This window comes from Winogradskyella sp. (assembly GCF_028289625.1).
GTDB lineage: Bacteria > Bacteroidota > Bacteroidia > Flavobacteriales > Flavobacteriaceae > Winogradskyella.
The window spans coordinates 1-41,213 of the sequence record NZ_JANQOM010000081.1; the positions used below are offsets into that span (position 1 = coordinate 1).

At 34.7% G+C, this 41,213-nt stretch carries 35 protein-coding genes; 19 read left to right on the forward strand and 16 right to left on the reverse strand.

The features are described 5' to 3' along the window. The 3 genes from Q0992_RS15115 to Q0992_RS15125 all read right to left on the reverse strand — a co-directional run. Nucleotides 1-275: DUF4136 domain-containing protein (locus tag Q0992_RS15115; RefSeq protein WP_299526316.1), on the reverse strand; the 275-nt coding region annotated here is incomplete at its 3' end. Nucleotides 276-285: 10 nt separating this feature from the next. Beyond that, nucleotides 286-2,295 carry a urocanate hydratase gene (locus Q0992_RS15120; RefSeq protein ID WP_299526318.1) on the reverse strand — a complete coding sequence of 670 codons (2,010 nt, stop codon included), beginning with the start codon at nt 2,293-2,295 and terminating at the stop codon, nt 286-288. Beyond that, nucleotides 2,295-2,456, reverse strand: a complete 162-nt coding sequence (locus Q0992_RS15125) for a DUF5522 domain-containing protein (RefSeq protein WP_299526320.1) — start codon at nt 2,454-2,456, stop codon at nt 2,295-2,297. Before Q0992_RS15125 ends, Q0992_RS15120 begins: the two co-directional genes overlap by 1 nt. 59 nt (nt 2,457-2,515) lie before the next feature. Here Q0992_RS15125 and Q0992_RS15130 point away from each other — a divergent pair, with 59 nt between their 5' ends. The 4 genes from Q0992_RS15130 to hemL are packed head-to-tail and all read left to right on the forward strand — an operon-like array spanning nt 2,516 to nt 5,900. Then, nucleotides 2,516-2,896: a hypothetical protein gene (locus Q0992_RS15130; RefSeq protein WP_299526322.1), complete on the forward strand. Its 381-nt coding sequence runs from the start codon at nt 2,516-2,518 to the stop codon at nt 2,894-2,896. Nucleotides 2,897-2,901: 5 nt separating this feature from the next. Beyond that, nucleotides 2,902-3,810 carry a 1-aminocyclopropane-1-carboxylate deaminase/D-cysteine desulfhydrase gene (locus Q0992_RS15135; RefSeq protein WP_299526325.1) on the forward strand — a complete coding sequence of 303 codons (909 nt, stop codon included), beginning with the start codon at nt 2,902-2,904 and terminating at the stop codon, nt 3,808-3,810. After that, nucleotides 3,807-4,610, forward strand: coding sequence for a glucosaminidase domain-containing protein (locus Q0992_RS15140; RefSeq protein WP_299526328.1), 804 nt, complete (start codon nt 3,807-3,809; stop codon nt 4,608-4,610). Before Q0992_RS15135 ends, Q0992_RS15140 begins: the two co-directional genes overlap by 4 nt. Nucleotides 4,611-4,613: 3 nt before the next feature. Further along, the gene (gene hemL, locus Q0992_RS15145) at nt 4,614-5,900 is read left to right on the forward strand and encodes a glutamate-1-semialdehyde 2,1-aminomutase (RefSeq protein ID WP_299526331.1); all 1,287 of its coding nucleotides are present in this window, start codon (nt 4,614-4,616) and stop codon (nt 5,898-5,900) included. A 51-nt stretch (nt 5,901-5,951) separates the two neighbouring features. Here the strand turns inward: hemL and Q0992_RS15150 are convergent, their stop codons facing one another. Both Q0992_RS15150 and Q0992_RS15155 read right to left on the reverse strand, forming a co-directional pair. Continuing rightward, nucleotides 5,952-6,284 (reverse strand): hypothetical protein, encoded by a 333-nt coding sequence (locus Q0992_RS15150; protein WP_299526334.1) that lies wholly within the window; start codon nt 6,282-6,284, stop codon nt 5,952-5,954. A gap of 73 nt (nt 6,285-6,357) precedes the next feature. Continuing rightward, nucleotides 6,358-7,854, reverse strand: coding sequence for a hypothetical protein (locus Q0992_RS15155; RefSeq protein ID WP_299526337.1), 1,497 nt, complete (start codon nt 7,852-7,854; stop codon nt 6,358-6,360). A gap of 151 nt (nt 7,855-8,005) precedes the next feature. Here Q0992_RS15155 and yiaA point away from each other — a divergent pair, with 151 nt between their 5' ends. The 7 genes from yiaA (at nt 8,006) to Q0992_RS15190 (ending at nt 14,255) form a co-directional block, all read left to right on the forward strand. Next, on the forward strand, nt 8,006-8,491 hold the full coding sequence (gene yiaA / locus Q0992_RS15160) for an inner membrane protein YiaA (protein ID WP_299526339.1): 486 nt from the start codon (nt 8,006-8,008) through the stop codon (nt 8,489-8,491). A gap of 83 nt (nt 8,492-8,574) precedes the next feature. Continuing rightward, complete coding sequence (locus Q0992_RS15165; protein WP_299526342.1) at nt 8,575-9,270, forward strand: CPBP family intramembrane glutamic endopeptidase; 696 nt, start codon at nt 8,575-8,577, stop codon at nt 9,268-9,270. 7 nt (nt 9,271-9,277) lie between these two features. After that, nucleotides 9,278-10,570, forward strand: a complete 1,293-nt coding sequence (locus Q0992_RS15170) for a DUF2157 domain-containing protein (RefSeq protein WP_299526344.1) — start codon at nt 9,278-9,280, stop codon at nt 10,568-10,570. A 9-nt stretch (nt 10,571-10,579) separates the two neighbouring features. Beyond that, nucleotides 10,580-11,152, forward strand: coding sequence for a GDYXXLXY domain-containing protein (locus tag Q0992_RS15175; RefSeq protein WP_299526347.1), 573 nt, complete (start codon nt 10,580-10,582; stop codon nt 11,150-11,152). Nucleotides 11,153-11,181: 29 nt separating this feature from the next. Next, nucleotides 11,182-12,060 carry an alpha/beta fold hydrolase gene (locus tag Q0992_RS15180; RefSeq protein WP_299526349.1) on the forward strand — a complete coding sequence of 293 codons (879 nt, stop codon included), beginning with the start codon at nt 11,182-11,184 and terminating at the stop codon, nt 12,058-12,060. Nucleotides 12,061-12,094: 34 nt separating this feature from the next. Then, complete coding sequence (locus Q0992_RS15185) at nt 12,095-12,841, forward strand: alpha/beta hydrolase (RefSeq protein WP_299526352.1); 747 nt, start codon at nt 12,095-12,097, stop codon at nt 12,839-12,841. A gap of 97 nt (nt 12,842-12,938) precedes the next feature. After that, entirely contained in the window at nt 12,939-14,255 is a 1,317-nt protein-coding gene (locus tag Q0992_RS15190) for a hypothetical protein (protein ID WP_299526355.1), read from the forward strand. A 69-nt stretch (nt 14,256-14,324) separates the two neighbouring features. On the opposite strand, the gene Q0992_RS15195 is transcribed toward Q0992_RS15190, so the two are convergent. The 8 genes from Q0992_RS15195 to Q0992_RS15230 all read right to left on the reverse strand — a co-directional run bounded on the left by Q0992_RS15195 (nt 14,325) and on the right by Q0992_RS15230 (nt 24,992). Beyond that, nucleotides 14,325-16,709 carry a zinc-dependent metalloprotease gene (locus tag Q0992_RS15195; protein WP_299526407.1) on the reverse strand — a complete coding sequence of 795 codons (2,385 nt, stop codon included), beginning with the start codon at nt 16,707-16,709 and terminating at the stop codon, nt 14,325-14,327. 204 nt (nt 16,710-16,913) lie between these two features. Beyond that, a complete protein-coding gene (locus tag Q0992_RS15200) occupies nt 16,914-17,894 on the reverse strand; it encodes a hypothetical protein (protein WP_299526358.1) in 981 nt (326 codons plus the stop codon). Between the two features lie 125 nt (nt 17,895-18,019). Further along, complete coding sequence (locus Q0992_RS15205; protein ID WP_299526361.1) at nt 18,020-19,084, reverse strand: TlpA disulfide reductase family protein; 1,065 nt, start codon at nt 19,082-19,084, stop codon at nt 18,020-18,022. Between the two features lie 132 nt (nt 19,085-19,216). Further along, nucleotides 19,217-20,806, reverse strand: coding sequence for a T9SS type A sorting domain-containing protein (locus Q0992_RS15210; protein ID WP_299526364.1), 1,590 nt, complete (start codon nt 20,804-20,806; stop codon nt 19,217-19,219). A 128-nt stretch (nt 20,807-20,934) separates the two neighbouring features. Next, nucleotides 20,935-22,626 (reverse strand): lysine--tRNA ligase, encoded by a 1,692-nt coding sequence (gene lysS, locus Q0992_RS15215; protein ID WP_299526366.1) that lies wholly within the window; start codon nt 22,624-22,626, stop codon nt 20,935-20,937. A 97-nt stretch (nt 22,627-22,723) separates the two neighbouring features. Continuing rightward, nucleotides 22,724-23,293 carry a thioredoxin family protein gene (locus Q0992_RS15220; RefSeq protein WP_299526369.1) on the reverse strand — a complete coding sequence of 190 codons (570 nt, stop codon included), beginning with the start codon at nt 23,291-23,293 and terminating at the stop codon, nt 22,724-22,726. A gap of 124 nt (nt 23,294-23,417) precedes the next feature. Then, the gene (locus tag Q0992_RS15225; protein ID WP_299526372.1) at nt 23,418-23,825 is read right to left on the reverse strand and encodes a DUF1573 domain-containing protein; all 408 of its coding nucleotides are present in this window, start codon (nt 23,823-23,825) and stop codon (nt 23,418-23,420) included. 108 nt (nt 23,826-23,933) lie between these two features. Further along, entirely contained in the window at nt 23,934-24,992 is a 1,059-nt protein-coding gene (locus Q0992_RS15230) for a LuxR C-terminal-related transcriptional regulator (RefSeq protein ID WP_299526375.1), read from the reverse strand. 130 nt (nt 24,993-25,122) lie between these two features. On the opposite strand from Q0992_RS15230, the gene Q0992_RS15235 reads away from it, so the two are divergent. The 3 genes from Q0992_RS15235 (at nt 25,123) to lipB (ending at nt 26,566) form a co-directional block, all read left to right on the forward strand. Next, complete coding sequence (locus Q0992_RS15235; RefSeq protein WP_299526410.1) at nt 25,123-25,281, forward strand: YqaE/Pmp3 family membrane protein; 159 nt, start codon at nt 25,123-25,125, stop codon at nt 25,279-25,281. Nucleotides 25,282-25,384: 103 nt separating this feature from the next. Beyond that, on the forward strand, nt 25,385-25,747 hold the full coding sequence (locus Q0992_RS15240) for a nuclear transport factor 2 family protein (RefSeq protein WP_299526378.1): 363 nt from the start codon (nt 25,385-25,387) through the stop codon (nt 25,745-25,747). Between the two features lie 117 nt (nt 25,748-25,864). Beyond that, a complete protein-coding gene (lipB, locus tag Q0992_RS15245) occupies nt 25,865-26,566 on the forward strand; it encodes a lipoyl(octanoyl) transferase LipB (RefSeq protein ID WP_299526381.1) in 702 nt (233 codons plus the stop codon). A 98-nt stretch (nt 26,567-26,664) separates the two neighbouring features. Here lipB and Q0992_RS15250 read toward each other — a convergent pair whose 3' ends face one another. The 3 genes from Q0992_RS15250 to Q0992_RS15260 all read right to left on the reverse strand — a co-directional run bounded on the left by Q0992_RS15250 (nt 26,665) and on the right by Q0992_RS15260 (nt 31,287). After that, nucleotides 26,665-28,209 carry an OmpA family protein gene (locus tag Q0992_RS15250; protein WP_299526384.1) on the reverse strand — a complete coding sequence of 515 codons (1,545 nt, stop codon included), beginning with the start codon at nt 28,207-28,209 and terminating at the stop codon, nt 26,665-26,667. Between the two features lie 81 nt (nt 28,210-28,290). Beyond that, a complete protein-coding gene (locus tag Q0992_RS15255) occupies nt 28,291-30,654 on the reverse strand; it encodes a ribonuclease HII (protein WP_299526387.1) in 2,364 nt (787 codons plus the stop codon). Between the two features lie 30 nt (nt 30,655-30,684). Continuing rightward, nucleotides 30,685-31,287, reverse strand: coding sequence for a ribonuclease HII (locus tag Q0992_RS15260; protein WP_299526390.1), 603 nt, complete (start codon nt 31,285-31,287; stop codon nt 30,685-30,687). 217 nt (nt 31,288-31,504) lie between these two features. On the opposite strand from Q0992_RS15260, the gene Q0992_RS15265 reads away from it, so the two are divergent. From Q0992_RS15265 to Q0992_RS15285, 5 genes are all read left to right on the forward strand, one after another. Continuing rightward, nucleotides 31,505-34,543: a SusC/RagA family TonB-linked outer membrane protein gene (locus tag Q0992_RS15265; protein WP_299526392.1), complete on the forward strand. Its 3,039-nt coding sequence runs from the start codon at nt 31,505-31,507 to the stop codon at nt 34,541-34,543. A 14-nt stretch (nt 34,544-34,557) separates the two neighbouring features. Next, a complete protein-coding gene (locus tag Q0992_RS15270; protein WP_299526396.1) occupies nt 34,558-36,069 on the forward strand; it encodes a RagB/SusD family nutrient uptake outer membrane protein in 1,512 nt (503 codons plus the stop codon). Between the two features lie 15 nt (nt 36,070-36,084). Further along, entirely contained in the window at nt 36,085-36,882 is a 798-nt protein-coding gene (locus Q0992_RS15275) for a hypothetical protein (RefSeq protein WP_299526399.1), read from the forward strand. 191 nt (nt 36,883-37,073) lie between these two features. After that, nucleotides 37,074-39,014: a S8 family serine peptidase gene (locus Q0992_RS15280; protein WP_299526402.1), complete on the forward strand. Its 1,941-nt coding sequence runs from the start codon at nt 37,074-37,076 to the stop codon at nt 39,012-39,014. Between the two features lie 100 nt (nt 39,015-39,114). Continuing rightward, nucleotides 39,115-41,103 carry a putative porin gene (locus Q0992_RS15285; protein WP_299526404.1) on the forward strand — a complete coding sequence of 663 codons (1,989 nt, stop codon included), beginning with the start codon at nt 39,115-39,117 and terminating at the stop codon, nt 41,101-41,103. Nucleotides 41,104-41,213: the final 110 nt, after the last annotated feature.

The following is a 41,213-nucleotide window of genomic DNA, read 5'->3' on the forward strand; positions in this document are numbered from 1 at the left end:
TGGTTAGACTCGGTAAAAATACTCACTAGCATATCTGGGTTTTCGGATTTGGTCATGCCCTTAGCCAGAAGTTCTGCTTCAATGGCTCTAAGGATTCTACGTTTATCTATATCGCTAATCTCAGCTTTATCAATTCCCGGCTTAAAGAAAGCAAAGGTTTTGTATTGGTCAAAATTTGCATCCTTATCATAATCGGCTGCAACACGTACAGAACTACAAGACGATAGAAGGATGGCAAACACTAAAATCGGTGTAAATTTGAGTAATTTCTTCATATCATTTTTTTTAAATTGTTTCTAATAAACTATCATCGACTTGATTGGGCAACGTAACTTTTAGGTTGGGTTCTGCTTGCATAGCACGTTTTATTGCAAAAATCGCACCTTCATTTCTAGCCCAACTTCGTCTTGAGATACCATTATTAACATCCCAAAATAACATCTGTTTTAATCGATTGGATGCTTCTTTAGTACCATCAAGAACCATGCCGAATCCACCATTTATAACCTCTCCCCATCCAACACCTCCTCCGTTATGAATACTCACCCAAGTAGCACCTCTAAAACTATCGCCAATAACATTGTGAATGGCCATATCTGCTGTATAACGAGAGCCATCATAAATATTGCTGGTTTCTCGATAAGGAGAATCAGTCCCAGAAACGTCGTGATGATCTCTTCCCAGTATTACCTCATTAATGTCACCTTTAGAAATTGCTTGATTGAATGCTTCGGCAATTTTCACTCGGCCTTCAGCATCAGCATATAAAATTCTTGCTTGTGACCCCACAACTAACTTATTGTCTTGGGCACCTTTTATCCATTGGATATTATCAGCCATTTGCTGCTGAATTTCTTTAGGCGAATTCTTCATAATCTCTTCCAAAACCTCACAAGCGATTTCATCTGTTCTGGCTAAGTCTTCAGGTTTTCCTGAAGCACAAACCCATCGGAAAGGGCCAAAACCATAGTCGAAACACATGGGTCCCATGATATCCTGTACATAGCTAGGGTATCTGAATTCTCTTCCCAATTCCTGTTTATCTGACATGACATCTGCACCTGCACGTGAGGCTTCAAGCAGAAAAGCATTACCATAATCAAAGAAATAGGTGCCTCTTGCTGTATGTTGGTTTATAGCTTTGGCATGACGTCTTAAACTCTCTTGCACTTTTTCTTTGAATTTTTCTGGGTCATTGGCCATTATTTCATTAGAGGCTTCAAAAGATAAGCCTACAGGATAATAACCGCCAGCCCAAGGGTTATGAAGCGAAGTTTGATCACTTCCTAAATCTATTTGAATATTAGCTTCATCGAATTTTTCCCATACATCAACAACATTGCCTAAATAAGCAATAGAGACGGTTTCCTTTCTTGATTTTGCTTCTTTGACTCTTGCAACAAGTTCATCTAAATCCGTGATTTTTTCGTCAATCCAGCCTTGGTCTAGTCGAACCTGAGTGATTTTAGGATTTACTTCAGCACAAACCGTAATACAGCCAGCAATATTACCAGCTTTTGGTTGAGCGCCAGACATACCTCCCAAGCCAGATGTAACGAAGAGATGTCCTTTTGGTGATTTGCCAATCTTTCTGAAGCCGTTTAAAACCGTTATCGTGGTGCCATGCACGATGCCTTGAGGGCCTATGTACATATAGCTTCCAGCTGTCATTTGACCGTATTGTGTGACTCCTAATGCATTAAACTTTTCCCAGTCATCGGGTTTAGAATAATTTGGAATCATCATGCCATTCGTGACTACAACCCTTGGCGCTTCTTTATGCGAAGGAAATAAGCCCATGGGATGTCCTGAATACATAACAAGCGTTTGCTCATTAGTCATCTCGGCGAGATATTTCATGGTTAATCTGTACTGTGCCCAATTGGAAAATACAGCTCCATTTCCGCCATAAGTAATCAACTCTTGAGGATGTTGTGCTACGGCATAATCCAAATTATTTTGAATCATCAGCATAATCGCTGCGGCTTGTTTGGATTTTGCTGGATAATCATCAATCGATCTAGCGTACATTTTATAGTCTGGTCTAAATCGATACATGTAGATACGACCATAAGTATCTAGCTCTTTTTTAAACTCTTGCAATAAGACTTCATGATGTTTTTGATCAAAGTAGCGCAAGGCATTTTTAAGTGCTAGTTTTTCCTCTTCAGGCGATAGTATGGTCTTTCGTTTTGGGGCATGATTTATACTTGGGTCATAAGGCTTTGGTTGGGGTAAAGCCTCAGGGATACCTTTCAAAATTTGATCTTTAAATGATAATTCCGTCAGTTGCATTACGACTTTTTTAATTTATCCTTGCTAAAACCATATGGGCAATGCCTGCATCCGCTTTCGCAGCAATAGCCTCTTTTTAAATGATATTGTTCTGTAAAACAGCGATAACCTTCAGGTGTTAAATAGTAATCACCTTCCTCTATTGGGACATACTTCTTCATGTTATACAAAGATAACGTAAATTCGAGAAAAGATTTCTTGGAGTGAGTCAAGGTTACTTATGGACTGTTATATTCGTGAAAATGAGAATAGATTGATTTTTGAATTGAGGTTTATTATGATATTGATTTCAAAATATATTGTGCCTAAAGGCTACTTAGGAGTGACCATTTTCCCTTTTATGTTTTTGAAGCATGAAAGTTTAAAATGGAATACGGTTTTAGTTAATCACGAAAAGATTCATTTAAAGCAACAGCTAGAATTATTCATTATTCCTTTTTTTGTTATTTATGGATTGGAGTTTTTATTCCGATTATTGCAATGCAGAAAATGGAGGTCAGCCTATAGAAATATTTCTTTTGAACGCGAAGCTTATGGAAATGAGAAAGACCTTGCTTATTTGAAATCGAGGCCTTTTTGGAATTTCAGACATTATTTTTAAAATAAATGGAGGATTTAAAATTATCTAAAGTTCAAAATATACCTATTGAAAATGATAAGGGCGTCAGCCTTTATGTAAAGCGTGAGGATTTAATTCATCCGTTTATCTCTGGAAATAAATACAGAAAACTTAAGTATAATCTTGAAGAAGCTAAGTATAAAGGGCAAAACACCCTTTTGACTTTTGGAGGAGCTTATTCTAACCATATAGCTGCTACAGCTTATGCAGGGAAAATTTCTGGTTTCAAGACCATAGGTCTCATAAGAGGTAACGAATTGGAATCCGAAGTTGAAGTTAATCCAACTTTGAAGTTTGCACATTCTAATGGTATGCAATTCAAGTTTATTTCTAGAGAAAGCTATAGACAAAAAGCTGAAGAGGAATTCTTGGATAAACTTAAATCAGAATTCGGAAGTTTTTATTTAATCCCAGAAGGAGGCACAAATGCATTGGCTGTAAAAGGTTGTGAGGAAATACTTCAAAAGAATGATTATAGGTTTGATTTTATTTGTTGCTGTGTAGGTACTGGTGGTACGATTTCTGGATTAATAAACACATCCGGAGGGAATCAAAAAATACTCGGTTTTCCAGCATTAAAAGATGACTTTTTAAGACAAGATATTCGTAGATTTGCAACAAAGGAAAATTGGGATTTGATTAACGACTATCATTTTGGAGGTTATGGTAAAATAAAGCCAGAACTGGTAGCGTTTATCAATAGGTTTAAGAAAAATTACGACGTGCCTTTAGATCCTGTTTATACAGGCAAAATGATGTATGGCATTTTTGATTTGATGGCAAAAGACTTTTTTCCGAAGCAATCAAAAATATTAGCGATCCATACAGGTGGATTACAGGGTATTGAAGGTATGAATTTAAAACTAAAGCAAAAGGGTTGGCTCCAAATAGAATGAATTTAAGAATTAAGCATATTGCGTTGATTTTACTGGTATTTGTTTTGGGTTGTGGTCCCAAAAAAGGCATCATAACAAAAGAAAAGGACCAAAAAAAAGAAACAGAAACGGAAAAGGTGATTAAAACAGAACCTTCTGATGATAAAGTCGAAAAAGAAGTGACAGTAAAAGCACCTTCATCAACAGATAACTATATTGTCTTATATGCCGAAATTGCAAAACAACAAATGCGAAGTTCTAAGATACCTGCTAGTATTACCTTGGCACAAGGCATTTTAGAGTCGGGATCGGGAAAAGGTAGATTGGCCGTTGAGGCTAATAACCATTTTGGTATTAAATGCCATGGATGGAAGGGTGCCAAAATATATCATGATGATGATCGCTCTCAAGAATGTTTCAGAAAGTATAAGAAAGCAGAGTTATCTTATAAGGATCACTCTGAATTTTTGACAGGCAGAAGACGCTATGCGGATTTATTCAAATTAAAACCCAATGACTATAAAGGTTGGGCGAGAGGTTTGAAAAAAGCAGGTTACGCAACTGATAGAAAGTATCCGCAAAAACTTATAAGTCTCATTGAGCGGTACGAGCTTTATAAATACGATGAGGAAGTCCTAGGGAATAATGAAGTTGCAATAGTACGTGTTAATAGTGGCGTAATTAGGTATATCATTGAGAAAGGCGACACGCTATACTCATTAGCCAAGCGTTACAATACAACAGTTGAAGCGATTAAAGAATTAAATAACCTCAATTCTAATGACCTAGCCTTAGGTCAGGAAATAATGATTCCAAACTAATTTATGTTATATCAAAGAAGTAGTGCTTTGTTTAAGGAAGCGCAGAAGGTGATACCAGGCGGTGTCAATTCACCAGTAAGAGCATTTAAAGCAGTAGGAGGGACTCCTCTTTTTGCTAAATCAGCTAAAGGTGCTTATGTCTATGATGAAGATGACAATCGATTCATTGATTATATCAACTCTTGGGGCCCAATGTTATTGGGTCATGCATTTCCACCTGTAGTTGAAGCGGTTGTTGAAAAAACAAGGAAAGGCACTTCGTTTGGAATGCCAACTGCTTTAGAGACAGAGATTGCGGAATTGGCTGTATCCATGGTGCCCAATATTGATAAGATTCGTTTCGTCAATTCTGGTACGGAGGCTTGTATGAGTGCCATTCGCTTAGCAAGGGGTTTTACTAAGAAGGATAAAATCATAAAATTTGCAGGCTGCTATCATGGCCATAGCGATTCTTTTTTAATCGCAGCAGGAAGTGGTGCCGTAACCTTTGGAACACCAAATAGTCCTGGTGTAACGCAAGGTACAGCTAAAGATACATTATTGGCTACATACAATGATATTGACAATGTAAAAGAACTTGTTTCAGCCAATCCTAGTGAAATAGCGGCAATCATTATTGAGCCTGTTGCAGGAAATATGGGTTGTATCCCACCAGTTGAAGGATTTTTAGACGGTTTAAGAACACTTTGTGATACAAACAATATCCTTCTCATCTTCGATGAGGTAATGACAGGATTTAGATTAGCAAAAGGTGGAGTTCAGGAATTAAAAAACGTTAATGCAGATATTGTATGTTTCGGAAAAGTTGTTGGCGGTGGGTTACCTGTTGGTGCATTTGCGTCAAGAAATGAAATTATGAATCATCTGGCACCCTTAGGTCCTATTTATCAGGCTGGAACTTTGAGTGGAAATCCACTGGCTATGGCAGCTGGTCTGGCTATGTTGAAAGCTATAGATAACGATAAGGGACTAATGAACAGATTAGAAGAAAAGACGAAATATCTTCATAACGGTATTGCTGATGCTTTAAGTAAAAATAACATAACACATACTATCAATAGAATAGGCTCTATGATATCAGTTCATTTTGCAAAAGATGCCGTAGTGGATTTTGAAAGTGCTGCAAAAGGAAATAATGAAACGTTTAAAAAGTTTTTTCATGGCATGCTTACTAAAGGTGTCTATATTGCACCCAGTGCTTTTGAATCATGGTTTGTTACAGACGCTTTAACGTATCAAGATTTAAATGAAACCATTGCTGCTGTTGAAGAAGTGGCAAAAGCGTTGTAACAAAAAAAGCTCCGTTAATTACGAAGCTTTTCTGTTTTAAGGTTGTATATGCTATTGTTGTTCTTTGATATAGGCTTTATAATTCTCAAATTGCTCCTCATTTAAAACAGATTCCATTTTATCCATAAAGTTTTTTTTGAGCTTTTCAACAGCTTTGTCAGTCACAGTTTCAGAATTAACTAAACTCGCATGAGCTTTACCATATGCTTTATAAACTTCATAAACTAAATCCATTTGGTTATCCTTAAGTTTTATAACCTTTCTAAGGGCTTCGGTTTGTCTAGCAGCTTCTTTATTAATTTCAAGTTCACTTTGTGCACTCATAAATCCAGTTCCTAAGAATAAGGCAAAAACAAATAAGCAAAGTGTAATTATTTTTTTCATGGTGGATTGTTTAGTAATTTCAGCTACTAAAATAGTAATTTTATTTAAAAAGTGAATTTTAAATTGTAAATCACTATGATTTTATAAGTTTTAAGGTTGTCTGGTAAAGTGTTTTGCTTTCAACTTTATTTTTTAGCCAAGCATAAAAACTGATCACAAAGATGTCTTCTGATTTAGCGGACGTTTTTTCGAAAGTTGATTTTAGTTTTTTCGCAAAATCTTCATTTTTTACTAAATCGGGATGATTGTACAGTTGTTCAGAAAAGCTGAGAAATTTTAGGATTCTATCTTGATTAGTATCTTTCAAATAGGGCGTATAGCTACGTTTAAAACTTTTTAATCTCGACTGTAGTAAGTCCTCATCTTTAATTTCTGCGTAAAGCAAAATCTCGGCAAGGTTTTTCTTAATCACCCAATCAATACCGGCTTTTTCAATATAATATTTATCGGTATGATAAAATTTTGAAAGAACCGATTTTGCACTTGGAAAATCTTCTTGCTGAAAGTAAAACATTAGCAGCGATAAATGTAAGTCCAAAAGCGACTCAATATCATGATGTTTTTTCTTAATAATACCCTCAACTAGCATAATGGCTTTATCTTGCGACTCTGTATAATTATAGTTAAGAGCCTCGACTAAAGTTTTCTTTAAAATAAATTCTTTGTGATAAATCCCTTTTTTTAAGGACATGAGTTCTTCCATTTCCCTGATATATCGAAGTGATGCTTCAAATTTTTTATTTCTAAAAAGTGTGTTTGCAATAATGTAAACGATATGTATTTTATAGTATAACTGTTTGTTGGTGTCCTCTTTTTCTTTAAGTATGTTATAACTTTTAAGAACAAAACTTTCGATTTCAAAGTAATTCAGTTTAACCAAGGCGGAGATATTAACAATGGCCAAAATTTGATAAAGCGATTTAAAAGAAAGCGACTCATTGAGTTGAATATTGTAATCCGACAGAATTGACTCGAGTTCTTTTTCAAAATCTAATGCTTCACCTTTATAAACAAAAGTATTGAGTACTGCTTTTAGTTTTGCGTAGACGATATTCAATTGATCTTCTAATTGATGTTTTACACGATTTTCTTTTTGCTTTAATATGATGTCCTCTAGGTTAATTTTGGGATAGTTTGGCGCATATTGAATTTTAGTATGGTAAATTTCATTGAGAATAGGAAACAATAAATGCTCATCCGCGAGTTGTTCGGCCTTGTCCAGTATTTTATAGGCAATTTCATAGTTTTTTTGAAGCAAATAGGTCCTCGAAGCCAAGATGTATTTTATGATCTTCATATCAATCGAATTTTCGTCCTCTAAGTTTTTATTTGCAGTAAAGTCAATTAACGATTGAAAAAGACGTTTTCTTAAGGCATGGTATGCATTACAGTGATCAACCTTGTAGAGTTGCCTACAAATAGATTTAGAATCTAAAGCAGGTATGGTCATAAGCTTGAACAGTTCTATATTCTTAGTGTCTTTGCGCTTGTTTTTTTGTTGTAGAAACGCAATAAACTTTTGTTGATCTTCTGAGTTAAAGGTATCGATTATTGATTTTAATGCTATCATTTAATCGTCAGTTTTAAATTAAAAATATTAATAAATATAATATATAAATTAAAAAATAACATAAAAATATCGTCATTTAATTGAGATAATTGGTTTTTTTCAAAACGTATTTTGTTTCAATTTTGTCTCATAATCATTAAAGCAAAACATTATGAATTATCAAACAACAGTATCCATAAAGGATGAGGAAAAAGTAAAAACGAAAAAAAAGGAAAAGAAAGTTTACAACCAAAAACCAACACCTGCTTTTATTGGTGCTTCATGGACAGCTTTATTCATTGGAATGGTATCCTATTGTGTGGGACTATGGAATGCTTCTATGGAACTTAATGAGAAAGGCTATTACTTCACTATTCTACTATTTGGATTATTCTCTGTTATATCGGTTCAGAAGGCAGTACGGGATAAGTTGGAAGACATACAGGTAACAGAAATGTATTATGGTATCAGTTGGTTTACCACTGTCGCTGCAATTGTATTGTTGGTTATTGGTCTGTGGAATGCTGATTTAGAATTAAGCGAAAAGGGATTCTACGGTATGTCTTTTACCTTGAGTCTTTTCGCCGCTATTGCCGTGCAGAAAAATACTAGGGATGTCGCCTATATTGACAAGGAAGTTGAAGCTAAACAAGACTAAAGTTAGTTTTGATGATTGGTTAGTTAGTAACCCAAAACCTCGCAGATTGGTTTAGAGCTGCGAGGTTTTAAACTTCACTTGTCATGAAAAACAGATTAACAAAGTACCTTACGGATTTTTCAGCCCTAAAATTAACTAGACCGATTTCGGATAGAGTTAAACTGCTCGAAATCTTGGGAGTTATTCTAACAGGAATCGGGAAGTTCGTTTTTATGGACTATCTTAATTGGAGATTGCCATTTGTAGTCGTTGCGATTTTAGCTTGGTCTTTTTATGTTTTTTATCGCTATAAAAAGGATAGTAATGTACTTAATGATTGGGGTTTTCGATGGGATAATTTTAAGGTCGTTATAAGGTTGATGCTACCTTTTGCAATGGTTTCAGTTTTGCTGTTCCTTATAGTGGGTTATGTGCAGGGCACCATTAATTTGACATGGCATATCATTCCAGTGTTAATCACCTATCCTATTTGGGGCAGTATTCAGCAATTTTTAATTATAGGATTATTAGCAGGAAATCTTAAAGACCTTAAAAAAGTTAAGCTCAAAAAGAATTTTATAATTCTTCTGACAGCAGTATTCTTTTCTATTGTTCATTTTCCTTCACTTTGGTTAATGTTGGGGACCTTTATATTGGCATTATTTTATGGTTATATTTATTTAAAAGCAAAGAACATTTATGCTTTGGGCTTATTGCATGGTTGGTTGGGCGCCCTATTTTATTATACGGTTGTTGACCAAGATCCATTTGCGGATATTTTTTTGAAAATTTTAAACTAAGTTGATTATGAAATCAAAAATTTTAAATGATTTATCAGAACTTTTAGAGAAGAATATCATCTCTCAAGAGGTGGCATCAAACATTACTGAGTACTACCGATTTAAAGCGGATAGTCAGCCTAACCGATTATTCACGGTTTTCGGAGTTTTAGGAGCAACATTAATTGGTTTAGGGATTATTTTAATATTGGCGCATAATTGGGATAACTTTTCGAGACTAATAAAAACGCTTTTCGCATTTTTACCATTGCTTATAGGGCAAATAGCTTCTGGATATACCATTCTAAAGAAGAAAAGTCAATCATGGAGAGAGTCTTCAGGTACATTTCTTTTTTTTGCTATTGGAGCCTCAATAGCACTTATCAGCCAGATTTATAACATTCCAGGAGATTTAGGACAATTTTTGTTCACATGGACTGTATTGGCACTACCTTTAATTTACCTTCTTAACTCCAATGCGGTGTCCGTGTTAGTTATTGTTTTTGCAAGTTACTACGCTTGTGAACTAGGCTATAATTTTAACTTTAAAGACACTACGCCTTGGTTGTATTTAGTTTTGCTCATGGCCACAGCACCATTTTATGTAAGGTTGCTCAAGAAATCTCCAGAAGCAAATACAACGTCTATCTTTAACTGGTTATATGTGCTAAGTCTTACCATTGTTCTGGGTACTTTTATTGAGGATAATTGGCCGATAGGGTTTTTGATGTATGTAACTTTGTTTGGTGTGTTTTATAACTTAGGTAAGCTACCAATTTATAGTAAACGCCAATTAAGACGAAATAGTTTTGTAGTAATAGGCTCATTAGGAACAGTCATTTTATTGTTGATACTTTCATTTAATGTTGTTTGGGAAGAAATTCTTAAAGGAGCAACATTGGCGTTGAATACGCAAGAGATGTTAATCACAAGTGTATTTTTGGTGCTGGCATTTATAGTACTGATGTACTCAATGAAGTATGAAGAAAACAAAAAAATCAACCTTTTTCAATATGCTTTTTTAATAGTTACTATAATATTCTTTATAGGGACAACTAACGCGATAATCAGTACAATTTTAGTTAATGTCCTACTATTGGTTTTAGGGCTTTTTGCTATAAAGATAGGCGCAAATACCTTCCGATTTAGTATTCTCAATTATGGGTTGTTGATTATTGCCGCGGTTATTATCTGCCGTTTTTTTGATACCGATATGAGCTTTGTACTTAGAGGTATTTTATTTGTAGCTGTTGGTTTTGGATTCTTCTTAGCCAATTATGTGATGTTAAAAAAGAAAAAGGAACTCAATCAGAAAATTTAAATCATTAGTATGAAAACGATACACATATTCTTAATATTCGTCATTGTAGTTTTAGTACAATTATTTGTGCCAGCTAAGATGATTTTTGATAGAGAGGACATATTAAAAACAGGAACTGTTTATAAATTTAAGACACGACCTGTAGATCCAAGTGACCCGTTTAGAGGTAAGTACATCACCTTAAATTACGAAATGGATTCTGCTGAAAGTAAGGATATAACATGGCAAAGAGGGGAAAAGATTTTGGTTTATATAGAAAGTGATAGTTTAGGTTATGCTAAAGTCTATGATGTGAGCAAAGATCAACTTGGTACAGATAAAGATTATATAGAAGCAAAAGTGATATGGAATAATGGTAAGTCAAATACTGTAAACTTTGAGTTGCCTTTTGATCGTTTCTATATGGAAGAATCCAAAGCTAAACCAGCAGAGGACATTTACAGAGAATACAATACACAACGTAATGCAAACAATGACACCTATGCCTTAGTGGCTATAAAAAATGGCGAGGCCGTGTTAAAAAATGTCTATATTAACGATAACCCAATAAGATATTATATCGAAAACCATAATAATCAATAATTTGTATCTTGTGTAAATATCAATAGTCTATGTCTTATTGGGTCTCAACCGTTTTACTAATTTTAGGGATATATATCACTATTAGTATTGCCTTGTACTATTTGCAAGATTATATGCTGTTCAAACCCGAGAAGCTACCTAAGGATTTTCAGTTCGATTACGAAAATCAAGTCACCAAAGAGTATAATCTAGAAACTAGAGATGGTGCTGTTATTAACGGTTTGCGATTTTATCCTAAAGGTGAAAGTAAAGGTGTTGTTTTATACTTAAAAGGAAATTCAAAAAGCATTAAAGGTTGGGGGAAATTTGCGGTAGATTTTACGAGACATGGCTACAACGTTTTGATGGTAGATTATCGTGGCTTTGGTAAAAGTACTGGAAAGCGTTCGCAAAAGGCCATAAAGCGTGACTTACAAAAAGTCTACGATAAACTCAAGGAAAGAACTTCCGAAGACAGAATTGTACTCTATGGACGCTCATTAGGATCTGGTTTTGCTACAAAATTGGCGTCGTTGAATAATCCAAAGATGCTCATTTTAGATGCCCCTTACTACAGCCTTACCAAGGTCACAGCGCGTTATGCTCCTTTTATGCCATTATCTTTGCTCTTAAAGTATCCCTTACCGACTTATAAATGGCTAAAATATGTGCAGTGCCCAATCCATATTATTCATGGTACGCACGATAAATTAATTCCCTATAAGTCTAGCGTAAAATTGGCTCAAATCAACCCTAAATTGACTAAGCTTCATACCGTTATTGGAGGTGGACACAAAAATTTGAATAATTTTGAATCTTATCATAAGATGTTGGATGATATTTTAAACACCAAACCCAAAGCCATCGATTTAGAAACTACCAGTATTAATGTCATTCACTCTTCAAAAAAAACAAAGAAAAAGGCTTAAAAGGCTTATTGTTTTTCTCTTAGTCTTATATGTTATGATAGGATCTGCACTTTACTTTTTTCAGGAAAAATTAATGTTTCTGCCAACCACTCTAAAGCAAGAGTATCAATATCAATTCGATGATCCATTCGAAGAACTGTTTTTTGAAACTGACAAGGATGCCATAATAAATGCGCTTCATTTTAAAGCCGAACATTCAAAAGGTGTCATACTTTATTTTCATGGCAACGCAGGTGATTTAAGTCGTTGGGGAAAAATCACAGCGTATTTTGTAGCCCGAAATTATGATGTTTTGGTCATGGATTATAGAACTTATGGAAAAAGTACTGGGAAGCTAACAGAAGCAGCATTTTATAAAGATGCGCAGTATTGTTATGATTATCTTTTGCAACAGTATTCAGAAAGTGAAATCACCTTATATGGAAGATCTTTGGGAACAGGATTGGCATCATATCTGGCTTCAAACAATAATCCAAAACAACTCATTTTAGAAACTCCATATTATAGTATTTTGGATGTGGCTAAACATCGATTTCCAATGTTTCCTGTTAAACCTCTTTTAAAGTATAGATTTCCAACGTACGAATATCTGCCAGAAGCGAGATGTCCAATAACCATCATTCATGGAACAGATGACAACGTTGTTCCTTACACTTCAGGAAAGAAACTTTCTGAGTTGGGAATACATAACATGGATTTTGTTACGGTTCAAGGCGGTAATCATAATAATCTGGTCGAATTTGAGGCTTATCATGATGTCATAAGTATCAAACTCCCCTAAACTATTTTTTCACTCATTCAAATACGCAATACACTCATTCTAAATTCTGTGTTCTAATCTGGCATACTACTTTTAGTTGAATCAAAAACGAAAGATTATGACATCAAGAACAAAAGTAGTATTAGGAATTACAGGAGTTATAACACTATGTGTATTTATAGCTTTATCGTTGAATACTTCACAAGAACGGCCATCAATAGCTGGAGTGGAAGTCGAAAATGAAAAGGGTTGTGTATTTATGATCACTTTTGGTGAACAATCATCAGAGGGTTATGCCAAATTCAAATTAAAGAATAATATTCAACCTATAGTGGATAATGGTTTAAATTGGTTAGCTAAAGCGCAATTAGAAAACGGTGGTTATGGTGCTGGCAGTCATAACAATCAAAGGGAAATGAATCCACATGCTGTTAATGCAGACCCAGCAACAACATCTATGGTGGCAATGGCTTTACTGAGAAGTGGAAGCACCTTAAAAAAAGGAAAACATAAGGAGCAACTAAAAAAAGCTTTAAACTTTTTACTTGAACAAGTTGAAAGTATTTCTAAAGATGATAATTATATTACTAAAGAAAAAGGGACTCAGATTCAAACCAAATTAGGTGAGAATATCGATGCAGTGCTTACTGCACAATTTTTTTCAAACATTCTGAAAGAGAAACTAGATATATCTACAAAAAAGCGAGTGGAGCAATGTTTGGATGTTTGTGTAGATAAAATTCAAAGAGCAACCGGTAAGGATGGAAGAGTCACAGGTGCAGGTTGGGCAGGTGTATTACAATCTGGCTTGGCAACCAGTGCTTTGGAATCGGCAGAATCCGTTGGGGCAACTTTAGATGAAGTCGTGGTTACTAGTCAAAAAGATTACTTGAAAAGCAATTATGATGAAGCATCCAAATCAGTTAAGACTACTGATGGTGCAGGGATTATATTGTATTCTGTGAGTAATTCTGCAAGAGGCTCGGCTAAAGATGCAAGAAAAGCCAGAGAACTTATTGCCAAGGCTAAAAAAGAAGGCAGGCTTAAAGAAGACGATAAAGTAACCGTTGAAAATTTAAAAGATATAGGCGTATCTGAAAGCGAAGCTATTGGTTATATGTCTTCATATAATATTTACAATGCTTCAAAACAAAAGGCACAAGAAAATGAGGTTATGACAGGTTTTGGCAATAATGGTGGTGAAGAGTTTTTGAGCTTCTTGCAAACAGGTGAATCCATGGTAGTTAATGATGATGATGACTGGAAAAAATGGTACGACGACGTCTCTGGACGCTTAATGAAAATACAGAATAGGGATGGTAGTTGGAATGGCCATCACTGTATCACAAGCCCTGTGTTTTGTACTGCGACAAGTTTATTAATCCTTTCTATTGAAAATGATATTGATAATTTGAGACAAACAGGAGAAGATTAAAATCAGACTATAAGAACTAAAAAGGCTTCAAGTTAACTTGAAGCCTTTTTAAATTGTACGATCTCTAATTTATTTAGGATCTAAAATAGTATTGATACGTTCTAATGCATCTGCAATATGGATTCTACTCATTGCGTCTCCACCTCGAGCATTTCTTAACTGTGAACGTAACGTTTTTAGTTCGGCTCTTACAACAGCTCTAATATCAGACTGACTCACATTGACTTGAGTGCCACCAAATAAACGTCTAAATTGTGGTGGTAGATTAGATGTCTGCTCGTTAGTCATAATAAAAGCCATACGATCTATATAGGCACGTTGAAGATTACGTCTGTAAATATCAATTTTCTTACCAGTTCTTAGCTCACTGAATACACCACGACGCAGATCCTTCATCATGTCATACATACCATAAGCACTATCGCCATTGATTGATTCGTTCTCTGCAAGGCGTTGTAATCTTCCAAAATCCATCATATTGTTAAGCGTACGTGTCTGAGTACGTCTAATACGCTCTATATGACCTGCACTTTCAATTTTATTAAAAATCTCTGTGTCTAACATCCACTCTGGAGTAGTGAATAACTGATCTTGTAAAAATTGCATAGCTTCTTTCTGATGGTCTGATGGTACGTGTGTATAAACTGCACCTTCTTCGTCATAAGTTTTATAGTTTTCATATACACCACCAATATTTGACGCTACATGTCCCATGTATCTGTTAAATTGTCCTAAAACTTGACCGTACATGGTCTCTAGATCATCATAGTTTTTGCCGTCTTCTGCAGTCCATTCGATAAGATTAGGTATAATTCGTTTAAGGTTTTTTATACCATATTCACTTGCTAAAACGGCATCATCACCTATGTCTTCAGTTTGCGCACTTGGATCAATAACACCAAATTGTTGTCTACCAAAGTGGTACATCGGATCATCAGCTTTATCCAAAATCCATTTATCTAAAATTGGTTTTTCTTCTTCAGCCGATTTATCTAAGATTGGTCTATAACCCCAATTAATAGAGTGTTTGTCATATGGACCAATGTTAGGCATAAGTGCGACACCATTATCGCCTGGTTGCGCCACATAATTAAAACGCGCATAATCCATTATTGATGGTGCGGTTCCATATTTTTGGGTAAATGCTGCGTCTCTTAATTTTTCTACAGGATATGCGTAACTGCTTCCCATATTATGAGGTAATCCTAAAGTATGGCCTACTTCATGAGCAGATACAAAACGGATTAAACGGCCCATGACCTCCTCTTTAAAGGCTACTCCTCTGGCATCAGGGTTTATAGCTGCCGTTTGTACAAAAAACCAATTTCTTAATAATGTCATTACATTATGATACCAATTTATATCGCTTTCTAGGATTTCACCAGATCGTGGGTCACTTACGTGAGGCCCGTTAGCATTTGGTATTGGTGAAGCCAAATAACGAACAACCGAGTAACGTACATCTTCTGGTGACCATTCAGAGTCTTCCTCTGGTGTAGGCGGATCTTTAGCAATTATAGCATTTTTAAAACCTGCTACTTCGAAGGCCACTTGCCAATCTTCGATGCCTTGCTTAAGATATTTACGCCATTTTTTTGGTGTTGCTCTATCAATATAATAAACAATAGGTTTTTTTGGTTCCACAAGTTCGCCACGCTTAAACTTCTCAATATCTTCATCTTTTACTTCTAATCTCCAGCGATCTAAGTAGCGTACTGTTTTACTTTCTTGCGCATCGAGTCCGTAATCTGTTTGACCTCTTGCAAACCAGCCAACACGTTGATCAAAGTAACGACGTTTCATAGGCTCTTTTGGCAATAAAATCATTGAGTTATTAATCTCTAAAGAAATAGATCCAGTACTTGAGTTTGATGGTGGTCGTCCAGCAGCATAAGTTTTTACATGTCTAGCTTCAATATTTCTTGGATAACTCTTAACGGATTCTATAAATGATTTATCCGATTCTAATCGTGTAATTCTGTACGATTGTCTTCTAGCTTGCGGAAAACCAAGAGCTTTAACATCTTTAGAAAACAAAGGGGTTACATCTATTACTATACTTGTCGAATCTTTGCTGTAAGCTTTAATAGGAAATGTCGCTAAAACAGGTTCAAAATTTGAGTTTACAACAGCTTCATGGACAGGTAAAGAATCTGCTGCAAATACTTGGTGGGAAACGACTCTTAAAACTACCTTTTTCCCTTTTCTCTGCCAACGTAAAACCTTAGTATTTTGCTTACCTCCACCAAAACCAATTCCGCTAGCGGTTTTGGCAATTCTTGTGACCATCAGCATTTCTCTATCGAAGAGAGAATCTGGGATTTCATAATAAAATTTGTCATCTAGTGTATGCACTGTAAATAACCCTTGGTCGGATTTGGCATCTTTGGTAATGACTTTATTGTAAGGTTTTGGGTCATTTTTACCAGGCTTTTTTGCTGGTGGTTTTGCCATGGCTGTGGCATCAGTTTTTTTAGATTTACTCGCTTTTTTAGTTGTAGAACACGAAAACACCAAAAAAGCTGAAACTACGAAAAGTAATTTGATGGATAGTTGTCTCACTTTATGTCAGTTTTTAAAAAATTTGCATGAAAGTACGGATTCTACTAAGAATCTTTCAAAAACGAAACCGACTTTAGTATATATTTAACGTGATTCTTAAAGCGAATCTAAATAGGCTTGAATAAGATCAACACCTTCATTATGGATTATTGTAGTTCCGATGAAAGGCATACTAAAGCCTTCATTATAAACTGATATTCTATTAGAAATACTGTTTCTCCTTTCAAAAATCCGGGAATCTTCCAAAGAGGTCTCAAAAGCTAAATCTAATGTAGATTGATCATCGCAGAAACCACCAGGTATATGGCAATGCGCACAGTTTATATCAAAATAAGATCTTGCTCTGTCCTCCAGGGAAGCTGAAGTATCTAACCAATTAACAACACTACTGGCTTCTGAGCTACTAGAAATTCCTGTTATATTGCCGTCATTAATAAAAGCATCTAACTGATTTAAGCCGTTGATCTCAAAATTTAAATTACGGATTTTTGGACCAATGGGCGTCATATTATCGAAAGTGTTGTGACAGGTAAAACAGTCTGTATTGGAAGGAATTTTGTAGTTTATTGAGTTGGTTACTCCTTCACTATCAATCCAGCTTATGGGTACTGTACTGCCATTTAAATCTAAAACCGCATCGGTTTGTTCGTCATTCCATTTATAATCACCTGTTTCCCAATCTCCATTGATTTTAATCAATATACGCGTTTCAATGATGATTCTCCCTAATGATAAGTCGCGTTCATCTGCATTATAATAGAAAGTTTTTGCAATAACAGTATTATCTGGGAAAATAGGTAAGCCATCATCATTGTACTGCATAGATGTACTTTCTGGTAATGCTATTAAACGCTGCTTGTGCGCATAATCCGTAAATAAAGATGTATTTAATTCATATTCAAAAGCTCTTGAGCTAATATTTAAGTCACTTAAATCTCCAGAGAATAAATTCAATTCAGAGAGATTAGTTCTAAACTCTGCAACGACTAAAGGATCTTCGGCAGGAGTTGTTGAATCGTCATCGCTGTTACAAGAACATAATATCATTAGCAGTGCAATGGCAAGATACTTTTTCATTGGGATATTGATTTTCTTTAATAGCGTTGTGAAAATACTAAAATTGTGTTAAATAGCAAGTGATTAACTATGTCTTACGGAATTTTTAGTCCAAACTATAATCAGGATACCTAGTTTTTTAAAGACTAATATCTTTTCTCTATACGACTTTTAATATCTTCGACGGTTGGATTAGGCATTAAAATGTTGCCATTTTTGTCAACTAGGTAACTGTAGGGTATGGCATAAAGAAAGTAATCTTTAGCTGTTTTTCCTTCAAAACCATCAATATCTATAACACTAGCCCAAGTGATTTCATCTTTTTCCATGGCTTTTAGCCAATCATTAGAATCTTCATCTAGAGACACACTAAGAATTTCAAAATCACTGTCTGAGTAGTCGTTATATAATTTCAAATATTCTGGATGCTTCACACGACAAGGGCCACACCATGATGCCCAAAAATCTATTAGTAATAGTTTACCTCTAAAATCTGCACTATTAATGGTGTTACTGTTTTTATCATTCAGTACCAAATCTAAGATTTGTTTGCCACCTCTGAATCGCTCTAAGCGCTTAAGTCCACTTCTTATGAGTTCTCTCTCAAATGGAGCAACATAATTAGTGTCGATTTGCTGTAAGATATGTTTAGCATCCTCTAAGTTTAGTCTATCAGAAAAAACGACATTATCTGCAAGCAATTTTCCGGCATAGGCGTCCATGTTTTCTATCTGGGCGATATGTTCTACTTTATCTTTTACAAGGGAGTCAAAACTATCTTTATCTTTATTTGTTTTAAAAAACGTTTGGTAATCTTTTTGGATACTGTCACTTTTGGAACCATTAACTTGTTCTAGATTTATCATACGGTAAATATCTTCACCAGAACCTTGAAATGAATAGATGGCCTTAATATCTATCTTACTATTCTCTACTTGTAGCCAAGCAATGTTGGAGCTTGGTCTTAAGTTTAACCAACCTTCAACGGGTGAATGTGTCGCACCTGTAAACTTAAATTTTCCATCAATGACCTTAACACTATCTATGACTTTATAGCTGCTATCTAAAAATTGTGGGTAATTGAGGTAAATATAATCGTCATAGCCTCCCGAAAGTTCGCCAGAAATCACAAACTGTTTTTTGTTTTTTTGTTCAGTTCGGCAAGCAGTGAGCAAAAAAATGGAAACAATTAGAATGGCAGCGTTTTTCATGACATTTGGATTTTCCTAAAATTAGCATTTTTTGAAAGCTAGAAAGGGCTTTTTGTGTTAAATCTTAAAACAAAAAAGGAACCATTAATCATGGTTCCTTTTTTTAATTATTATATCCGAAAGTTATGCCCCTTAGTATAGAATAATTTTTTGCGTGTATAATTTCTCATTGGTTTTGTTTTTTATAGAAAAGATATATATCCCAGAATTTAAGCTGGCTACATCAAACTCATTTGTGTTATTTTGATGTTGCAACAACAAACTTCCTAAAGAATTATATAACTTAATTTCATTTGTGCCTTCAAAACCAATTAGATTTTCTAACAAGATTTTTTCTGTAGCTTTATTAAAATAGACGAATCCTTTTTCTGATTGAGCATCATTGATACTCAGAGCGACATACTCATATGCGCCCATATCTATCGTTGTGTCAATGATTCTAGTATTTCCATCAAAGTCTAAATTAAATGGAGCGAGTACTCTGGAGTTATCACCAGTATTAACTGAAGGGGAAGATTGGTCGATAATATAACTATAACCATCATTTAAAGAGAATGGCACAAACAATGTCGAACCTGGATTATCAAACATAGGATCTTGATTAAGGTTATTTGAACCTGTGGCATAGCCACCTTCAATATTACAATAATCTACCGTAGGGTCAGCTACACCTGCTCCAACTCTATATATTTCTGCAACAGAGTCATTATCCCAAAAAATAGAATTATAGATATTAGTGTCTGTATTTACCCTTATCGTTGTTGAAGCACTTGAGGAATTTTCAACTTTATTTCCAGAAAACGTACAATTAACTATATTGTGCGACCCAGTATTAAATGTAGTACTCATATAAATAGTATTTGAGTCAGAAATATTACCTAAAATAACTGAATTGTAAATATTGAAATCTGTATCATCACCTATAGTTGAGGCACCACCAAAATCCTGTGCTGTGTTACCAGATATCTCACATCTATCCATGGTTAAAGCACTAACACCATTGCCAGAAGAAATTCCTCCCCCAGACCCGAGTGTGCATATGTTATTGTAAATTTTGGTTCTAAGTATTATAGCAGTTCCAGACTGGCTTAAATAAATACCTCCACCTAAATCTACAGATGTATTATTGTTTACCGAGCAATCTTCGATTCTTATATTGCCACTTTCAGATACTATTGCACCACCAAAATCCTGAGAAAAATTTGAAATAAATGTGCAATTAGAAATTGTAGGACTACCATTTAAATTGTAAAGACCACCTCCTTTAGACCCGTTAGAAACATTATTAGCATAACCGTTTATAATTCTAAAACCATCTAACCTTGTATTTGTGTTTACATTAGTCAATATAACGACATGATTTGCATTATCCGTATCTACGCCTACTGTGCCGATATCACCGTTCAAGGTTGTAGTATTTGCTGTAAAGTCCCTATCATCAATAGTTGACTCAGTCCCGTCAAAACTACCATATACTTTTATTCCTGAAGGAATATCGAAACCATTAGTACTAGAAGGTTTATAAGCTCCTGCTTTAACCCAAATTTCATCTCCAATGAACGAATTGGTTAAAGCTGTGTCTAAATCTGTGTATGCATTTGCCCAACTAGTGCCATTATTTAATCCTGTTGTGGCCGATGCATCAACATAAATTCTAGCACCAAAAACTGATGTAATAAAAAATGAAGCGATTGCAGTTGAAAAGAGTAATTTTTTATTCATATTTTTTACGTTTTATTTAGACATCAATAATAGTGAAAAAAAAAGAAAAAAATCTTGCAGTGAAAAAAAATCATAGTGTTTTAATAGTTAAATTTTGTTAGTAGTAATACTCTTCGAGACAATGATTTTTATAACCTCTCTATAAAAAGCCCTTCCTCCGTTTTTTCAACTTTAGTTAATCCATGTTTGCCAAGACCTTTAATGCCTTTATCCCAACCTTTGTTGCTTAATCCAGATTGTGATTTGAGCTCATTTAAATCCATACGTTTCTGTGATTTTAAAATCTCAAAAATAGCTTTCTCATTATCGCTTAAAGCGATTTGTTTCTTTTCTGGGCGCATTTGCGGAAAGAATAACACTTCTTGTATGCTTTGGTTATTGGTTAAGAACATCACTAAGCGATCCATCCCAATACCCATACCAGAGGTTGGTGGCATGCCATATTCTAAAGCGCGTAAGAAATCATAATCGATAGTTCCTGTAGCTTCATCATCTCCTTTTTTTGCTAATTCGAGCTGGTGCTCAAAACGCTCGCGTTGGTCAATAGGATCATTAAGTTCAGAATAAGCATTGGCGATTTCCTTTCCACAAACCATCAACTCAAAACGCTCAGTTAGTTCAGGATTTTCGCGATGCTCCTTACAAAGCGGACTCATCTCTTTGGGATAGTCCGTGATGAATGTGGGCTGAATGTAGTGGCCTTCGCACTTCTCCCCAAAAATCTCATCGATAAGCTTTCCTTTACCCATGGTGTCATCCACTTCGACATTCATACTTTTGGCTGCAGCTCTTATCTCATCTTCAGATTTGTTAGAGATATCAAAACCAGTATGCTCTAAAATCGAATCGCGCATAGTGATACGCTTATAAGGTGCTTTAAAATCAATGTCATAGTCACCAAAAGTAGCTTTGGTTGTTCCGTTTACAGCAATGGCACAATGTTCCAAGAGTTTTTCGCAAAAATCCATCATCCAATTGTAATCCTTGTAAGCCACATAGATTTCCATGGCTGTAAACTCTGGATTATGGGTTCTATCCATACCTTCGTTGCGGAAGTTTTTAGAGAATTCATAAACACCTTCAAAACCACCAACAATAAGTCGTTTTAGATACAATTCATTGGCAATTCGCATGTATAATGGAATATCCAAACTATTGTGGTGTGTTACAAATGGACGTGCGGCCGCTCCACCAGCTATAGGTTGCAATATTGGCGTTTCTACTTCAAAATAGCCAGCATCATTAAAAAAATTACGCATGGCGTTAAAGAGTTTGGTGCGCTTAACAAAAACCTCTTTAACCTGTGGATTAACGGCTAAGTCTGCATAGCGCTGTCTGTAACGTAATTCTGGGTCGTTAAATTCATCATATACATTTCCTTCGGCATCTTGTTTTGGCAGAGGTAATGGTTTTAAGGCTTTACTTAAAAGCTTGAAGTCTTTTACCATGACCGTTTTTTCTCCAACCTGCGTGGTGAACAATTCGCCTTCAATTCCTATAAAATCACCAATATCCAATAGTTTTTTATAGACGTCATTGTACATGGTTTTATCCTTATCAGGACAGATTTCGTCTCTATTAAAATACACTTGGATACGACCTTCACTATCTTGTAATTCGGCAAAAGACGCCTTTCCTTGAATACGTCTAGACATAAGACGACCTGCGATAATCACTTTCTTACCATCTTCAAAATTGGCTTTTATCTGTTTTGAGGTATGATTAACTGGGAATAAATCGGCTGGATAAGGATTAATCCCTAAAGCCCTTAATTTTTTTAACTTTTCGCGTCGTACTAATTCTTGTTCTGAAAGCTGCATTATGAATGGGTTTACAGTTTTACCTCATTGTTAAACAGCTGCAAAATTACACTATTTACAAAAATTAGCCCATTGCTTTTAACATAGATTTTATGGTCTATCCCTTATCGGTCTTTTCAGTATCTTTTTTTACGCCGTAATAATTGGGCTTATAACTATCTGTGGTAAGGATGGCCTGCAAATCCTTTTCTAGCGTTTCAACTGGAGTTTCAATAATTCGATTAACTTCTTTTCCGTCTTCAAACAGGATAAATGTTGGTACACGCACAATGTTTAAGTCTGCTTCGTCATGTTCTGGGCTTTCCTTATTTCTGTCTAAAGCGATTATGGTGAGTTGTTCCAAAGGGTAATTGGCGAGGTCAATTATTTTATGGAAATAGGGCACTTCGTATTGGCTGTCGTCACACCATGTACCCATAAACACTTTTATATCATATGCCTTCAGTTTTGTTTTAATGGTGTTTAGCGTTTCTACATCGACATTATAGTCATTGTAGTTGGTGACAAACCATTCAGCATATGGTTTTGCTTCAAATCCAGACTTATCAACTTTCCCTACAAGATAGGTTTCTTGGTCTTCATTTGTGAGTTCTTTATTTAGTGTTTGGGAGTTCAATTGAAGGGCAAGGCAAAAAATAGTAATGAGAGCGAGGGTCAACGTTTTCATAATGTAGAAGTTTTAAATGCAAAAACCCAGTATAAGGTATTACACCAGGTTTTTGCTAAATGAAATTTAAAATATCCAGATGTATGCGTATACATAAAATTATGTATTCAATATACAACTTTGGTTATTTTGAAGCAATAATATTACCCTTAATTTTTAGGATTTTGTTACCGCCTTCCGCATTAGACATTACAATAATAGTTTTGGTAAAAGCACCTAATTTTTTGGTGTTGTACTTAATCTCTAATTCACCAGATTGGCCTGGCAAAATAGGGTCTTTAGAATAACTAGGAACAGTGCATCCACAGCTCGTTTTTACTTTAGTAATAAGCAAAGGCGCATCACCAGTATTAGCAAAGGCAAAGATTTTAGTACCATTAGAATTTTGTTCTATGGTTCCGTAATCAATAACTTCTGTTTCAAAAGCGATAACAGCGACTTTAGCATCGAACATGTCGATTTCTGCGGGTGCAGCATTAAAAAAGCCAAATGCTAATGCTAATACAACTAAGATGTTTAATGTTTGTTTCATGATTTAAAAATTTATGATTTATACTGAAGCAAACATCAAAATTATCTTCAAGAAATCTTATGATTAGCGGTTGGAAATCGGTACTAGTACCAGGTTTGAATTTTTCAACTACCTGATAAACAATGACTTTGCGTCATCTCGAGATTGCACGTTCAATTTTTTATAGATGTTGTTGGTGTGTGATTTTACAGTGCTTACACTCAAAAATAATGCTTCGGCAATGTCCTTATTAGTCTTATCTTGTAACAAATGTTCTAAAACAACCTGTTCTTGCTTTGATAATTTGGATTTTAAATCTTCAGTTTTGGATTTCTTTTTTTTCCAATTGCGATATAGCAAAAAGGCGTTCAACAAAAATGAAAGCGCAAGTAGGGCATAGAGATAAATATTGCTATTAGAGCTTGATGTATCTCCGATATTAGAAGCCATCATGTAACGATCTGCAGCTAGTTCATTTTTGTACTGAAGCGTGTAAGGAGCATTTGGGTACGTATTTTCAAGCCGCATTTTAAGATTATCATAATACGGATTGTCTTGTAGATCATTTACATAGTGATTGTGTAAGTCACTACTTCGATCCGATAAATAAGCATAGATGGCCAACTCCGCTATGGGATCGTTTAAAGCTTCTCCATAATCTTGAAGGGTCTTAAACCATTTATTATTGTTCAATTTTCTATTCGCTTCACTTCTTACTTCACCATAGGCAAAGCGCATCTCATTTTTTAGCGAATCTATTTTTAGGAAGGCATTTGCTTTAGGATTGCTAGATTCAATTTTACAGAATATCTGATTTCCAAATGAAAAGGGAAGGTTTAGCGTATCCGTATTTTTTGCTATAAATAATAGTTCTTCACTATCGTTACAGTGACCGTTAAAGTGGTTGATATCTTGTTGATTTTCAGAACATTTATCAATATGAATGCGGTAAATTCTATTCTCAGTGTCTAAGATATTTCCTTTAAACTCAAAAAAACCAGTTTCATCAGCATTAGTTTTGGCGATAATTTGCTCTGAATAAACACCAGACATTTTACGATAATCCTCAACAATTGATAGATAGACCGTGTTATGCCATTCATCGGGATTGATGTAACCCGAAAACGAATATTGCGCTTCACAAAAAAGAGAAGTCAATAAAAATGCTATAAATAGTCTTAATTGCATAAAACGAATCTACATAATTTTAGAGTATTATGAATTGTTAGCTATAAAAACTGTAACAATTTTAACAAAATAACGTCCTATCGGTACATCAAATCAGTTCTATTGAATTGGTTTCAGTATGAAAAGAAATATGAGTATTTGGCGCGTTATTTTAGCTATTATTTTTCCTCCTTTAGCTGTCTTCGATAAAGGTTGTGGATCTGTTTTGATCACTTTTTTATTATGGATATGTGGATGGGTTCCGGGAGTTATTGCAGCATTGGTTATATTGAATAATCCAGAGCGATAGTGAAATTCTTCTACAAATAAACCGTAGCCTTAACATTAGTTTCACAGGTCCAAGCTTTTTAAATGCGTAATTTTATAATCATAAACTAAAATCAATATCAAGAATGACAACAAAAGAAATCGCAGAAAAGCTGGTCAATTATTGTCGAAACCATCAAGATGAAGAGGCATACCAAGAATTATATAGTCCAGAGATTACAAGTATAGAAATGCAAGAACCAATGAAAGAAGTTCACGGTTTTGAGGGCATCCAAAAAAAGGGGCAATGGTGGAATGAAAATTTTGAGGTCCATGGTGTTGAGGTGTCCGATCCTTTAGTAGGCGACAATCACTTTTCGGTAAGATTTTGGATGGATACTACGCACAAACCTAGTGGTCAACGCTCACAAATGAGTGAAATAGCTGTTTACGAAGTTAAAGATGGCAAAATCTTGAAAGAACAGTTTTTCTATGATATTCAGCAATAGGATAGCAGTTACATAAAGTTTATAAAACAAAGCTCATTATTTTTAAAATATTGAGCTTTTTGTTTTGAGCCACTGAATTTAGAATTTTTCATCTTCAATTTATCGTAACTTTGCAGTATGAACAAGACCATAAAAATTGAGGACCTCGGAACCAAGGATTTTAAGGCCACATGGGATTATCAAGAGAAACTTTTCAAGGCAATTTTAGATACTAAAATCAAAAATAGGCGGGAAGCGGCTAATTTAAAAACGAATAACCATTTTCTCTTTGTTGAGCATCCTCATGTATATACCTTGGGCAAAAGTGGCGACTTGTCTAATCTTTTACTTTCTGAGGAACAATTAACTGAGAAAGGCGCCACATTTTACAAGATTAATAGAGGAGGTGATATCACTTATCATGGGCCTGGACAAATCGTAGGTTATCCCATTTTAGACTTGGATAACTTCTTTACTGATATACATAAGTACCTAAGATTTTTAGAAGAAATCATAATTCTTACATTGGCAGAATACGGATTAAAAACTGAAAGAAGTCCTGGCGAGACAGGTGTATGGTTAGATGTAGGTACACCATTTGCACGTAAGATTTGTGCTATGGGAGTTAGAGCCAGTCGTTGGGTAACTATGCATGGTTTTGCTTTGAATGTGAATGCAGATTTGGGCTATTTTGATAATATCATTCCTTGTGGTATTAGAGGCAAAGCAGTCACCTCTTTAAATAATGAATTAGGTGTTGAGAAGGTTGATGAAACTGAAGTTAAAGAAAAGCTCTTAAAACATTTTAAAACGCTTTTTGAAGCGGAATTAGCTCAATAATTATGCACTTAATTAGGATGTTTATATACACTGATAATTAGAAAACGCCAAAATTAATTGGCGTTTTCAGATTTAGGGACTTCGAGATTTGGTTACCGTTATATTTTTATAAATTCGACACGTCTGTTTTGAGCTTTTCCATCAGTAGTGTTATTATCTCCTATAGGTTGTGTTTCTCCTTTGCCATCTGTTGTTAAACGATCTTCAGAGATGCTATAAATATTTACTAGGGCCTCTTTCACAGCGTTGGCTCTATCCTTAGATAGTGCTAAATTAGCGTCGTCAGGGCCATCAGAGTCTGTGTGGCCAATGATATTTAATTTTAAGCTTTTGTCTTGCAATAAGACTTGTGAAATTTGTCTTATAATTCCAAGGGATCTCGGTTGAATATTCGCAGAACCAGAATCGAATAAAATACCATTTGTTGAAATCCGACCCTCAGCCATAAGCTTACGTCTCAAATCTACACCTCCTTCGGCAACCTTTAGGTTAGAAATAAACAGACGATCTGCACCATCTTTCATTCCCAAAAGATTGAACTTAATATTGGTTAAAGCCTTATCAGGTGCAATAAATTGTGGGATATCGATATATTTTTTTTGATTTATCCATAGCCTAAACCGTCTCTTGTTTACGGCAATTGAGATATGGGGTTTGTTTAAAATGGCCTGTCTTATATCTGTATTAAGTGTAGAATTAATTAGAGTTTCCCTATTTATCTTGTTATTGACCCTAATATTAAAAGCACCATATTGACCTAATGGGAGTTCTGCACTAGCCCTGTTAATACCTTCTTTGAATTTATCATTATCGTCGAGAGTAATTCTTAATCTTGCTGTTGAAGACGTTTTTTTATCCACAACGGCTAATAGATCAAACTCAATGGTGTATTCCTCAGGTAAAGCTTGTGGTAACAGCGGTAGGAATTGAATGCCAAAACCACCCTTTAATTCAAACCATTTGCCTTCCACATTTCCTACAGTTACAACTTCGCCAGTGCCATTAGTATTCCATTTGCTAGGAAAATCGCCCACAAAATCCTGTGAAAAATCATCAAAATAAATAAGCTTATCACCAGGAACAAAATCGAACTTGCTATAAACTTCTAAATTATCTGAAATATTTGAAGGGATTTCTTCAGTGTTACTTTCCCTGCCGTCCTCATCATCGGTTTTATTTGATGGCTTCGCTGTCTCTTCGGTATTAGTGTCAGAGTTATTTTCTTCATCTTCTTTTGATTCTCTTTCGCGTTGCCCTAACAATAATTCTTTGGCGGTCTTTATACTATACTTCAAAGCTTTTTTCGCTTTGTTCATTTGTAAAGTAGCCTTCCCTTGTTTTAGTACTCCAACGCCATCAAGGTCGTTTAAAATATCTGGGGCACTTTCACTTAAAGCAGTCATTTCATCCAAGGCTTCTTCAAGCACATCGATGTCATTATCATCTAAAGAGGTTCCTGCCGCAGCGTAGCCATCATATTTGTAAACTTTATCATAGAGATCAAAAGATTCTTGTACAAATCTATCAACACTAGCAACTCCAACACGATTTTTGGGACGCTTTATGCGCTTAGTCTGTGCTTCAACTGTCGGGGAAATAAAAAGTACAATAAGAAATGTTAGGAGAATTTTTGAGATATTCATTTTAAGTAATTGATTAATAGCTGACTAAAATTAATAATAACTATTGAATCTAAAAAATGAAATGTATAATTAACTTAGAATTTAGTATAACTTGTAAACGATTATGGTTTTTTCGTCGGCTTGTGTTATAAGCTCTAAACCTTTTTCCTTATCTAGCTTTTGTAACTCAGCAGCAGACATTCCGAAGACTGGAAAGTTAGAAATTGATTTTGCCTGACTGTCAAATAAGTAGATTTTTTTAGATTGTAAATCCGTGGTGGTTACATAGATTTTATCATTAAGATAAAAAATTCTAGGTTTGGTATAATCACCATAATCCAAGTCGATGCTTCTCGATTTTATGTTCAACTTATTCTCAGACATAGAGACTAAGGTCTTACTTGTTGATACAACATTGTGCTCCTCAGTGAGGTTAAGGTTTTTGGTACTTAAATTGCCTTTTGTATCTACTTGTATTAATTGCCCTAAAGTATTTGTTGAGGTAAATTTATTTTTATAGAGGTATAACTCGTTTTCAGAAAAACGAATCTTATCCTTAACATCGATTCGAGTACGACCTTGGCGATCGAGAATCATTAGATGGTCTCCGGTGGCAAAAGCAATATAATCTTTATTGCCTATTCTAAAATGTTTTGGTTGAGTTGAAATGTCGGAGCCATTACTTTTGTAGTTGAATCCATTCACAGATTTCCCCTTGCCGTCATACATCAATAGATTTTTACCCTGTGTTACTAATAACCTAAAGTTTTTGCGCTTATCATAGTCAAAAACTGAAAGCGGTTGTGTAATTACGTCATTAAACTTATGAGGAAATGGAGAAACATCATTTCCATTTCTATCCAATACATAAAGACGCTTAGAAGTAACAAAAGCTAGTTGTAACCTCCCGTTTTTATACATATCGATTTGCTCTATTTTCCCGAGGACTTTTCCTTGTAATTGCTTTTTCCATAGGATATTGCCTGAACTAGAAATAAGGTAAAGCATATTATCTACATCTTGCACAACGATATCGTGAGCTCTGGTGATATGGTTTTTTACTGTTTGAGGGGATAAAATTATTGGCGCATCAATTGACACGGTAAACGTTTCTGATACTGAATTAGTAGTTGTTCTTTTATTGAATTCTTTAATGGTACCATTAATATGGGCATAGTTGTTTTCGTATATATATTGCACCACATTAGCATCGTATCGTTTTATATCTCTGTCTAAGATTTTTGATAAAGCTTGGTTGTTTTTAAAAATAAGCATAGAAGCTTCGTCACTTATATCTTGACTGATATTTTTAAAAGCATTTGAGTTAGCAATAGTAGTCTTGCTTAACATTGCAGAAATTATAGATTTTAGATTTTCAATTGAATCAGAAAATATTATGAAATCATCATATTCTAAAAAGTACTGGGCATTTTTAAACGTAACAAATGGTTGCAGTCGCGATTCAAAAAACTGAGGGTTGCCAAATTTGTAAATATCAATATCTCTATAGGTCTCAACATATTCTTTTTCTTCAATAGTTTCTAAGACAATACCAGCATCTAGAGAATGAAGAATTAGAGCATCATCGATAAGCGCAACTTCATTGGTATAGTTTAAAAAAGTTTGAGAACTATCAGTTTCTGATTGTTTAAGCTCGTTAAGATTTTTATTGAAAATTGAAAAATCATCATAAGCAATACTTAACAATGATTTTGTTTTTGAAGGCGCAATACTTAAAGAGTTCGTTTTTTGAGGGATGGTGTTTTTAAAGCAATCAATATAATGTGTAATAGAATCTCCAGAAGTAATAATACCATTGTACTTGATGTTTTTTTCAGAAAAGTTCAAGTCGAGCACTGTATAATTATTACCTGTATTACCATAAAATTCGGATAACAAAAGTTTTGAATTGTCAGGGGAATCTGTTTTAAATACCAAAGAAGCTGTAGACTCACTATCTGTAGTTTCTATTAAACCAGTTAGTTCTTGATTTTCATTTTTTGTTTCTAATGTTTTTAATACTTCTAGATTGTTTGATGCAGCAAAAAAATTATCAAGAACTTTATGATAAAAAACTGATGAGTCAATTTGGGTTTTATTAATATCTAGATTTACTAAGGTTTCGGAAATGTGATTTGTAATAGAATCGATAACAAACAACGAAGAATCGTTTTCCGTTAAAACCAAATAATCAGAACTCGATTTGTCTAAAAAAGCAACATAAACTTGCTTGGTTGTATTGAGATTTTCTAATAGCGTAGAAGACGCTTTTAACTCCTTATTATATACACCAGGTAAAATACTATGATTTTTTATACTCTTTGTAAAGTCATTAAGGTCATTTATTAAGATAACTGAATTTGTTTTTGATGGAAGGAATTGGTTGGCTGATTTTATATTGTCATAATTCTTTTGACATGATACAATAATCAATAACAAAACCAATAAAAAACTAAATCGCTTCATTGAGGTGGGTATATGTGCAAATATAAAAAGTTATAGGTCCAAACGGTACTGCTCTGGTAATAATCTAAATGATTTTCTATGGTATTTTGTAATACCATATTTTTCAATAGCGGCTCGGTGCTCTTTAGTTGGGTAACCTTTATTTTGTTTCCAATTATACATTGGGAATTCCTGATGGATTTTTTCCATGTATGTATCTCTGTAGGTTTTAGCTAAGATTGATGCAGCAGCAATACTAAGATATTTACCATCTCCTTTAATTATGGTTTCGTGTGGAATGTTCTTATAAGGCTTAAACTTATTGCCATCTACAATTATGAAATTGGGAACAACTTCAAGTTGTGAGATAGATTCGTGCATAGCCTTTATGGACGCATTCAAAATATTGATGTTGTCAATTTCGTTTTCAGAAATGTGTCCTACAGCAAAACATAGGGATTCATTTTCAATTATAGATTTTAAATAAGTTCTTTTTTTCTCTGAGAGTTGTTTTGAGTCATTTAAAATGGTATTACAATAATCAGGTGGTAAAATAACAGCTGCGGCAGTTACTGGACCTGCCAAACAACCTCTACCAGCTTCATCTGTGCCACACTCAAAATCAAAGGAAGAAAATTGCGTTCTTAATGCCAAAATTTAGATTTGTTTAAACAAAGTTAAAATTTTAACGCAACCCTTTTACGGTTTTTACATCTAAGGGATAAGTTATAACTAAGAAATTTGGTGAAAACCAAACTTTAAATTTTGTCAACGAATTCGTAAAAAGGTTAACATTTTTTTAGTAAAAACACTTGTTTATTTAATATTTAATTAAGATGTTTGCAACTAGACTAACTCAAATAATTGTTTTATGAAATTAAAGTTAACATGGTTATTAACGCTTTTTATGGCGTTTGTGATGCAATTTTCTTTTGCACAAGAGAAAACAGTCACAGGTACAGTTACAACAGCATCGGACGGACTCCCGCTTCCGGGCGCTAACGTAATTGTCAAAGGTACCCAAAGAGGTGCGCAAACAGATTTTGATGGTAACTACACCATCAGGGTCAATTCCGGGGATATTTTAGAAATTTCCTATGTAGGAATGAAAACTACCGAAGTAACGATTGGCTCTAGTAACACATATAATGTGACATTAGAATTAGATAATGCTTTGGAAGAGGTTGTTGTAACGGGTTATGCCACTTTTGCAAAAGAAAAATCGACTATTGCTGTTTCAAAAGTGACAAACGAAACCATTGAGAACAGACCTAATGCTAGTTTGGTTCAAACACTAACAGGTCAAGTTGCAGGTTTGGATATTGTGACAAGCTCAGGACAACCTGGTGCAAATTCACTAGTGCAGTTAAGAGGTGTCAATTCCATAAATGGTAATACTGAACCTTTATTTTTATTAGATGGGGTTCCTATTAACGAAGATAACTTTAGGTCTTTAAATCCTAATGATATCGCTTCTGTTGATATATTAAAGGATGCTGGTGCAACAGCAATTTATGGAAACAGAGGTGCAAATGGTGTAATTTTGATAACTACAAGGCAAGGGTCTAGAGATTCTAGTTTGAGGGTTAATTACACTGGTATAGTGAGTTACGCTTCTTTACAAGATAACGACTACAACTTAGGTAACACCAGAGAAATACTAGAATTGGAAAGAACCTTTGGTAGAGGTCGTGGTGCTGGTCAAGGAAACGGAGCTCAAACAGGTGGTAACGTTTTATTTCCAGGAACAGGTACTCCGCTTACAGATGCTGAGATTGCCCAAGAGAGAGAATTCGATTGGTTAAACTTCTTCTTTAGAACAGGTGTAACGGAAAATCATACAATTACATTACAAAGTGGTTCGCAAAATTTGTCTCAGTTTACATCACTTGGTTATTTCAACCAAGAAGGTATTTTACAGGAAAGTAATCTGCAGCGTTTCAATTTAAGAAATAATCTAAACGGAAGCTCAAGCGATGGTAAATTTAACTATAGCACTTCAATTAATATTAATTATGCTAAAGATAATAGCTTAACAGGTGTTGGTGGTAATGGTGTAAATCAAAATCCACTCTTTGGTGCTATTTCTTCGTTACCTTTTTTAGTGCCTGAAGATTTACCAACGAGTCAGCAGTTAGCTAATGATTTCTTTTTGGATTATGCACCATATTATATTATAGATAATTTAGCTACCAGAACTAGGCTAGATGAAGAACTTAAATTAATAGCAGGTTTAACTACCAGTTACGCAATTACAGACGACATCACTGCTTCATTCAGAACTGGGGTTGATTATCAAAATGTTACCTTATTGAGTTCTCAAGACCCTATCTCAAGAAACCAGTTGCGTTTTAACCCTGCAGTAGATGGTTTTGCTGTGCAACAATCAGATAGACAGATGTCATTTAACGCTACTACTTCGTTAAATTGGAATAAGCAATTTGGAAAGCACACTGTTGGTGTGGGAGCATACACAGAATATTTTAAAGCGCACAGACGATTTTTTGGCTTTACGGCAAATGGGCTAGATCCTGCAACTTTTGTGCCACAAGATGGCGCAGGATTTTTACCTGACACCACAGATGATGATGCAAGGGTAGATACCGTTAATGCTATTAAGAGAGATGCAGGTCTATTCTCGTATTTTGGAACTCTTGATTACGATTTTGATTCAAAATACGGTTTAAATGCAACGGTAAGACGTGATGCCTCCTATCGTTTTGCAACAACAAATCGTTGGGGTACCTTTTGGTCTGTAGCGGGGCGTTGGAATATTTCTAATGAAGCTTTTATGGATGATTCTATATTTCAGACTTTGAAATTAAGAGGTTCATATGGTGTAACAGGTAACCAAAGAATTACGGGTAATACGTATTGGTCTGGTGGTGATTTGCCATTCAGTTTCTTTGGGACAATTCAAGGCTATGGTGGTAATGATGCCATAGCATTAACACAAATAGGTAATGATACTTTACGCTGGGAAGAGGTTACTCAGACCAATGTTGGTGTTGACTTTGCCGTTTTAGACTCTAGGTTGCGAGGTTCTTTTGATTATTATTGGAAAGAAACTGATGGTTTATTCCAGGATACACCTATCTCTGGGGTAAATGCACAATTTAGAGTTGATTCTAATATCGGTATATTACGTAATGAAGGTTTTGATCTTACTCTAAATTATGATGTGGTTAGAAGTAAAGACTTGCTAGTTAATGTTGGAGTTGTTGCTAATTACAACCAGACAGAGCTTGATGAATTACCTTCTGATAATGGTATTATAGAAACCATTGGAAGGAACGGGGGGATACTTAACGAATATTTTATAGTTAGGTATGCAGGTGTCAATCCTGCGAACGGAAATCTATTATTTTTAGACGGCAACGGTGACTTAACGGAAAATCCAAATCCTGATACGGATAGAGTTTGGAATGGCAAAAATAATATACCAGATTGGATTGGTAGTTTTAATATAAATGTCGATTATAAAGGTTGGTTTTTACAATCACAATTTCAGTTTGAAGAAGGGCGTTACCAATTTGATAATGATTATGCCAGACTTATGAATAGAGATGTTATAGGTGACTTTAGAGTATCAAATGATTTAGCCAGAGCTTGGACACCAGATAATAGAATCACAGATGTGCCAGCTTTAAATGCAACCAACATTCAGTTTGCAAGTGATCGTTTTTTATCACCCATGTCTTTTATAAGATTACGTTTTTTATCGATTGGTTACAATTTTTCTCAATCAATTCTTGAAGATACAGGGATAGCAAATTTGAGGTTATTCGTTAATGGTGAGAATTTATTTACCCTCACGGAATTTAGAGGTTTTGATGTTGCTTCCAGACTTCAGGGTCTAGAATTCCCAACTCCTCGAATCATTTCTTTTGGAATAGAAATAGGAATTTAAAAAAAAATTATATTATGAAAAAAATTAAATATTTATATCTAACGCTTTTAGTTGCTATTTTAGGATGCCAGGATGCGATAGATATTCAACAGCCAGGTAGAATTACTCTCGATGTGGCTTTTAGAACAGTTGACGACCTAAGCCGTGGTCTTAATGGAGCTTATCTCAGTTATGACTTAGTAAATGAAATTGCTATGGCTGCCGCTTATACTGATGAAGTAGGCCCAGGTGTGGCAAGTGGTGGGCAAAACTTCACTACAGGTTTTATATTTGAGCTTAACCCTCTTTCAAGTGCATCTTCTACTTTTTGGGCTGGTGGTTACCTTCAGTTAAACAGACTAAACAGATTGTTGGAAGGGGCAGCAGGTATTACACCTACTCCAGAAGAAGAGGATGAATACAACGATATAGTTGGACAAGCTTTGGCTTTAAGAGCCTACTCTCACTTTCAGTTGTTAAGTTATTATTCCACAGATTACACTAACGACGAAGCTCTTGGAGTTCCGATCCAGATTGCTGTACCAAGTATAGCAGATCAACCGCTTAGAAATACAAATGGTGAGGTATATCAGCAAATTGAAGATGATTTAAGCCGAGCATTTTCCCTAATACAAGATGATGTTAGTGCGACGAGGACGTTTGTTTCCAAGGATTTTGTATTGGCCTTAAGAGCTAGAGTTGCAGCCTACAGGGGAGATTATAGTACTGCTTTACCAATTGCACAAGATTTACTTAACAGATATCCCTTGGCAACTACTGCTAGTTTTCCAGATATTTGGTTAGACGAATCTAATGACGAGGTAATTTTTAAGTTGGAAAGGGTACTTAATGGGCCATTTGATGGCCAAGGTAGCAATGGTGCAGTAGCTAGTGGTGGTTGGGTTGGAAATGTGTTTGCATTTGTTAATGCCTCTGCTGGCGGTGGTGCCTTTTTTGAATTCGGTAGAACTTTGTTTAATTTATTTGAAGAAGGTGATATAAGACGTACAGCTTACCTTGCGCCAGATGCGGTTGTTTCTCCCGATTATGAAAATACACCAGATTATTTGAATGATGATGTTTTGCCAGTTGCAAAATATCCAGGTTCACAAGGGCAGTTTTTAATGAACGACCATAAAGTCTTTCGTTCAGCTGAAATGCTTCTCATTATAGCAGAAGCTTATGCAGATAGTAATAATCTAAATGGCCCAACTAATTCTGTAGCCGCAACTTTAAAGCAATTAAGAGATGCTAGGTTTGGAACAGCACAAGGACTAGATGCATTTAACTCTCAACAAGATGCCTTTAATGCTATTTTAAATGAGAGAAGAGTTGAATTAGCTTTTGAAGGCCATAGATGGAAAGATGTTAAGCGTCTAGGCGCTAGAGCGAATCAAAATATTGTCAGAGAACCTTTGGATTGCGACCAGTTTAATGCTTGTGAGTTATCAAATTCTGATTTCAGAATGACTATCCCATTACCTGTTATTGAATTTGAAGGTAATCCTGGCTTAAGAGAGCAACAAAACCCTGGTTATACAAACTAATAAAAATATTTAAAAATGAGAAATAACATAATAAAGATCTTTATGCTTTGCATATCTTTGGTTTTAATGCAAAGCTGTGATCCAGATTTAGTAGTATTTGACCCAGATAATGGCCAAACAGCCTTATCATTTGGTGAAACAGTTTATAACTTATCTATTCCTGAGGAGAACCTTACAATAGAAATTCCAGTAAATATTACGACGCGCTCAAACTCAGCAAGAGATTTCAATGTTGTAGTAGATGAGGAAGCTACCACACCAGGTACTTCATCCGAATATTCAATAGGTAGTGTAAGTATACCTGCAGGTGAATATAGTGGTACATTAGCAGTAGATTTTACATTCGCGAACATTGGTGGAATGGATGGTGAAACCAAAGACTTGGTAATCAACCTTGTAGCACCTGATGGTGGTGCTACATACAATGACGTAGCAACGATTACTTATTTTAGAGAAATCATTTGTAATGATTTAGAATTAGAAGTTGTGAGTGATATCTTCGGAACAGAAACGGGGTATACAATTACTGATGATCAAGGAAATGTTGTTGCTGGTGTTGAGCCAGGTGATATGTTTCCAGGAAATTTCTGTACACAGTTGACATATACTGAGTCAATTACCCTTCCAGATGGTGACTATACTTTCACCATTCTTGATTCATTTGGCGATGGCATGATTGCACAAAATAATGCGTGTGGTCCAGATGATATTATTGGAACATATAGATTATCATGTTCAATTATTGTTCACGCACAAGGAGGTGGTGCATCTGTTGGTGCAGCTGAGTCCACAGATTTTAGCGTGAATCCTTAGAATTTATTATAAATTAACTTTTAAAGGCGGCTTATGTAAAAAAATAAGTCGCTTTTTTTAGAACTAATAACTAAAGGAATGACCTGATTATTTCTTATTAAATCAATAATTTATATCATTTCTTAATAATTTTTTAATGGCTGTCTCTTTAGGCAGGCTTTTTTAGTATATTTGAAAAAAAAAGCTTTTTTATGAAAAATTATACTTTTATTATCTTTTTTTTGTTGGTATCTATTGTTTACTCTCAAAACAATAAAAATATTGATAATTTATCCGCTCACAACAAAGAGCTTTATAAAACGCTTAAAGCTATTGAAGATCAAAGAAAAAAAAATATTGCAGAATTTTTAAATACTAATCCTACAGTAAAGCGTTTTATTTACGAAAATGGAACATTAGTAAAATTTCTTAAGGACATTGTAGGCGGAAAACCAATTTACATTTCCCAAGATAATTCAGAAGCGGCCATAGCCACAAAAACTGATAGATTAATGCTTGGGGGTTCATTAAATTTAAACTTGGATGGCTCTGGTGTTAATGTTGGGGTTTGGGAAGTAAATATACCACAAGAAAATCATGTTGAATTTTTTGACAATTCAGATACCTCTTCGAGAGTTACTCTTTTAGATTTTATTAATTCTGATGGAAGTACTAATCAGAGCAACCATGCAACCCACGTTATAGGAACAATAGCTGCAAAAGGGGTTGATCCCGATGCTATGGGTATGGCTCCAAACGCTAACGTTAGATCTTATAATGCAGTCAACGATTTATCAGAAATGTTAATAGAAGCTTCTGCTAGCGGTTCGCCATTATTACTATCTAATCATAGTTATGGCGTACCTCCACAGGATTTTCAAAGCAATCCATGGGTAATTGGTGCTTATACTACTGATGCACGAAACCTTGACGAAATTGTTAAAAATAATCCCTATTATCTTTCGGTTCATTCAGCTGGTAATTCAGGTAATTTTGATAATCCAAATCCTTTCTTTTCAGGTTTTGATAAACTGACTCTTGAAAAAACATCAAAAAATAATTTAGTTATAGCAAACGCAGACCCTGCAATAAATGGTTTAGGAAATCTTATATCATTTCCTATAAATTCAAGCAGTAGTCAAGGCCCTACAGATGACTTGCGAATTAAACCTGATTTAGCAGCTGATGGCACTAACCTTTATTCCTCCATACCAGGTAATAGTTATGGTACCTTATCAGGTACTTCAATGGCAGCTCCTAATACAACAGGTACTTTAGCACTGTTACAGCAATATTATAATCAACTAAATAGTAAGTTTATGTTTGCTGCTACCTTAAAAGGTTTAGTATGCCATACTGCTACAGATGATAGTTCAATACCTGGTCCAGATCCTATTTTTGGATGGGGTTTTTTAAATGCAGAATTCGCGGCAAATACTATTACAGATGCTTCTAATGGAACAGCAATAATTGAAGAAACAGTACTAGCGAATGGTGATAGCTATACTTTTTCATTCAATGCTATCTCAGGCGACAACATTATAGCATCTTTATGTTGGACAGATACCCCAGGTGATATAGCTACTAGTGTGGATTTAAATAGTGATACTCCTAGGCTTGTTAATGATTTGGATATAAGAATTGCAAAAGATGGTATTACTTATTTTCCTTATTATTCTGATATCAACATATTTTCTGGCTTTTCAAACTTCAAAGGCGATAACTCTAGGGACAATCTTGAAAGAATTGATTTTGTTGCTCCTTCTGATGGTGAGTATAATGTTACAATAAGCCACAAGGGAACTTTAGTAGGATTTCCAATAGATGATCGAAGACAAGAGTACTCAGTTATTGTCACAGGAAACAATCTTACCCTTAGCACTAATGATGTTAGCTTAAGTGACAAAATGACGCTTTATCCTAATCCAACAAAAGATTATTTTGATTTAAATTTCAGTATTTCAAATGATTCGGATATCACTGTAAAAATTTACGATATTAATGCACGATTGGTAAATGAAAAAATATTCAGCAATTATAATAATTCAATTTTTAAGGAAAGGTTCTATACCGATAACTTAACATCTGGCATTTATATGGTCAAAGTATCTAATGGTAATAGTATAGCTACTAAAAAGCTTATCATAAATTAATAGACTACAACAATAATTAATTCTAAAAGCTGTTTTATTTTAAAACAGCTTTTATTCTTTATATTTATCCCGAATTTCCTATAACTGATATTGTCTAGAATTGTTTAAAATCAAACGTATATTAACTGTAATCTTTTTAGTTTTTCTCCTCAAATTTTCTTTTGGGCAAACACCTATACCAAAACAGATTGAAAAGAATGACTCTCTAACACAAATCCAAAAAAGACAAAAAATCAATAAATCTAAGCTGAAGAGCACTCAAGTTGATGATCAAATACCTCTAATAGAGAAGTATAAGATTATCAAAGAATTTAGGGATGAGACTTTTGTCGATACGACGATTACAATTACTAAGGATTATGAGTTTAATTACCTACAGCGCGATAATTTTGGGTTAATGCCATTTGCAAATATTGGACAAACATATAATTCCTTGACCTTTGATTTTTCTAACCATCAAGCTAACCCTCGTTTTGGCGCACGAGCAAGACATTTTAATTATTATGAAAAAGAGGATATCGGTTATTATGAAGTGCCGACACCATGGACAAGGTTAACTTACAAAACAGCTTTTGAACAAGGTCAAATGTTAGACGCCTTTTTTACAGTTAATCTATCTAAACAGTTTAACTTTTCAATAGCTTACAAAGGTTTAAGGTCCTTAGGTAACTATCAAAATGCACTTACAAGTTCTGGAAACTTTCGCTTTACGTCTAACTACAAAACCAAGAACAATCGATATAAAGTCAAAGCACATATTGTAACACAAGACTTACTCAACCAAGAAAATGGCGGGCTATTGGACGAAGAGATAGTTAATTTCGAATCCGGGAATGAAGATTTTATTGACCGATCTGTTTTTGATATGAATTTTCAAGATGCTGAAAATATTCTGGTTGGTAAGCGCTATTTTTTAGAGCATTCCTATGACATCGTCACAAAAAACGATAGCTTAGATAGAAACCGGTTAACAGCAATTAATAAAATTGCACTCGAAGATAAATTTTATCAGTTTTATCAAGACTCTCCATCAAGTGATTTTTTTGGTGATTTCTTTACAAATGATGTTAACGAAAAAGTTACTCTAGAAAATTTTAATGCCTATGTTGGGGTAGAATATTTCAATAATATAATCGGCCAACTTCAATTTGGGCTCAGTTATACAGATATAAATTACGGGTATGACACTTTGGTTTTTCTTGATGACGAAATTATCCCAAATCGAATAAAGACGAGCTTTCTGAGTATAAGCGCCAACTACGAAAAGAAAATAAAGAATATATTGTTAAAGGGGGATGCAGGTCTAAATCTGTCCGATGAGTTTGCAGGAAGTTTTATTGATGGTCAACTTAGTTATCAATTAAACAAGGACATATACCTATCAGGAGGAATTAATATAAGTTCGAGATTACCAAATTATAATTTGTTGCTTTATCAAAGTGATTACACCAATTATAACTGGAATAATTTCAACACCTATGAAAATATAAATACACAACAATTATCGTTTCAAATTAATTCAGAAAAATATGTCAATGCCTCCTTGGATATTTCTAACATAGATAATTTTACGTTTTTTAATCTTGAGAGTAATACAGATGGCTTACGTGTCATTAAGCCTAATCAGTATGATAGTTCAATTCAATATCTCAGACTTAAAGTTCAGAAAGAATTAAGGTTGGGAAATTTTGCGTTAGATAATACTATAATGTACCAGAATGCCACAAGTGATTCCGATGTACTAAATGTTCCTACAATTATTACCCGCAATACGTTATATTTTTCTAAGCAAATATTTAAAAAGGCGATGACTTTACAAACAGGAGTAACGCTAAACTATTTTACCGAGTATAATATGAACGGTTACGATCCACTTCTTGCAGAATTCTATACTCAAACTGAAACTGAAGTTGGCGGCTTCCCAAGATTAGATTTTTTTATAAATGCCAAGGTGAGGCAAACAAGAATATTTCTAAAGGCTGAGCATTTTAATTCTTCCTTTACAGGATATAATTACTTTTCAGCACCCAATCATCCATATAGAGACTTTACAGTAAGGTTTGGTTTAGTGTGGGATTTCTTTTTATGATTTTCACATCTGTAAAATATTCATTTTCAAAACCCTGCAAATATTCTAATATCTTATTAAAATAAAATATAATAAAATCCTTGCGTTCAATAAAAAGGGTTTTATATTTG

Excerpts from the sequence above, each read along its gene's own strand:
- Q0992_RS15125 (WP_299526320.1), bottom strand. The coding sequence starts at position 2,456 with ATGAAGAAGTATGTCCCAATAGAGGAAGGTGATTACTATTTAACACCT.
- Q0992_RS15185 (WP_299526352.1), top strand. The coding sequence starts at position 12,095 with ATGATAGGATCTGCACTTTACTTTTTTCAGGAAAAATTAATGTTTCTG.
- Q0992_RS15210 (WP_299526364.1), bottom strand. The coding sequence starts at position 20,806 with ATGAATAAAAAATTACTCTTTTCAACTGCAATCGCTTCATTTTTTATT.
- Q0992_RS15175 (WP_299526347.1), top strand. The coding sequence starts at position 10,580 with ATGAAAACGATACACATATTCTTAATATTCGTCATTGTAGTTTTAGTA.
- Q0992_RS15270 (WP_299526396.1), top strand. The coding sequence starts at position 34,558 with ATGAAAAAAATTAAATATTTATATCTAACGCTTTTAGTTGCTATTTTA.
- Q0992_RS15170 (WP_299526344.1), top strand. The coding sequence starts at position 9,278 with ATGAAATCAAAAATTTTAAATGATTTATCAGAACTTTTAGAGAAGAAT.
- Q0992_RS15240 (WP_299526378.1), top strand. The coding sequence starts at position 25,385 with ATGACAACAAAAGAAATCGCAGAAAAGCTGGTCAATTATTGTCGAAAC.
- Q0992_RS15195 (WP_299526407.1), bottom strand. The coding sequence starts at position 16,709 with ATGGCAAAACCACCAGCAAAAAAGCCTGGTAAAAATGACCCAAAACCT.
- hemL (WP_299526331.1), top strand. The coding sequence starts at position 4,614 with ATGTTATATCAAAGAAGTAGTGCTTTGTTTAAGGAAGCGCAGAAGGTG.
- Q0992_RS15140 (WP_299526328.1), top strand. The coding sequence starts at position 3,807 with ATGAATTTAAGAATTAAGCATATTGCGTTGATTTTACTGGTATTTGTT.
- Q0992_RS15130 (WP_299526322.1), top strand. The coding sequence starts at position 2,516 with ATGGACTGTTATATTCGTGAAAATGAGAATAGATTGATTTTTGAATTG.
- Q0992_RS15180 (WP_299526349.1), top strand. The coding sequence starts at position 11,182 with ATGTCTTATTGGGTCTCAACCGTTTTACTAATTTTAGGGATATATATC.
- Q0992_RS15155 (WP_299526337.1), bottom strand. The coding sequence starts at position 7,854 with ATGATAGCATTAAAATCAATAATCGATACCTTTAACTCAGAAGATCAA.
- Q0992_RS15200 (WP_299526358.1), bottom strand. The coding sequence starts at position 17,894 with ATGAAAAAGTATCTTGCCATTGCACTGCTAATGATATTATGTTCTTGT.
- lysS (WP_299526366.1), bottom strand. The coding sequence starts at position 22,626 with ATGCAGCTTTCAGAACAAGAATTAGTACGACGCGAAAAGTTAAAAAAA.
- Q0992_RS15205 (WP_299526361.1), bottom strand. The coding sequence starts at position 19,084 with ATGAAAAACGCTGCCATTCTAATTGTTTCCATTTTTTTGCTCACTGCT.
- Q0992_RS15235 (WP_299526410.1), top strand. The coding sequence starts at position 25,123 with ATGAGTATTTGGCGCGTTATTTTAGCTATTATTTTTCCTCCTTTAGCT.
- Q0992_RS15190 (WP_299526355.1), top strand. The coding sequence starts at position 12,939 with ATGACATCAAGAACAAAAGTAGTATTAGGAATTACAGGAGTTATAACA.
- Q0992_RS15220 (WP_299526369.1), bottom strand. The coding sequence starts at position 23,293 with ATGAAAACGTTGACCCTCGCTCTCATTACTATTTTTTGCCTTGCCCTT.
- Q0992_RS15250 (WP_299526384.1), bottom strand. The coding sequence starts at position 28,209 with ATGAATATCTCAAAAATTCTCCTAACATTTCTTATTGTACTTTTTATT.
- Q0992_RS15265 (WP_299526392.1), top strand. The coding sequence starts at position 31,505 with ATGAAATTAAAGTTAACATGGTTATTAACGCTTTTTATGGCGTTTGTG.
- Q0992_RS15230 (WP_299526375.1), bottom strand. The coding sequence starts at position 24,992 with ATGCAATTAAGACTATTTATAGCATTTTTATTGACTTCTCTTTTTTGT.
- Q0992_RS15120 (WP_299526318.1), bottom strand. The coding sequence starts at position 2,295 with ATGCAACTGACGGAATTATCATTTAAAGATCAAATTTTGAAAGGTATC.
- Q0992_RS15225 (WP_299526372.1), bottom strand. The coding sequence starts at position 23,825 with ATGAAACAAACATTAAACATCTTAGTTGTATTAGCATTAGCATTTGGC.
- yiaA (WP_299526339.1), top strand. The coding sequence starts at position 8,006 with ATGAATTATCAAACAACAGTATCCATAAAGGATGAGGAAAAAGTAAAA.
- Q0992_RS15165 (WP_299526342.1), top strand. The coding sequence starts at position 8,575 with ATGAAAAACAGATTAACAAAGTACCTTACGGATTTTTCAGCCCTAAAA.
- lipB (WP_299526381.1), top strand. The coding sequence starts at position 25,865 with ATGAACAAGACCATAAAAATTGAGGACCTCGGAACCAAGGATTTTAAG.
- Q0992_RS15135 (WP_299526325.1), top strand. The coding sequence starts at position 2,902 with ATGGAGGATTTAAAATTATCTAAAGTTCAAAATATACCTATTGAAAAT.
- Q0992_RS15275 (WP_299526399.1), top strand. The coding sequence starts at position 36,085 with ATGAGAAATAACATAATAAAGATCTTTATGCTTTGCATATCTTTGGTT.
- Q0992_RS15280 (WP_299526402.1), top strand. The coding sequence starts at position 37,074 with ATGAAAAATTATACTTTTATTATCTTTTTTTTGTTGGTATCTATTGTT.
- Q0992_RS15255 (WP_299526387.1), bottom strand. The coding sequence starts at position 30,654 with ATGAAGCGATTTAGTTTTTTATTGGTTTTGTTATTGATTATTGTATCA.
- Q0992_RS15150 (WP_299526334.1), bottom strand. The coding sequence starts at position 6,284 with ATGAAAAAAATAATTACACTTTGCTTATTTGTTTTTGCCTTATTCTTA.